General features: G+C 34.5%; 40 protein-coding genes and 3 pseudogenes (1 of these 43 running past the window's edge). 23 read left to right on the plus strand and 20 right to left on the minus strand.

Features of this window, described 5'->3' with window-relative positions; translation table 11 throughout:
* Positions 1 to 5: 5 nt before the first annotated feature.
* Both OLM51_RS00005 and gldJ read right to left on the minus strand, forming a co-directional pair.
* Positions 6 to 1,045: pseudogene (locus OLM51_RS00005) on the minus strand (UDP-N-acetylmuramoyl-tripeptide--D-alanyl-D-alanine ligase); the annotation flags it as partial.
* A gap of 115 nt (positions 1,046 to 1,160) precedes the next feature.
* Positions 1,161 to 2,836: pseudogene (gldJ, locus tag OLM51_RS00010) on the minus strand (gliding motility lipoprotein GldJ).
* A 212-nt stretch (positions 2,837 to 3,048) separates the two neighbouring features.
* Between gldJ and OLM51_RS20410 the strand changes: the two are divergent.
* The 8 genes from OLM51_RS20410 (at position 3,049) to OLM51_RS00040 (ending at position 13,459) form a co-directional block, all read left to right on the plus strand.
* The gene (locus tag OLM51_RS20410; RefSeq protein WP_319799963.1) at positions 3,049 to 3,597 is read left to right on the plus strand and encodes a hypothetical protein; all 549 of its coding nucleotides are present in this window, start codon (positions 3,049 to 3,051) and stop codon (positions 3,595 to 3,597) included.
* A gap of 87 nt (positions 3,598 to 3,684) precedes the next feature.
* Positions 3,685 to 4,338, plus strand: coding sequence for a hypothetical protein (locus tag OLM51_RS20415; RefSeq protein ID WP_319799964.1), 654 nt, complete (start codon positions 3,685 to 3,687; stop codon positions 4,336 to 4,338).
* A gap of 115 nt (positions 4,339 to 4,453) precedes the next feature.
* A complete protein-coding gene (porU, locus tag OLM51_RS20420) occupies positions 4,454 to 6,880 on the plus strand; it encodes a type IX secretion system sortase PorU (RefSeq protein WP_319799985.1) in 2,427 nt (808 codons plus the stop codon).
* A gap of 41 nt (positions 6,881 to 6,921) precedes the next feature.
* Positions 6,922 to 8,130, plus strand: coding sequence for a type IX secretion system outer membrane channel protein PorV (gene porV, locus OLM51_RS00020; RefSeq protein ID WP_264552388.1), 1,209 nt, complete (start codon positions 6,922 to 6,924; stop codon positions 8,128 to 8,130).
* Between the two features lie 78 nt (positions 8,131 to 8,208).
* The gene (cdd, locus tag OLM51_RS00025; protein WP_264552389.1) at positions 8,209 to 8,691 is read left to right on the plus strand and encodes a cytidine deaminase; all 483 of its coding nucleotides are present in this window, start codon (positions 8,209 to 8,211) and stop codon (positions 8,689 to 8,691) included.
* A 158-nt stretch (positions 8,692 to 8,849) separates the two neighbouring features.
* The gene (gene pdhA, locus OLM51_RS00030) at positions 8,850 to 9,848 is read left to right on the plus strand and encodes a pyruvate dehydrogenase (acetyl-transferring) E1 component subunit alpha (protein ID WP_053472631.1); all 999 of its coding nucleotides are present in this window, start codon (positions 8,850 to 8,852) and stop codon (positions 9,846 to 9,848) included.
* A gap of 4 nt (positions 9,849 to 9,852) precedes the next feature.
* Positions 9,853 to 11,493, plus strand: a complete 1,641-nt coding sequence (locus OLM51_RS00035; protein ID WP_264552398.1) for a pyruvate dehydrogenase complex dihydrolipoamide acetyltransferase — start codon at positions 9,853 to 9,855, stop codon at positions 11,491 to 11,493.
* Between the two features lie 118 nt (positions 11,494 to 11,611).
* The gene (locus tag OLM51_RS00040; RefSeq protein WP_264552399.1) at positions 11,612 to 13,459 is read left to right on the plus strand and encodes a hydrolase/aminopeptidase; all 1,848 of its coding nucleotides are present in this window, start codon (positions 11,612 to 11,614) and stop codon (positions 13,457 to 13,459) included.
* A gap of 75 nt (positions 13,460 to 13,534) precedes the next feature.
* Here the strand turns inward: OLM51_RS00040 and OLM51_RS00045 are convergent, their stop codons facing one another.
* A complete protein-coding gene (locus OLM51_RS00045; RefSeq protein WP_264552400.1) occupies positions 13,535 to 14,779 on the minus strand; it encodes a glycosyltransferase in 1,245 nt (414 codons plus the stop codon).
* Between the two features lie 112 nt (positions 14,780 to 14,891).
* Here OLM51_RS00045 and OLM51_RS00050 point away from each other — a divergent pair, with 112 nt between their 5' ends.
* Together OLM51_RS00050 and OLM51_RS00055 are read left to right on the plus strand one after the other, a co-directional pair.
* Positions 14,892 to 15,473: a tRNA-(ms[2]io[6]A)-hydroxylase gene (locus tag OLM51_RS00050; RefSeq protein WP_065448101.1), complete on the plus strand. Its 582-nt coding sequence runs from the start codon at positions 14,892 to 14,894 to the stop codon at positions 15,471 to 15,473.
* A gap of 93 nt (positions 15,474 to 15,566) precedes the next feature.
* Positions 15,567 to 18,299: an AsmA-like C-terminal region-containing protein gene (locus OLM51_RS00055; protein ID WP_264552401.1), complete on the plus strand. Its 2,733-nt coding sequence runs from the start codon at positions 15,567 to 15,569 to the stop codon at positions 18,297 to 18,299.
* A 109-nt stretch (positions 18,300 to 18,408) separates the two neighbouring features.
* On the opposite strand, the gene OLM51_RS00060 is transcribed toward OLM51_RS00055, so the two are convergent.
* The 3 genes from OLM51_RS00060 to rplU form a co-directional block, all read right to left on the minus strand.
* Positions 18,409 to 19,707 (minus strand): hypothetical protein, encoded by a 1,299-nt coding sequence (locus tag OLM51_RS00060; RefSeq protein WP_264552402.1) that lies wholly within the window; start codon positions 19,705 to 19,707, stop codon positions 18,409 to 18,411.
* A gap of 130 nt (positions 19,708 to 19,837) precedes the next feature.
* Positions 19,838 to 20,098, minus strand: a complete 261-nt coding sequence (rpmA, locus tag OLM51_RS00065) for a 50S ribosomal protein L27 (protein WP_068844918.1) — start codon at positions 20,096 to 20,098, stop codon at positions 19,838 to 19,840.
* A 24-nt stretch (positions 20,099 to 20,122) separates the two neighbouring features.
* On the minus strand, positions 20,123 to 20,560 hold the full coding sequence (gene rplU / locus OLM51_RS00070; RefSeq protein WP_068844917.1) for a 50S ribosomal protein L21: 438 nt from the start codon (positions 20,558 to 20,560) through the stop codon (positions 20,123 to 20,125).
* A gap of 273 nt (positions 20,561 to 20,833) precedes the next feature.
* Between rplU and OLM51_RS00075 the strand changes: the two genes are divergently transcribed.
* Both OLM51_RS00075 and OLM51_RS00080 read left to right on the plus strand, forming a co-directional pair.
* On the plus strand, positions 20,834 to 22,156 hold the full coding sequence (locus tag OLM51_RS00075; protein ID WP_264552403.1) for a M16 family metallopeptidase: 1,323 nt from the start codon (positions 20,834 to 20,836) through the stop codon (positions 22,154 to 22,156).
* A gap of 12 nt (positions 22,157 to 22,168) precedes the next feature.
* Positions 22,169 to 24,217 (plus strand): insulinase family protein, encoded by a 2,049-nt coding sequence (locus tag OLM51_RS00080; protein WP_264552404.1) that lies wholly within the window; start codon positions 22,169 to 22,171, stop codon positions 24,215 to 24,217.
* 217 nt (positions 24,218 to 24,434) lie between these two features.
* Here OLM51_RS00080 and OLM51_RS00085 read toward each other — a convergent pair whose 3' ends face one another.
* Positions 24,435 to 25,301 (minus strand): DMT family transporter, encoded by an 867-nt coding sequence (locus OLM51_RS00085; RefSeq protein ID WP_264552405.1) that lies wholly within the window; start codon positions 25,299 to 25,301, stop codon positions 24,435 to 24,437.
* Positions 25,302 to 25,401: 100 nt separating this feature from the next.
* On the opposite strand from OLM51_RS00085, the gene OLM51_RS00090 reads away from it, so the two are divergent.
* Complete coding sequence (locus OLM51_RS00090) at positions 25,402 to 25,779, plus strand: heavy-metal-associated domain-containing protein (RefSeq protein ID WP_264552406.1); 378 nt, start codon at positions 25,402 to 25,404, stop codon at positions 25,777 to 25,779.
* A 54-nt stretch (positions 25,780 to 25,833) separates the two neighbouring features.
* Here OLM51_RS00090 and gldD read toward each other — a convergent pair whose 3' ends face one another.
* Genes gldD through mutY form a run of 4 tightly spaced genes read right to left on the minus strand, consistent with a single transcriptional unit; the run spans position 25,834 to position 29,239 of the window.
* Positions 25,834 to 26,394, minus strand: a complete 561-nt coding sequence (gene gldD, locus OLM51_RS00095; RefSeq protein WP_264552407.1) for a gliding motility lipoprotein GldD — start codon at positions 26,392 to 26,394, stop codon at positions 25,834 to 25,836.
* 1 nt (position 26,395) lies between these two features.
* Positions 26,396 to 27,691 (minus strand): gliding motility-associated protein GldE, encoded by a 1,296-nt coding sequence (locus OLM51_RS00100; RefSeq protein ID WP_264552408.1) that lies wholly within the window; start codon positions 27,689 to 27,691, stop codon positions 26,396 to 26,398.
* A gap of 23 nt (positions 27,692 to 27,714) precedes the next feature.
* A complete protein-coding gene (locus OLM51_RS00105) occupies positions 27,715 to 28,155 on the minus strand; it encodes a single-stranded DNA-binding protein (protein WP_264552409.1) in 441 nt (146 codons plus the stop codon).
* A gap of 37 nt (positions 28,156 to 28,192) precedes the next feature.
* Positions 28,193 to 29,239 (minus strand): A/G-specific adenine glycosylase, encoded by a 1,047-nt coding sequence (mutY, locus tag OLM51_RS00110; RefSeq protein WP_264552410.1) that lies wholly within the window; start codon positions 29,237 to 29,239, stop codon positions 28,193 to 28,195.
* Between the two features lie 140 nt (positions 29,240 to 29,379).
* On the opposite strand from mutY, the gene OLM51_RS00115 reads away from it, so the two are divergent.
* On the plus strand, positions 29,380 to 29,670 hold the full coding sequence (locus tag OLM51_RS00115; RefSeq protein ID WP_007805026.1) for an HU family DNA-binding protein: 291 nt from the start codon (positions 29,380 to 29,382) through the stop codon (positions 29,668 to 29,670).
* Positions 29,671 to 30,087: 417 nt separating this feature from the next.
* Positions 30,088 to 31,632: a ribonuclease E/G gene (locus OLM51_RS00120; RefSeq protein ID WP_213254879.1), complete on the plus strand. Its 1,545-nt coding sequence runs from the start codon at positions 30,088 to 30,090 to the stop codon at positions 31,630 to 31,632.
* Between the two features lie 249 nt (positions 31,633 to 31,881).
* Here the strand turns inward: OLM51_RS00120 and pbpC are convergent.
* From pbpC to OLM51_RS00140, 4 genes and pseudogenes are all read right to left on the minus strand, one after another.
* Positions 31,882 to 34,256, minus strand: a pseudogene (gene pbpC, locus OLM51_RS00125) (penicillin-binding protein 1C).
* A 250-nt stretch (positions 34,257 to 34,506) separates the two neighbouring features.
* Entirely contained in the window at positions 34,507 to 40,188 is a 5,682-nt protein-coding gene (locus OLM51_RS00130; RefSeq protein WP_264552411.1) for an alpha-2-macroglobulin family protein, read from the minus strand.
* A gap of 174 nt (positions 40,189 to 40,362) precedes the next feature.
* Positions 40,363 to 40,995, minus strand: a complete 633-nt coding sequence (locus OLM51_RS00135) for a hypothetical protein (protein ID WP_264552412.1) — start codon at positions 40,993 to 40,995, stop codon at positions 40,363 to 40,365.
* A gap of 21 nt (positions 40,996 to 41,016) precedes the next feature.
* Entirely contained in the window at positions 41,017 to 41,460 is a 444-nt protein-coding gene (locus OLM51_RS00140; RefSeq protein WP_264552413.1) for a nucleoside deaminase, read from the minus strand.
* 62 nt (positions 41,461 to 41,522) lie between these two features.
* On the opposite strand from OLM51_RS00140, the gene OLM51_RS00145 reads away from it, so the two are divergent.
* The 5 genes from OLM51_RS00145 to OLM51_RS00165 all read left to right on the plus strand — a co-directional run bounded on the left by OLM51_RS00145 (position 41,523) and on the right by OLM51_RS00165 (position 47,123).
* Complete coding sequence (locus OLM51_RS00145; RefSeq protein ID WP_264552414.1) at positions 41,523 to 42,494, plus strand: energy transducer TonB; 972 nt, start codon at positions 41,523 to 41,525, stop codon at positions 42,492 to 42,494.
* A gap of 77 nt (positions 42,495 to 42,571) precedes the next feature.
* Entirely contained in the window at positions 42,572 to 43,324 is a 753-nt protein-coding gene (locus OLM51_RS00150; protein WP_264552415.1) for a hypothetical protein, read from the plus strand.
* Positions 43,325 to 43,332: 8 nt separating this feature from the next.
* On the plus strand, positions 43,333 to 44,247 hold the full coding sequence (locus tag OLM51_RS00155; protein ID WP_264552416.1) for a hypothetical protein: 915 nt from the start codon (positions 43,333 to 43,335) through the stop codon (positions 44,245 to 44,247).
* Between the two features lie 52 nt (positions 44,248 to 44,299).
* Positions 44,300 to 46,087, plus strand: coding sequence for a 1-deoxy-D-xylulose-5-phosphate synthase (locus tag OLM51_RS00160; protein WP_264552417.1), 1,788 nt, complete (start codon positions 44,300 to 44,302; stop codon positions 46,085 to 46,087).
* A 34-nt stretch (positions 46,088 to 46,121) separates the two neighbouring features.
* The gene (locus OLM51_RS00165; RefSeq protein ID WP_264552418.1) at positions 46,122 to 47,123 is read left to right on the plus strand and encodes a DUF3078 domain-containing protein; all 1,002 of its coding nucleotides are present in this window, start codon (positions 46,122 to 46,124) and stop codon (positions 47,121 to 47,123) included.
* Between the two features lie 13 nt (positions 47,124 to 47,136).
* Here the strand turns inward: OLM51_RS00165 and OLM51_RS00170 are convergent, their stop codons facing one another.
* Positions 47,137 to 48,483, minus strand: coding sequence for a deoxyguanosinetriphosphate triphosphohydrolase (locus OLM51_RS00170; protein ID WP_264552419.1), 1,347 nt, complete (start codon positions 48,481 to 48,483; stop codon positions 47,137 to 47,139).
* Positions 48,484 to 48,626: 143 nt separating this feature from the next.
* Positions 48,627 to 49,088 carry an Lrp/AsnC family transcriptional regulator gene (locus OLM51_RS00175; RefSeq protein WP_056190279.1) on the minus strand — a complete coding sequence of 154 codons (462 nt, stop codon included), beginning with the start codon at positions 49,086 to 49,088 and terminating at the stop codon, positions 48,627 to 48,629.
* Between the two features lie 157 nt (positions 49,089 to 49,245).
* On the opposite strand from OLM51_RS00175, the gene metE reads away from it, so the two are divergent.
* On the plus strand, positions 49,246 to 51,567 hold the full coding sequence (metE, locus tag OLM51_RS00180) for a 5-methyltetrahydropteroyltriglutamate--homocysteine S-methyltransferase (protein WP_264552420.1): 2,322 nt from the start codon (positions 49,246 to 49,248) through the stop codon (positions 51,565 to 51,567).
* Between the two features lie 292 nt (positions 51,568 to 51,859).
* Here the strand turns inward: metE and OLM51_RS00185 are convergent, their stop codons facing one another.
* Together OLM51_RS00185 and OLM51_RS00190 are read right to left on the minus strand one after the other, a co-directional pair.
* Positions 51,860 to 52,441, minus strand: a complete 582-nt coding sequence (locus tag OLM51_RS00185) for a porin family protein (protein WP_264552421.1) — start codon at positions 52,439 to 52,441, stop codon at positions 51,860 to 51,862.
* 194 nt (positions 52,442 to 52,635) lie between these two features.
* Positions 52,636 to 53,214, minus strand: coding sequence for a porin family protein (locus OLM51_RS00190; protein ID WP_264552422.1), 579 nt, complete (start codon positions 53,212 to 53,214; stop codon positions 52,636 to 52,638).
* 132 nt (positions 53,215 to 53,346) lie between these two features.
* Here OLM51_RS00190 and gldA point away from each other — a divergent pair, with 132 nt between their 5' ends.
* Positions 53,347 to 54,243: a gliding motility-associated ABC transporter ATP-binding subunit GldA gene (gene gldA, locus OLM51_RS00195; RefSeq protein ID WP_264552423.1), complete on the plus strand. Its 897-nt coding sequence runs from the start codon at positions 53,347 to 53,349 to the stop codon at positions 54,241 to 54,243.
* A gap of 411 nt (positions 54,244 to 54,654) precedes the next feature.
* Positions 54,655 to 56,778 (plus strand): TonB-dependent receptor domain-containing protein, encoded by a 2,124-nt coding sequence (locus tag OLM51_RS00200; RefSeq protein WP_264552424.1) that lies wholly within the window; start codon positions 54,655 to 54,657, stop codon positions 56,776 to 56,778.
* 285 nt (positions 56,779 to 57,063) lie between these two features.
* Here the strand turns inward: OLM51_RS00200 and OLM51_RS00205 are convergent, their stop codons facing one another.
* Positions 57,064 to 57,671: the 3' portion of a PepSY-associated TM helix domain-containing protein gene (locus tag OLM51_RS00205; protein WP_264552425.1), read on the minus strand. It continues 559 nt past the right edge of the window; only the last 608 of its 1,167 coding nucleotides appear in the window; its start codon lies beyond the right edge, outside the window; the stop codon is at positions 57,064 to 57,066.

Genomic DNA, 57,671 nt, shown 5'->3' on the forward strand with positions numbered 1-57,671 from the left:
TTTTCTCCCAATTCAAACATATCACCTAAAATCATTACTTTATTCTCACTGTCTAATTGAAGAAAATTAGTAATTGCTACAGCCATACTGCTTGGATTAGAATTATAAGCATCTAGTATAATTTGATTTGATCCTTATTTAATAACTGAGATCTGTTATTAGCAGGAATATAGTTTTCTATGGCCTCTTTTATGGCTTCGTCATTAACTTTAAAATAGGTACCTATAGAAACTGCAGCATTTATATTATTTGCATTATAAAGTCCTATTAAATGAGATTTAATAACAAAATCACTATAGTCAATAACAACAAAAGGATTGGCGTTAATGCTTTTAATGCTAAGATCTGCCGTAGCATTATTTACTCCAAAAGTAAACTTTTCAATTCCATTTGATTTATCTATCTGAATAGGATCTTCTAAATTAACAAAGACAACTTTGTCATTTTTTGCAAGATACTGGTACATTTCACTTTTCCCTTCAATCACGCCCTGAACACCTCCAAAACCTTCAAGATGCGCTTTTCCAAGTTGGTGATATAACCAAAATCCGGCTGGGCAATTTCACATAAAAATTCAATTTCTTTTTTATGATTTGCTCCCATTTCTACAATTCCAATTTCAGTTTCTTTTGTAAAAGAAAGCAACGTAAGCGGAACTCCGATATGATTGTTTAAATTACCAACTGTGGCTTTGGTTTTGTACTTTTTAGACAAAACAACATTATAAGTTCTTTGGTTGTAGTTTTTCCATTGCTGCCCGTTAAAGCGATTATCGTAACTTTAAATAGCTTCGGTGAAATTTTGCAAGCTCCTGCAATGTTTCTAAGCTGTTTTTTACCAAAATTGTTCTTTCGTCTATCAAATACGATTCGTTGTCAATAACAACAAACAAAGCACCTAATTTCAAGGCTTCTTCAGCAAAAGTATTAGCGTCAAAATTCTCCCCTTTAATAGCAAAAAACATTGATCCTTTTTCAATCTTTCTGGTATCAATTGAAAGCGAATTACATTGCAAAAATAAACTATGAATGTCCTGAATACTCATTTATATAATTTTTTATAGGTGATAAAAGTAGAAAAAAAAGAATAAAAAAATTCCAAATTCCATACTGAATATTCAGCTTTTGGAATTTGGAATTTTTTATTAAAATTTCTAAATCTTAGTTCCTTGGTGATTTTCTTTTTTCAGCTTTAGAACCTACTCTAGACATTGCACATCTGAAACCAATGTAATCAGTTGCCATATCCTGAGGGAAATATCTTCTTTGAGCCGGATCTAACCAATATGCTCTGTCTCTCCAAGAACCTCCTTTGTAAACTCTTACTTTATCATCGATTAAAGTTGTACGTTTACTAGAGTTATCATATTTTCTGATCATTTTTCCTAAACTGTCAGTTGTAACATTATGTTTAGGAGAATTGTACATTGCCTGATCTGCTTTTGGACCTGACTCTGAATCTCCGAAGTCAAAATATCTAGAAGATTGTTTATCACCATCTCTGTAGTTGATATTATCACTTTGACTAAAGTTTTGTCTTAAATATGTTTCTTGTTCATCAACAGGTATCTGAGCAATTTCACCTGGAAGGTTTCTTGCAATCACTTTACCGTTGCTTAAAGTATCGTATTTAATGTTAGCTGTAAAACGATTTCAATTTTACCGTCTTTACCAATTTTATTTTAGCATATTGATTTCCTCTATAGTAGTTAAAATCATTTGCTTCGTTATCAATAATAGGTCTGTAAACATCGGCACCCATTCTGCAACGTTACCAGCCATATCGTATAATCCGAAATCGTTTGGTGCGTAGCTTTTTACAGAGTTTGTGATATCTGCTCCATCATCAGACCACCCGCAATTCCACCGTAATCACCGTTTCCTTGTTTAAAGTTAGCCAATTGATCTCCTTTGTTTTTACGTTTTGACGAACGAGTATAATCTCCGGACCAAGGATATTTCTTTTGTCCTTTGTAGATGTTATATTCTCTTTGTCCAACATCAGCAGCGGCAGCATACTCCCACTCAGCTTCAGTTGGAAGTCTGTATTCCGGTAAGATAACTCCTGAAGAACGTTGTGCATACACATTTTTCTCTTCTGGAACTACACCGTCTTTTCCTGCTTTAGGTCTTCTTCCGTTAGGGTTTTTCTTTAATACTAACTCTTCATTTCCTCCATAAGTTAGATGGAGACGCAACGTAAGCTTCAGTATTAAATAAACTTTCAGCACTTACATCATTTTTTTAGCACCTTTTTAAGATAACCGTTTTTTTCTAAAACTGCCTCGTTCACACGGTCAGTTCTCCATTTACTAAATTCAACAGCCTGAATCCAGTTTACACCAACTACAGGATAGTTTGCATAAGAAGGATGTCTCAAATAGTTGTTAGTCATCGTTTCATTATATCCTAAACGATTTCTCCAAACTAATGTATCTGGTGATGCTCCTTCGTAAATGTTTTTGTAATTTTCTTCTGTTGGAGGAAAACTTTTTTCAACCACTCCAGGTATTCTAAGTACATACCATTGGTAACTTCGGTTTCATCCATATAGAATGACTGAACGTGTTGTTGGTTGGTGTGTTATTCCAATCGTGCATAACATCATCCTGTACTTTACCCATTGTAAATGTACCTCCTTCAACAAAAACTAAACCAGGACCAGCCTGTTGTTTTTTTCCTGCATTTCTAGCAGCCGTTCCATTTTGACTATCTACATCCCAGCCAGTCGCTCGAGAAGCGTGAGTGGAACTCGATTTTTTGCTACAACTAGCCGTGCCCAACATCAATACCATTGACATCATTAATTGCAAGGCTACAATTTTGTTTACTTTCATACTCATTCTTAGGTGATAAATTTAGGTGCTGCAATATAATAATTAACATTTAATTAGCAACATCTGTTCTAATAATTTTATTTAGCTGTTTTTTACCAGAAAATAACCTATAGTTACGAACGCAAAAAATACTTTTTATTATTTACTATAACATGAAATACTATATTTTTACTTACTAAAATATTTCTTAAATAATTTCATTTTCATTACCAATGAAACAAGCCTTAATATTAAGTTTTTTTTTAATTCCATTTCTTTCGTTTTCTCAGTTAAACGGCAGCTTCACGGTAGATTGGCAGAGCAAAAAAGAAATGACTTATGGTGATTTAAAAACAACCATTCCTTACTTTTCGGGCAATAGTTTTCGATATGATACTACTAAAAAAAGCATAACATTACTCTTAAACGTTAGCGAATCGGGCAACTCAACCAACTCTTCGGTTCAGATTTCCAACGTAAATTATGAAGCAATTTCTATTAATGATCTTGGCGATTTAACAACCGAAAATATTCCCGAAAAACCAAATGAAACGTTAAAAATCGCCTCGTCAAGAGATAAAAAACAAATTTTTCTATCGCTTTCACCTATTATTAAAGACGAAATGGTTTCAAAAGAATTCGTTCTTTTCTTATTCCTCAAGCAATACTACATCAAAAAACAGCAACACTTTTTCCACACAAAAATCAAATGCCATAGTCAACTCTGTATTAGCCTCAGGAGATTGGTATCGCTTCTACGTAGAAAAATCAGGTGTATATAAAATCTCCAGATCTTTTCTGCAAAGTTTAGGGTTTGATCCCGGAAAAACAGACCCAAAAAGGATAAAATATACGGAAACGGCGGAAGAATGCTTCCTTTAGCAAATAGCACATACTACCCGGAAGACCTGACAGAAAATGCAATCCAGGTTATTGGAGAAAATGACGGCGTTTTCAACAATGAAGATTACATTCTTTTCTATGCCGAAGGAGTTGAAAACTGGAACACAGAAAGCCAGACCAATCTTAACCTATTTGACACAAAATCCTACTACTATATTACTGATGCCGGCAACGAAGGAAAAAGAATCTCTACTATAATTCAACCATCCGGCAATAGCACTCTCGAGCTAAACACGTTTGATGACTATCAATACCACGAAATCGACCAAACCAACATTGCACATTTGGGACGTCAGTGGTTTGGAGAATCATTTGACATAAATCAGGATCAGGATTTTGCCTTTACATTTCCAAATCTGGATACTTCTGTACCTGTAAAAATAGCCGTTACTGCGGCTTCAGCTGCATTTACCCCTACTTCATTTGCAGTAAGCGCAAACGGACAAAATATTGGAACTATTTCTTTCAATGCTTTAGTTTCAAGTTCCGACGTTAAGTTTTACACCGGAAAACTACCAGCAAATGCCACATTTACCGGCTCCGAAAGTGTAAAAATAAAACTAACCTATAATAACAATGGTGTTCCGGATCAAAAGGATACCTGGACTATATCAATTTAATTGCGAAAAGAAAACTACTTGGTATTGGGAAACAATTTAAATTCCAGTATGATTTAGCGGATCAACTGCTGGAATTGTAAATTACACAATTGGCAATGCAACAGCAATTTCTCAGATCTGGGATATTACGGATATATATAATGTATCAAAAATCGAAAACAACAATCAGGCTACTTTCAGCTTTAAGGCAGCATTAGGAGAAGTTAGAAAATATATTGCTCTCGATGGTTCAGATTATTTTACTCCTTTAAAAGAAAGTCTGCCAAAAGTTACTAATCAAAACTTAAAAGGAACACTTTTCAAAAACGCTCAAAATACTTTTCAGGATATCGATTATGTAATTATTACACCCAAATCTTTAATCTCACAAGCCGAAAAATTAGCTGCTTTTCATCGCAGCCATTCCAATTTAAATGTAAAAGTAATCACATCAGAAAGCATCTATCAGGAATTTTCTTCAGGAAAACAAGACATTTCAGCCATTAGAAACTGTATTAAATACATCTATCAAAATGCTTCCTCGACCGATAAACGAATTAAGTATGTAAATTTATTTGGAGATGCCTCGTTTGATTACAAAGACAGAATCTCAAACAACACCAATATTGTACCTATATATCATTCCCTAATTAGTAATACAATTGGCGAATCTTCATTTGCTTCTGATGATTTTTACGGGCTTATGGATCCAGATGAAGGAAATATAATTTCTTTTTTTGGAGGAATTGACATTGCCGTTGGAAGAATGCTGGTTTCCAGCAGTGCACAAGCTGCAGAAATGGTAAATAAAGTTCTGGAATATCACGACATTAAATCTTACGGAAACTGGAGAAACAACTTTGTCCTGGTTAGTGATGATTCTGATCAAAGTTCTGATGCCTCTTTGCAATCAAGACAAAATGCACTTGCAGATGTTATTGCGACACAAAAACCTTTTTTCAATATTGACAAAATAATTTTAGATTCCTATACACAAGAAGCATCAGCCGGTGGCTCGAGATACCCAAAAGCCAGAAGCGACTTTTTTGATGCTTTTGAAAAAGGAGCTCTTGTCTTTAACTATCTGGGACACGGAGGAGAAGATGGTTTAGCAAGCGAACGAATTTGGGAAAAATCGGATGGACAAAATTTAAACAATCAATTTAAATACCCATTATTCATTACAATTACCTGTGAGTTTTCCCGTTTTGATGACCCAACAAGACCAACTGCCGGCGAATATACTTTTTGGAATCCAAAAGGAGGTGCTATATCAATGCTCACAACAATTCGTGCCATTGGTCAGTTTAATGCCGAAAACTTCAACGATAATCTAAGCAAAAACCTTCTTTCTTACGGATCAAATCAATACACAACTATTGCTGAAGCTCTTCGAATTTCAAAAAACGAAAACCCAAGCTCATCCAGTAATGTTATTTTTTACATTGGAGATCCTGCATTAATGCTTGCCATTCCAAAACCGAGAATTAATTTAACAAAAGTAAATGATGTTGTTATATCACAACCAATCCCGGATTTAAAATCCCTTTCAAAGATTAAAATCTCAGGTGAAATTACCGATGAAAACAACACGCTTTTAAGCAATTACAACGGTGAATTGGCAACTGCAATCTTTGATAAATTAATCACAGCTACTACATTAAATAATGATGGATATAGCCCTGCAATGTCATTTAAAACTTTAGGCGAAACGATCTTTAGAGGAAATGCCTCTGTAACCAACGGTCTTTTTGAATTTAGCTTTGTTGTACCCAGAGATATTCGTATTCCCGTTGATTACGGACGAATTAGTTTTTATTCGAAGAAAAATCAGGCTTTAGAAAATCAATCCGGCTTTAATACCACTATAAAAATAGGAGGTATAAATGAAAATGCACCACAGGACAATATAAGTCCAAAAGTTAAGTTATATATGAACGATGAAACATTTGTTTCGGGTGGTATTACAAATGATTCTCCTTTCCTTTTAGCCTTTCTTGAGGACGAAAACGGAATTAATACAGCAAGCGGAATTGGGCATGATATCGTTGCTACATTAGACGGAGACGTAAGTAATCAGTACGTTTTAAACGATTATTATCAGACAAAATTAGACGATTATACAAATGGTAATTTGCGTTTTCCGCTTAGAAATTTAAAAGCAGGATTACATACCATTAGCTTTACAGCATGGGATGTTTATAACAATCCTGTAACAAGTGAAATACAATTTATTGTTGTTGGAGACGAATCATTATCTTTAACCCACGTTCTTAACTATCCAAATCCGTTTTCAACTTACACACAATTTTGGTTTTCGCACAACAGACCTTATGAACCCTTAGAAGTTCAGGTACAGGTTATGACTATTACCGGAAAAGTAGTCTGGACCAAAAATCAGATTATCACCACCGAAGGGTTTCTTTCCAGAGAAATAACATGGGACGGAAGAGATGATTTTGGGGACCGGATAGGCAAAGGAGTTTACATTTATAAACTCACCGTTAAATCAAATTTAACAAATAAAAAAGCAGAAAAATACGAAAAGCTTGTCATCTTATAATAATATATATATTTGCAACATAAATACCATTAGTCCCAAAAATGAAAAAATTATCACTTTTATTAATTTGTTTACTAGTTATTTCTTTCGCAAAAGCCCAAGACATTGAGCGCCCAATCACAACCGGAGTTCCATTTTTATTAGTAGCAGCTGATGCGAGAGCTGCAGGTTTAGCAGATCAGGGTGTCGCAACTTCTGCAGACGTTTTCTCCCAGCAATGGAATCCTGCCAAATATGCATTCTCAATAGACAAGCAAGGTCTTTCAATCAGCTATACTCCGTATTTAACAGATTTGGCAAATGATATTTCTCTTGGTCAATTAACGTATTATAACAAAATAAACGAACGAAGTGCTTTCGCAGGAAGTTTTCGTTATTTTGGTTTTGGAGACATTGAGTTAAGAAGAACCGGAGATCCAAATGAAGTTCCTAATATTGTATCTCCAAACGAGTTTGCTCTGGACGGATCTTATTCATTAAAATTAAGCGAAACATTTTCTATGGCGGTTGCAGCGAGATATATTCGTTCTAACTTAAAAGTAGCCTCAGAAGATGTAGACGCTACCGCTGCTAAATCATTTGCAGTTGACGTTGCCGGTTTTTATCAATCTGAAGAAATCGCTTACAATGACTTCAACGGAAGATGGAGAGGTGGTTTTAATATTCAGAATTTAGGACCAAAAATCAGCTACGACAATGACGATTTAAGCTCCAATTTTTTACCTGCTAATTTACGAGTAGGTGGAGGCTTTGACTTTATCTTAGACGACTACAATAAAATTGGTGTTAGCCTTGAATTCACAAAATTATTAGTTCCAACACCTCCGGGAATAGGAACACCTGTTGACACAAACGGAGACGGAGATTTTACAGATCCGGAAGATATTACACAAGAAGAAGCCACTACAATTAGCTACAACAAATACAATGATATCGGCTGGGTAGAAGGAGTTTTTAAATCTTTTACAGATGCACCAGGCGGATTTAGCGAAGAATTAAAAGAAGTAACCTATAGTTTAGCCGGAGAATACACCTATCAGGATGCATTCTCAGTAAGAGCAGGATATTTCCACGAGAGCCCTCAAAAAGGAGCCAGACAATTCTTTTCTTTAGGGGCTGGTTTCAAGTACAATATCGTAAAAGTTGACGTTTCCTATTTATTCTCAACTTCAAAAGTTAAAAATCCGTTAGAAAACACCCTTCGTTTTTCTTTAACGTTTAACTTTGGCGACAAATACGAAGAATATTAAAAAGACCAAATAAAAAAACATATAACAATCCAAATTTCTAATTTTTTAGGAATTTGGATTTTTTTTCCCTTAAAAACAATGAAAGAAATCAGCATTACATCATCCTTTAATGTATATAACAGCATAGAAGAACTCTCAGAAGAAATTCAAAATTTAATGCAGCAGGCTATTGAAATTCGTAAAAAAGCATATGCACCTTATTCTCAATTTAGAGTTGGAGCCGCTTTATTACTGGATAATGGCAAAATAATTTTAGGTTCAAATCAGGAAAATGCAGCATATCCATCGGGATTATGTGCAGAACGCGTAGCAATTTTTCATGCCGGAAGTATTTATCCGGAAGCCAAAATACTAAAAATAGCGATTACTGCAGCTTCAGACACGAATCAGACTACAGCGCCAATTCCACCTTGTGGCTCTTGCCGTCAGTCAATTGCAGAATACGAAATTAAACAAGACACCCCTATCGAAATTTATTTTATGGGAGAAATTGGTGAAGTTTATAAATCGGCATCCCTAAAAAATTTGCTTCCTTTTATGTTTGACAAAAAGTTCTTGTAAAAAAAAGCCAAAAAGTATCGTTTAAATTTTAGTTCTTAAATGTAATGTCTTATTTTTGCATCCCGACCTTTCGGGCGCAAATTTGTGGGAGGAAACTATTTTGCGTTATAGGCAACAATTGATAACACAAACAAACTTTAGCAAAAGAAAGAATTCAGATGAAAGAAGTTACAAAAGAAGTATATTTAAAGTGGTACGAAGACATGCTACTTTGGAGAAAGTTTGAAGACAAACTTGCAGCATTATACATTCAACAAAAAGTTAGAGGTTTTTTACACCTATATAATGGTCAGGAAGCTGTATTAGCGGGCGCTTTGCACGCTATGGATCTGACTAAAGATAAAATGATTACTGCTTACAGAAATCACGTTCAGCCAATTGGTATGGGAGTTGACCCTAGAAATGTAATGGCAGAACTTTTAGGAAAAGTTACAGGAACTTCTAAAGGTATGGGAGGTTCTATGCACATTTTCTCTAAAGAACACCGTTTTTACGGAGGTCACGGTATTGTTGGTGGACAAATTCCAGTTGGAGCTGGTTTAGCTTTTGCTGATAAATATTTCAACACTGGCGGTGTTACTATGACTTACTTTGGTGATGGTGCTGCTAGACAAGGTTCTCTTCACGAAGCTTTCAATATGGCCATGTTATGGAAACTTCCAGTTGTATTTATCGTTGAAAACAACGGTTATGCAATGGGAACTTCTGTAGAAAGAACCGCAAACCACACTGACATCTGGAAATTAGGTTTAGGTTATGAAATGCCTTGCGGACCTGTTGACGGAATGAACCCTGTAAAAGTTGCTGAAGCAATGCACGAAGCGATCGAAAGAGCGCGTCGTGGAGACGGACCAACTTTCCTTGAAATGAAAACGTACCGATACAGAGGACATTCTATGTCTGATGCACAATTATACCGTTCAAAAGAAGAGGTTGAAGAGTACAAAAAAATCGACCCTATTACTCAGGTTCTTGATGTAATCCTGGATCAAAAATATGCTACAGAAGAAGAAATTGAAGTAATTGACCAAAGAGTTAAAGACTTGGTTGAAGAATGTCAAAAATTCGCTGAAGAATCTCCATATCCAGACTTACAGCAATTATACGATGTAGTATACGCACAAGAAGACTATCCATTTACACCTCATAAACTATAACATCATGGCGATTAAAGTAACAATGCCTCGTTTGAGCGATACTATGACGGAAGGAACGGTAGCGACTTGGTTAAAAAAAGTAGGCGACAAAATCAGCGAAGGAGATATCCTTGCTGAAATTGAAACAGACAAAGCAACGATGGAGTTCGAATCTTTTAACGAAGGAACTCTTTTACATATCGGAATTCAGGCTGGAGAAACTGCTCCTGTTGATTCATTATTGGCCATCATTGGTAAAGAAGGAGAAGATATTTCTGCTCTTTTAGCTGGTGGTGACGCTCCTGCCGAAGCACCAAAAGCGGATGCTCCTGCTGCAGAAGCAAAAACAGAAACTGCTGCTCCAAAAGCTGCAGCTGAATTACCAAAAGGTGTTATTGTTGTAACCATGCCTCGTTTGAGTGATACAATGACAGAAGGTACAGTAGCAAGCTGGCTAAAAAAAGTTGGCGATACTGTAGCTGAGGGTGATATTTTAGCCGAAATTGAAACAGACAAAGCTACTATGGAGTTTGAGTCTTTCAATGCCGGAACATTATTATACATCGGAATTCAGGAAGGAAGCACTGCTCCTGTTGATAGCTTATTAGCTATTATTGGACCTGCAGGAACTGACATTTCAGGAATTGCCGATAACTTTACTGCCGGAGGTGCTGCAACTGCAAGCGCCCCTGCACAAGAAACCAAAGCTGCTCCTGCTGCTGAAAAAGCAACAGAAACTGTAGCTGATAATTCAAACGGAAGAGTTTTAGCTTCTCCATTAGCTAAGAAAATTGCATCTGACAAAGGAATCCAATTATCACAAGTTAAAGGATCTGGAGAAAACGGACGTATCGTAAAAAGCGATATCGAAAACTTTACTCCATCTGCACAAGCACAACAACCAGCTGCAACTACAACTGCTGCTGCGCCAAAAACTGAAACTGCCGCTCCTGCTGCACCAAAAGTTTTTGTTCCTGCCGGAGAAGTGTTTACAGAAGAGATCAAAAACTCTCAAATGCGTAAAATCATTGCTAAGCGTCTTGCAGAGTCTTTATTTACAGCTCCTCATTACAACTTAGTAATCGAAGTAAGCATGGATGAAGCAATGCAGGCAAGAGCTGCCATCAATAGCGTTCCGGATACAAAAGTATCTTTCAACGATATGGTAATCAAAGCTTGTGCTTTAGCATTGAAAAAACATCCAAAAATTAACTCTACCTGGAAAGAAGACGCTATCATCATCAACCACCACGTAAATATTGGTGTTGCTGTAGCTGTTGAAGACGGATTAGTAGTTCCTGTATTGAAATTTACAGATGCTATGAGTTTATCTCAAATTGGCGGAAGCGTAAGAGACCTTGCCGGAAGAGCTAAAAACAAAAAATTAGGACCACAAGAAATGGAAGGAAGCACATTTACAGTTTCTAACCTTGGAATGTTTGGTATCACTGAATTTAATTCAATTATCAACCAGCCAAACTCTGCAATCCTTTCTGTAGGTGCAATTGTTGAGAAACCAGTAGTTAAAAACGGTCAAATTGTAGTTGGAAACACAATGATGTTATCATTAGCTTGTGACCACAGAACAATTGATGGTGCAACTGGCGCTCAATTCTTACAAACTTTAAAACAATACATCGAAAGCCCAGTTACAATGTTGGCATAATTTCAAATTGTCAGCCTGAGCGAAGTCGAAGGTTATTATTCATAATTAAATCCCGTTTTGTTTATTCAAAACGGGATTTTTTGTTTAATTTTCATCCTCAAATTCAAAACCACACAAAATGAAGAAATTAATTCTTGTTACTTTATTTCTGACTGCTATTGCCTGCCAGAAAAAAGAGCAAACAGAAAAACCAACCAGCATTGTAGATGAACACAGCTATTCTAAACCAGAACTTGCTGTAGTTAAACACCTTGATCTTGATATTAAAGTTGATTTTGATACACAGACAATTTCAGGAAAAGCATCGTGGACAATTGACAATGTTAGCAAAGGAAATGAAATTATTTTCGACGAAAACACACTAAACATTACAAAAGTAACTTTAGGCGACGACGAAAAAGAAACAAAATTTGAACTTGGAAAAGATGTTGAATTTCATGGAAAACCACTTCACGTTACCATTGAACCAACTACAACTAAAGTAAACATTTACTACAGTACAACAAAAGATGCTATTGCATTACAATGGCTCACACCAGCTCAAACTGCAGATAAAAAGAAACCTTTTGTTTTTTCTCAGGGAGAAAGTATCTGGTCACGTACCTGGATTCCTTGTCAGGATTCACCGGGAATTCGTTTTACTTATAACGCAAAAGTTACCGTTCCTAAAGATTTATTGGCAGTAATGAGCGCAGTAAATCCACAGAAAAAAAATGATACCGGAGTTTATACTTTTAAACAAGACAAAGCAATTCCGTCTTATTTAATGGCAATTGCAGTTGGAGATATTGAATTTCAATCTATCGATAACAGAACCGGAGTTTATGCAGAACCTTCAATGCTAAAAAAATCGGCTTGGGAATTTGCAGAACTTGGAAAAATGGTTGTGGCAGCCGAAAAATTATACGGCCCATACCGTTGGGGACGTTACGATGTATTAGTTCTTCCACCGAGTTTCCCTTATGGCGGAATGGAAAATCCAAACCTAACTTTTTTAACTCCTGGTGTAATTGCAGGAGATCGCTCTTTAACAAGTTTACTGGCACATGAATTAGGACATAGCTGGAGCGGAAACTTAGTTACCAATGCAACCTGGGATGATATTTGGTTAAACGAAGGCTTTACAACTTACGTTGAACACAGAATTGGCGAAGAAATCTTCGGCGAAAAAGAATTCGAAATGCAAAATGTTATCACTCGTAAAGAATTACTTGATAACGTAGCCGAATATGGAGATACAAATCCGGACACCAGACTAAAAGTAAGTCTTACCGGAAGAAATCCTGACGACGGAATCAGTATGATACCTTATGTAAAAGGATATGCCTTTTTAAGAGTTATCGAAAATGCCGTAGGACGCGAGAAATTTGATTCGTTTATCAAAAACTATTTCGATTCGCACGCCTTCAAATCAATTACAACAGAAGACTTTGTTAAATACATCAATGAAAACCTTATTAAAGACGACAAAGTTTTAGCTGATAAAATCAAATTAGAAGACTGGATTTACAAACCGGGAATCCCATCAAATATAACTCCGGTAAGTTCCGCAGATTTTGATGCCATTGATAAAATCCAAAAAAGCTGGAGAGAAACTGGCGTACAAGGATTAAGCAAAAAAATCACAACAACTACAGAAAAACAACATTTTATAGATCATCTTCCAGCAGATATTACAGTAAAAGAAATGGAAGCTCTTGATAAAGAATTTAACTTTACAAATGGCGGTAATTTTATCATCAAACGTCAATGGTTTGTACAGGCAATTCGCCATCAATACAAAGCAGCAAATCCTGCAATTGAACAATTTTTAATAGGAAGCAGCAGGACCGGATCTGTAATGATGCTATATAAAGAAATGGTAAAAACACCAGAAGGAAAAGTTTGGGCAAACCAAATTTTTGATAAAGCAAAATCTGGTTACCACGCTACAACTATTCAAGATATCAAAGGCACTTTAAAATAGTTTTTAATTTCACATTAAAACTTAAAATCTCCAATTACAATTGTAATTGGAGATTTTTTTTCTTAAGACTAATGTTTAGTTTTTATTCTTAGCTTCAATCCATTTCGACATATACATGGTGCTCCTAAAAGCATGATGCTGCAATAAATTACCCATAAAATTATGCAGGCGATGCTCATCAGAATTCATCAATAAAGATTTTACTTTTATGATTAAATCATCAGCATAATTATTCTTCTGATAACATTCATTAATGATTACAACACCATTTTTCTGAGCTTGTTTCCAAAGATTTTCATCCTCATACAAGAGAACAGCCTGTTTTGCAAACTCTTGTATATCATCTGTAATAAAACCATTCCAGGGTAGATTTGCATGCATTGCTTCTGAACCAATAGATGTAGTAATACTTGGCGTTCCGCATTGCATAGCTTCTAATAATTTTCCTTTTAAACCAGCTCCAAAACGAATTGGCGCCAAAACAATTCGGGCATTTTTAACCACTTCTATTGCATTTGCCGCCCTTCCCATAATATAAAATCCATTCTTGGGCTGATGCAATTGCAAAACCTTTTGAGAAGGGTAAGCACCATAAACTTCTAAAACAGCTTCCGGCAATTGCTTTTTTATCAAAGGCCAAATTGTTTCTTTTAAATACTGAACTGTATTCCAATTAGGCTCATGAAGAAAATTACCTATAAAAACAAAATGCTTTCGTTCACTAAACAAAGGCAATTCCAAAAGATTTTTCTCTGACATTTCATCTACTAAAAATGGCAAATAATGCAATACAGCTGAATCAATTTTAAAGACATTTTTTAAAACTTCCATTTCAAATTCAGAAATCATAAAAGACAAATCACATCTTAAAACACTGGCAATTTCACGTTTAGCAACTTCTTCCGAAAGTAAATCTGTCAATTTAAAAACCCTGTTTTCTTTAAAAGCTTTTTGCCTCGCAGTTCGCAAACTATGTAAATCTTCTGTATCTAAAAGACGAATGGCTTTTGGGCATTTCTCAGTAACACGCCAGCCAAATTGTTCTTCGATCATAAAGCGATCAAATAAAACAACATCAGGATTTAATTCGACTATAAAATCATCAAAAGTTGAACTATTTAAAGCTATGTTCTTTTTTTCGACTCCAAACGCGTTTAAATCAACCATGAAATCACTATCCAGAGCCGGACTTGCAAATGTAATTTCAAATCCGTCTTTTTTAAAAATAGAGATCAATTGCATCATTCTGCTTCCTGCAGCCGATGAATTTGGTTCCGGCCATACAAAACCGATAATTAAAAGTTTTTTTATTTGATTCATAATCTTTGTTTCATATTACAAAATAATACTTTTTCCGCGGATTTGCACCCAATTTTCAGAGATTCGGTCGTAAAAAATCACTAATTTTGCAAAATCTAAATTCTGTGAAATTATGTTAGGACTAAAATTAGCTACGGACCCACGCTGGGTAAATATTGTTGAATCGAATATCGAAGAAATATTAACGGATCATGCCTGGTGTGAACAAAAAGCGGCTTCAAATGCAATTAGTTTAGTCACATACAACTCCGAATTAGAGGAATTAGTTACCGAAATGCTTGTTATTGCAAGAGAAGAATTAGAGCATTTACAAATGGTTCACGACATTATCAAGAAAAGAGGCCTGACGCTTGGGCGTGAAAGAAAAGATCATTATGTGAATGAACTTTTTAAATTCATGAAGAAAGACGGAAGCCGAAAAGACGCCCTTTGTGATCGTTTGTTATTCTCGGCCATGATTGAAGCCCGAAGCTGTGAGCGTTTCAAAGTCCTTTCAGAAAATATAAAAGACGAAGAATTAGCCAAATTCTACAGAGATTTAATGATTTCAGAAGCCGGACACTATACTACTTTTTTAGGCTTTGCAAGAAAATATACAGACAATATAGATATAGACAAACGTTGGAAAGAATGGATCGAATATGAAGGTTCAATCATTACCAATTATGGAAAAAAAGAAACTGTACACGGATAGTCTACAGTTTCTTTTTCTTTAAAACATGTTCTCCTTTTAAATATCACAACGTATAGCACTTTTTTTATGTCAAAAAACAAAACAAAATCCGTCTTGTTAAAAATAGCAAAATACACAGGAATTACTCTTGCTGTACTTATTGCCTTATTATTTTTAACACCTGTTATTTTTGCTGATAAAATTAAAGAACAAATTAAGAAAACAGCAAATGAAAAACTTAGTGCAGAACTAAATTATTCTGATGTTTCTGTCTCATTTTTTCACCACTTCCCTTCCCTGACTTTAACACTGGACAACTTAAGTCTTAACGGATCTGCGCCTTATACAAACGAAAAATTCATTACAGCCAAAGAAGTTTCTTTTGGAATTAATATTGCCAGTTTAATCTTTAGCAAAGCCGTAAAAATTGATCAGATTTACTTGTCTGACTCTTTTATTAATGTAAAAGTAAATGCCAAAGGAGAAGCAAACTACAATATCTACAAATCTACTGCTAATGCAAAACCAGCGGACAGCACCGAAACCGCTTTAAAACTGGAGCGAATTGAGATTTTAAACAGTAAAATAATATATGATGATCTTTCTACCAAAGTACATTTTGATGCTTTTGGATTTGATTATTTAGGAAAAGGTGATTTAAACAAATCGATTTTTGACCTTTACTCTAAAGCCAAAATAGAAAAACTGAATCTGATTTACGAAGATGAACCCTATTTGATGAACAAAAAGGTAAATGCCGACTTAATCACAAAAGTAAATGTAAACTCATTATCCTTTTTCTTCCAGCAAAATGACCTGAAAATCAATCAGCTTTTAGTTGATTTTAAAGGGAAATTTGATTTCCTGAAAGATGGCTATAACATGGATTTTGTTATAAAATCCAACAACAGTAAGCTGTATGACGTTTTTACTGCTCTTCCTCCTAAATATATTACCTGGCTTTCTAAAACTGAATTAAAAGGAAACACAAACCTTCTTTTAACCTTAAAAGGAGATTATATTGCATCTCAGAATATTGCCCCTGAACTTGATCTTGATGTAAAAATCGACAGCGGATTTGTCAATTATAACAAAAGTGCTTTTCCGGTTTCGAACTTAAGTTTAGATGTTAAAACCAGGCTTCCGTCATTAAATCCGGATCTTGCCATTATTGATGCAAAAAACGTATCGCTTAATATAAATAAGGATTATTTAAAATCGAAATTCTACGTAAAAGGCATAAATACCCCGGAAATTAATGCTGATTTTAAAGCTAAAATTGATCTTGAAAAACTGACTAAAGCGTTAGGAATTCCTGAAATAGAATTAAAAGGAAATTTAGCAGGGGATATTAAAGCAAACGGAAAACTTGATCCAAAAAACAAGCTTCTTCCCGTTACAAATGGCTACATTAATTTAGAAAACGGATATTTAAAAACAAAATACTACCCAAATCCAATTACAAACATTATTGTAAAAGCTGATATTAATAATCCAAAGGGAACTTATGATGATTTGAAGATAAAACTAAAACCTGCTCAATTTACTTTTGAAGGAAAACCTGTTTTTGTAGATGCCGACCTGAGCAACTTTAATGATTTATCTTATGACATTAAGGCAAAAGGAGAATTGGATGTCAATAAAATTTATAGAGTTTTCTCTCAAAAAGGCCTTGATTTGGATGGTTTTGTAAAAGCAGATGTGGTTCTAAAAGGAAAACAAAGCGATGCCGAAAAAGGCAACTATAGCAAACTTCATAACAAAGGAACACTTGAATTGCGCAACATTGGCATTACATCAGAATATCTTCCTAAAAGATTCATTATTAAGGAAGGTGTTTTCAAAATCAATCAGGATAAAATGTATTTCAATAACTTTTTGGCTGCCTATGGTCAATCCGATTTTAAAATGAATGGTTATTTACAGAATGTTCTTAATTATGCTACAACCAACACTGGTGTTCTAAAAGGTTCGTTTAAGTCGTCATCAAGATATATAAATGTTGACGAATTCATGTCAAGCACTGATCCGAATACTTCTGTAACACAAAGTTCTGCTCCAAAAACAGAAGCAAAACAAACTGAAACAAAACAGACCGGAGTTATTATTATTCCGTCTAATCTGAATTTACAGTTTACAGCAAATGCACAAAAAGTTTCATTTGACAAGCTCAAACTGCAAAATGCAACCGGAAATTTGAGCATGAAAAATGGAAAACTAAACATGCAAAACACTGGCTTCAATTTAATTGGCTGTAATGTTACCATGAATGCCAATTATCAGGCAGTAACACCTAAAAAAGCCAATTTTGACTATGCAATAAAAGCAACAGATTTCGACATTAAAAGAGCTTACAACGAAATTGAAGTTTTCAGAAAAATGGCAAGCGCAGCAGAGAAAGCACAGGGAATTGTTTCTTTGGATTATCAACTAAAAGGCCGTTTAAATGCAAACATGGAACCTGTCTATCCATCTCTTACCGGAGGCGGTATTCTTTCTATAAAAGATGTAAAAGTGCGCGGATTGAAAATGTTTAATGCAGTGAGCAAGGAAACAAATTCGGAGTCGATGAAAAACCCCGATCTTTCTAAAGTTGATATTAAAACTACAATCAAAAACAATATTATGACTGTAGAACGTTTTAAATTTAAGTTTGCAGGCTTTAGACCGCGAATTGAAGGCACAACAACTTTGGACGGAAAACTGAACTTAAAAATGCGTTTAGGACTACCTCCATTAGGTATATTTGGAATCCCGTTAACAGTAACCGGAACTCAGGATAATCCAAAAATAAAAGTGGGAAGAAAATCCCAGGATTTAGAAGAAACAAAAGATACTGAGGAATAAATGTTTTAAATTCCAATTAACAAAATTCCAAAATCCAATTTTTCAAAAATACTTATCAGCCTTTGTCAAAGTTTTCAAACTCTGATAAAGGCTTTTCTTTTTATAGTGCTCAAGTCGCAATAAACAGCATTTCAGAGACATATAATATTCCTTTACCCATAAGCCATAATAATCCGGCTAATCCCATCAATTTCCAGGCCCAGCCCCTTCCTCGTTTCCAGTCAGAAAAAAACGAAAAGACTTCGAGATATTTTATTATAATAAACATACTTGCTGCTATTAATGAAAACCAGATAATTTCATTTAAACGAACAAAATAACTATAAAATAAAACGACAAGAAGAAAAACAACAGTAACAAACTGCAAATAGCAATAATTCCTAAAACTGTACTTATGATTTATTTTACAAGATAAAATCAAAAATGATAGTATTAACAAACTAACTAATGCCGCATTTATATTATTAAAGACAGGATTCAACTGAAAAGCAAGCACAACAACTACAACAACAGCTATAACAGTACAAGCTCCAAGCGAATTAATACTTCTATCCCTATTATAATCTGCAGTGAACGGAAATAAAACCGGATAGATATATTTTTCTAAAGAACGCCAAAAAGGCAGCGCATAGATCGCAGCAATACCAGAAATAACTATTTCATAATTATAGAAAATATCTTCCGGAACATTAAACAATACATACAAAAGTGCAAGAGTTACAATAACAGCAGGAAAACTAATTGTTTTTATTGTTTCCCACGGATCTGATCCCCAAAAATTATTTTCTATTTCATAAACATATTTTTTTACCCAGTATTCTTTGGTAAAAATAGCTGTCGACTGACTCCACAACAAAAACAAACCCAAATGAATAATTACGGTTCGCAGCACAAACTCTTCAATTATGCATCCATAAAATATACAGGCTGCACCAATTAAAAGCAATTCGTAAGTTAACAAAACCGGTGAAAATAAAAATTTAAACAGAGGCGCCAGGCGATTAATCAAAAACTGAATCAGAAGACTCCAATATCTTTTAAACAAAGCTATCAGAGCGCAAATAGCAATAAAGGCCGACAAATAAAACATCCAATTGGTTAGCAATTGTGTCTGCATCCAAAATTGAATTGCTGAATCTTTGGGCGGAGAATAAACTACCTGAGAGTTTACAAAAACCTGTCGGGCTAATTCGTCCCTCACTTTATCATCAAACTTCGGAAACTCATCTTTATGTTTCAGCCAGAATTGATTGGTATTAAAACCATTCTTTTTAAGAACTGCTAATTCATACAAAACATTTTTCTGCTCCTCATTTAACAAACTTAGATGACTATTAATACTGTCTGAAACAGTTTTCCCGTACATACTGAAACAACACAGAAATATAAGTAATACTATTTTTTTCAACTTTTAAAATTTAAGAGATAACACACAACCCAAACTAACAAATGTAAGTTTTAAAGTTTATGTAAAAATATAAAAAACAAAAAACCCGTTCATTTCTGAACGGGTTTTCTATAATAATTTATCTTAATGATTATGCTTCGAATGGAAGGATAGATACATAAGATTTGTTATCTTTTTTCTTTTGGAACTTAACAACTCCAGCTACTCTTGCGTGTAGAGTGTGATCTTTACTAATGTAAACGTTTTCACCTGGATTATGTTTTGAACCTCTTTGTCTAACGATGATGTTACCAGCAATAGCAGCCTGACCACCAAAAATCTTAATACCTAAGCGTTTTGATTCTGATTCTCTACCATTCTTCGAACTACCGACACCTTTCTTGTGAGCCATGACGTATGAGTTTAAATATTGTTATTATTCTTTAGTAGCTTCTTTTTTTGCTTTTGGAGCTGCTTTTTTAGCTTTAGGAGCTTCTACTTCTTCAGTAGCTGCATCTTCTGCCACAACTGCTTTTTTAGCTGCTGCTTTTTTAGTTCCTCCTGCTGCAGTAATACCTTCAATTACAATTTGAGTAAGATATTGTCTGTGACCATTTCTTTTTTTGTATCCTTTTCTTCTTTTCTTTTTGAAAACGATAACTTTATCACCTTTTAAGTGTTGTAACACTTTAGCTTCTACTGAAGCACCTTCTATAGCTGGGGCGCCTAAAGTTACATTTCCATTATCGTCTAATAAAAGAACTTTGTCAAAAGAAACTTTTGAACCTTCTTCGTTAGCCAAACGGTGAACATAAACCTTTAAGTCTTTGCTTACTTTAAATTGTTGCCCTGCTATCTCTACGATTGCATACATACCAAATTGATTTATTGATTTTTAAGGTTGCAAATATACAACTAATATTTTACTGTGCAATCCCTAATTCTAAAAATATTTAATTCGCTTTAATTGCTGTTTTTCAAGGTGTTTTGCACTTCTAAAAAACGTATTTGAAAGTAATTAACTGTTAAATTTTATCAAAATAAGCAAAGACTTTTAAATCATAACTAAAAAAAGGTATTTTTGATGTAACTATAATTAAGTCTTGACTACCTATTTATTTCAGGTAAATAAAAATTATTAATCTCTATGAAAAATTCAATAATGATGTTAAGTGCTGCACTAATGCTTGGCGGAGTTGCTCATGCTCAAAAAGTAGCTTTTGAAGAATACAATTTAGACAATGGCATGCATGTAATTTTGCACAACGATCCTTCTGCTCCGGTTGTTATTACATCGGTAATGTACCATGTTGGTTCAAAAGACGAACGTCCGGATCGTACCGGTTTTGCACATTTCTTCGAACATTTATTATTTGAAGGAACTCAAAATATTAAACGCGGAGAATGGATGAAAATCGTTACCGCAAATGGCGGCGTAAACAATGCCAACACTTCAGACGACAGAACTTATTATTATGAAGTTTTCCCATCAAACAGTCTGGAATTGGGGTTATGGATGGAATCTGAGCGTTTAATGCATCCTATAATCAACAAAATTGGAGTTGAAACGCAAAATGAAGTTGTAAAAGAAGAAAAGAGAATGCGTTACGACAATCAGCCTTATGGAAATATCTTGCCTGAGGTTAAAAAATACATGTTCAAAAATCATCCGTATCGCTGGACAACTATCGGCTCAATGAAAGATCTTGATGCTGCAACTTTAGAAGAATTTCAGGCTTTCAACAAAAAATTCTACACCCCAAACAATGCTGTATTGGTAGTTGCCGGAGATTTTGATAAAGTTAAAACCAAAGAGTGGATTCAGAAATATTTTGCACCAATTCCAAGAGGTGAAGAGGTTAAAAAGCAAACTTTTATCGAAGAGCCAATCACACAGACTATAAAAGCAACTTACGAAGATCCCAACATTCAGATCCCGATGGTTGTAGCTTCGTACAGAACGCCATCTATGAAAACAAGAGACGCAAGAGTTTTAGATTTAATATCTTCTTATTTAAGTGATGGAAAAAGCTCTAAGCTATACAAAAAAATAGTAGACGATAAAAAAATGGCGCTACAAATTGGCGCAGTTGGCTTTAGTCAGGAAGATTACGGAACGTATATTTTATACGGATTACCAATGGCTCCAAACACAACCGCCGATATCTTAAAAGAAATGGATGAAGAGATTGTAAAAATCCAAACCGATTTGATTTCTGAGAAAGACTATGAAAAATTACAAAATAAATTCGATAATAATTTTGTGAATGCAAATGCAACTGTTGAAGGAATCGCAGAGAATCTGGCTTCATACTATTTACTTTACGGAGATGTTAATTTAATTAATACCGAAATTGACCTTTACCACTCTATAACAAGAGAAGAAATTAGAGAAGTTGCTAAGAAGTATTTAAACCCAAATCAGCGTTTAATTTTAGATTACATCCCTACAACTAAAGTTCAAAATTAAGAGTCTCGAATCATGAAAAAAATACATACAGTTTTAATCCTTTTATTCCTTACCGGAATTATGCAAGCACAAGACAGACCACAACCAAAACCAGGAAATCCGCCTGTAGTCAACATCAAAAAACCACAAACTTTTGTTTTGGCAAACGGAATGAAAGTTTTGATTGTTGAAAACCATAAACTACCAAGAGTAAGCTTTAATCTTACTCTGGATAATGCACCTTTTACAGAAGGAAACAAAAAAGGTGTTGACGACTTAACAAGCAGTTTAATTGGTAACGGAACTAAAAAAACAACCAAAGAGGCTTTTAATGAAGAAATTGACTTTTACGGAGCCAGTATTAACTTCTCATCTCAGGGCGCTTATGCAAGTTCACTTTCAAAATATTCAGGACGTGTATTAGAGCTTTTAGCAGAAGGAGCTTTACAGCCAAATTTCACCCAAACTGAATTTGACAAAGAAAAAGCAAAAATAATCGAAGGTCTTAAAGCCGATGAAAAAAGCGTTCCGGCAATTGCAAACCGCGTAGTGGACGTATTAGCTTTTGGAAAAAACCATCCTGCCGGTGAGTATTTATCTGAAGAAACAGTAAAAAATGTAACCCTTGCAGATGTTCAGACAAATTATGCTACTTATTTTGTTCCCGAAAACGCTTATTTAGTTATTATTGGTGATATCAAATTTAAAGAAACCAAATCGGCAGTTGAAAAGCTTTTTAGCGGATGGAAAAAACAAGCAGCACCAAAAAATACATATCCTAACCCGGAAAATGTTTCTAAGCTTCAAATTGATTTTGTAGATGTTCCAAATGCGGTTCAATCTGAGATTTCGTTAGTAAATACAGTTAATTTAAGAATGAGTGATCCTGATTTTTTCCCTGCTGTAATTGCAAATCAAATTTTAGGAGGTGACTTCAATAGTTATTTAAACATGAATCTGCGCGAGCAGCATGCCTGGACTTATGGTGCAAACTCAAGTATTGGAAGCGGAAAATATGTAACTAAATTCAAAGCTTCGTCTGCTGTAAGAAACACAGTTACAGACAGTGCCGTAGTTCAGTTTATAAAAGAAATCAAAAGAATTCGCACCGAAAGAGTAGATCCGGAAGTTTTAAGAAATGTAAAAGCAGGATATATTGGTCGTTTTGTAATGCAGGTCGAAAAACCTCAGGCGGTTGCGCGTTACGCATTGAATATTGAAACCGAAAAACTTCCGGCAGATTTCTACGAAAAATACATTCAGACTATTAACAATGTTACCGCTGATGATATTTATCGCGTAGCCAACAAATATTTCCTTTTAGACAATATGCGAATTGTAATTGCAGGAAAAGGTTCTGATGTAATTACTGGTTTAGAAAAACTTCAAATTCCGATTTTCTATTTTGATAAATACGGAAACCCAATCGAAAAACCGGTAACTAAAAAAGAAGCACCAACCGGAGTTACAGCAAAAACCGTTTTTGAAAACTACATAAAAGCAATTGGTGGCGAAAAAGCAGTTTTGGCAGTAAAAACATTAGCGATGAACGGAACTACCACAGTACCACAGGCACCAGCTCCTCTGACTTTTACTTCTAAATTGGATTCTAAAGGAAAAATGATGGTTTCGCTTGCAATGGGAACCATGAATTTGATGAAGCAGGTAGTTAATGATAAAGGAGCTTACATAGAACAACAAGGACAACGCAAAAACCTTGAAGGTGATGATCTTAAAGAAATGAAAGCAAATGCGGCTCCGTTTGAAGAACTTCAATTAGTAAAAAGAACTGATTTAAAGGTAGACAGCATTGAACCTATTAACGGAAGCGATGCTTACGCAATAAAAGACGGTAAAACGACTTACTTTTATGATGTAAAATCAGGATTGAAAGTAGCAGAATCTAAAGTTCGCGAACAAGGAGGAAAATCAGCCACACAAATAACAAACTTCAACGACTATAAAGAAGTAAAAGGCGTAAAAGTTCCTTTTAATTTAATTCAGAATGTAGGTTTTGAATTAGACATCAAAATGTCGGATATTAAAATCAACGAAGGAGTTTCTGATTCAGATTTTCTTTAAAAAGATCCAAAGGTTCAAAGGTCCAGAGGCTCAAAGCGACAAAGGTTCTGAGTTACTGAGATACTAAGATTTTAAAAGCCTTGTCAAAGTTGAAAACTTTGACAAGGCTTTTTTATTTTTTAGCAGTTTTTTTGTCAGGCTGAGCGAAGTCGAAGCCCTATTCCTATTAGCACGTTCTTTAACTTCGCTCAGAGTGACATTCGTTGGAAACAATCAATTATTTCTTAGCCGACAAATAAACTCCAATCAAAATAATAAACGCTCCAAAAAACTGAATTGGGGTAAGCATTTCATTATCTAATAACCCCCAAAAGAAAGCTACAATCGGAATTAAATAAGTTACAGATGTTGCAAAAACAGGTGATGACATTTGTATCAGTTTAAAGAATAAAATATTAGCAATTCCGGTTCCTAAAACACCTAAGATCATTACAAAAAAGACAGAATGCTGTGTTATATCAATATTTATTCTATTAGAAATATCTGTTGTACTTAAAATAATTAAAGCCGGCAATAACAAAACTGTAAAATTTCCTGTTGTGATACTTACCGAATTTAAATCAGATAAATATTTCTTTATTAGGTTCACGTTTATTGCATAACAAAGTGTCGCAATTACAACCAAAAGAACATAATAGTAATTTTGTCCCGGATGTGCTGATGCTCCGCTTAAAACCAAAAGTAAACACCCTATTAAACCGACAAAAACACCAACAACTTGTCGCTTCTGAAACTGAATTCCAAAAATAATAATCCCCAGAACCAAAGTATTAAGAGGCGTCAAAGAATTTAAAATTGCCACAATCGAGCTATCAACCTGAGTTTCGGCAATGGCAAAAAGATAGGCGGGAGTAAAAGTTCCGAAAAAAGAAGTTATAGCAACAAATTTCCACTGACGACGTGAAATTTTCTTTAAACTTTTAAAACCAACAAGTAATAAAAACAAGGCTGCAAAAATAATTCTAAATGAACCTACCTGAATCGCCGTTAAACCAACAAGCCCTCTTTTGATTAAAATAAAAGAACTTCCCCAAATAAGCGAAAGAACCAGCAAATAAGCCCACTTTAATTGTTTTGCATCCATATACAGTCTTTTACTGCAAAATTGTACTATTTTTATGAACTGACCTCTTGAATTTTATTAATTTTGCAACAAACATATTGACAACTTAAAATCATATATAATGAAATTTACAAAAATCATAGCAGCAGTAGCAATAGCAAGTTTAACATTAGTTAGCTGTAAAAAAGAAGAAGACAAAAATCTGGCAAACATAAAACCTTTAGAAACAACTTCTAAAGAGCACAAAGCAATTGCCGCTGAAAATGTACAAAAAGCAAGTTTCGAAATCGAAGGTATGACTTGTGCAATGGGATGCGCCAAAACAATTGAAAAAGAACTATCAGGTCTTGACGGAGTTGAAAAAGCAACTGTTGATTTTGATAAAAAAACAGCAACCATTACTTTCGACAAAACGGTTCAAAATCAGGAATCTTTAACTAAAGTCATTCAGGCAACAGGAGACGGTAAAACATATAAAGTTTCGAATTTCAAATCTTAAGACTTAAAAACTCAACTATTAAAAAAAGGAATCCAATTGGATTCCTTTTTTTATTTATTTCCACTTCAATGTTTCCATAATACGTTGCATATCATTTTTGATATAACTTGCGGCTGGCATAACCGAATCGAAATTTGGTTTAGCATAAAAGTAAACCGATCCTGTTATAAAATGCTTTGTACTGTCTGTAACGTAAAATTGTGAGTTTGTAGCAGCGTTTCCGTCTACCTGATAAAACATTCCGTAAACCTTTTTTTCGGGGTTTAAATACGGTTGTTCCAGAATATCATCGGCTTTTATTACGTGTTCGTATGTCAGCTTTTGAGCATCTTTTAAAAGCTTTTCAATATCGCCATTCACAGGTTTATAAGTCAGATAGATTGTCGCTTTCATTTTTGGATATGTAATCGCAAATCCACAGTTTTTCTCGCCTTTTATAGTCGCATCTTCATTCATATCAAAAGCAAAAGGACAATTGTTTTCAAAATGCACATATTTTGCTTCGGGATAATCTAAACGTAAAAAACTTGCCGGTTTTGGCAACACATCATCTTTACAACTTACAACAGTTAATGTCAGTAAAATTACCGCTGCTGAAATTATCTTTTTTAACATCTTAATCTATTGTTACTTTTATTTGTTTTATACGCTTTTTATCGACTGTTTCTATGGTAAAAATACAGTTCTGAAAAGCTATTTTTTGATCTTTTTTAGGGAAATTACCCAAAATTTCCAGAATAAATCCGGCCAGAGTTTCTGCTTCGCCTTTATGAGCTTCAAAGATATCTTCATCAACATCAATAATTCTGTAGAAATCTTTGAGGTTAATTTTTCCTTCAAACAGAAAATTCTTTTCATCTATTTGTGAGAAATTCAGATTTTCATCATCAAACTCATCGCTTATATCCCCTACTATTTCCTCAATAACATCTTCTAAAGACACCAAACCTGAGGTTCCGCCATATTCATCCACCACAATTGCCAAATGGCTTTTCAGGCCCTGAAAATCCTTTAATAAGTTGTCCAGTTTTTTATTCTCCGGAACAAAAAAGGCTTTTCGCATCAGAGATGGCCATTCAAATTCTTCTTTGTCAATATGAGGCAATAAATCTTTAACAAACAAAACGCCTTCAATCTGGTCAATATTGTCTCTGTAAACCGGAATTCTCGAAAATCCTTTCTCAATAATTTTAGGACAAATAGCCGAAAATGGTTCAGAAATTTCCAAGGCAAAAATATCAATCCTCGGACTCATAACCTGCTTGGTATCTGTATTACCAAAAGAAACAATTCCTTCCAGAATTTTCTGTTCTTCGGTTGATGTTCCTTCAGAATCTGTAAGTTCCAACGCCTGAGAAAGCTGATTTATCGAAAAACTATTTTTCTGTTTCCCTAATTTATTGTGCAAATATAAGGTAACGCTGCGCATGGGCAAACTTATTGGTGAGAGTAATTTATCCAGAAAAGCAATTGGATAAGCTACTCTTTTTGCAAATTTTATATTGTTTCGGCTTGCGTAAACTTTTGGCAAAACTTCAGCAAACAGCAAAATCAGAAAAGTTACAAGAATAACTTCGAGAATAAATTTTAAAACCGGAGAATCTACATCAGAAAATATATTTCGTCCTATAAAAGAAAACAAAATAACAACTCCAATGTTTAAGAAATTATTTGCCACTAAAAGCGTAGCCAATAGTTTTTTAGGTTTATCCAAAAGATTGGAAATAATTTTTCCTTTAGAGAGATTTTCGTTCAATGTCTCATCAATATCTTTTTGAGACAAGGAGAAAAAAGCGACTTCGGCACCTGAAACAATCGCCGATAAGAGTAACAAGATAAATATTCCGACAAAACCAATAATTAAATTGATGTCAAAAGTGGTATTAAGAAATAAACTGGGCTCTGGGTCCAAATTAAAAAAGATTAATTAAACAATCAAAAAGGCAGGTCGTTTATAGGCAAGCCTTCATTCGTTGCGTCAAAGGTAGTATTTTTTGCGGATTCCTGTTCTTGATTAGGTTTATGATTTCCGGTTTCTTTTTTGGTAGTCAGGAAGGTAAACTCGGTAACCTGAATTTCGGTAGTATATTTTGTTGTACCGTCTTCTGCTTGCCACTGACGTGATTTTATGCGTCCTTCAACATAAATTTTATCTCCTTTAGATAAATATTTTTCACAAATTTCTGCCGCTTTATTGCGAACAACTAAATTATGCCACTCCGTTGAAGTTATTTTTTCATTGGTTGTCTTATTAATATAAACTTCATTTGTAGCCAGCTGAAAACGCCCTATGCAATTCCCGCCATCAAAATAATGCATTTTTACATCATCTCCTAAATGGCCAATTAGCATCACCTTATTTAATGTTCCGTTCATAGTTTTTAAGTCGTATTTCTACCAAAGATACATTTTTTTAGCAATTTATTTCCTGCTTTTCAATAAAATTATAAATCACAATTGGAAACGGAAATTTTTTTAACTCACTGACAACCAAACCGTTTTCTAATTTTTCAGCAATTTTAATCTTCCAGAACTGAATATGAAGATGTTGATGCGAAAGTTTATGAACCACGGTCGCTTCATCACACCCTTCTATACCTATTATATTATATGTAGAAAACAAATCGTTCTGAACAGCATTTGAAACTGTCGTAAAATCGGCAATATCAGTGGTTTCAAAAAGCGGGAATTCGTATAAATTATGCCAAATTCCTTTCGCCTCTCTTTTCTGTATTAAAGTATTTCCTAAAACATCTTCTAAAATCAAATAATTAAAGAAACGATTGGTCACTTTTAGCTTTTTAGATTTTACAGGCAATGCAGGCACTTTCTTTTTTTGGAGAGCCGCACAACTTTCATTAAAATCACATACTTTGCAATCCGGACTTTTAGGTACACATTGCAAAGCTCCAAATTCCATTATCGCCTGATTAAAAATTGCAGGAGTATCTTTTGGCATTAATTCGAATGCCAGTTCCGTAAACTCTTTTTTAGTAGCCGATAAAGCAATATCCGACTCTATATCAAAATAACGGGAAAGCACTCTGAAAACATTTCCGTCTACAACAGGAACAGCTTCATTATAAGAGAAAGAAGCGATTGCAGCGGCCGTATATTCACCTACTCCTTTTAATTTTAATAACTCTTTGTAGTTTTCAGGAAAAACTCCATCTAACTCATTTGCGACATATTGAGCCGTTTTATGCAAATTTCTGGCACGAGAATAATACCCTAAACCCTGCCAAAGTTTCAAAACCTGCTCTTCTGAGGCATTTGCCAGGCGAAAAACTGTAGGAAATTCTTTTATAAACGAAAAAAAATAAGGCATTCCTTGCGCAACTCTCGTTTGTTGAAGCATAATTTCTGAGAGCCAAATTAGGTAAGGATCGGTCGTATTTCGCCATGGCAAATCACGTTTGTTTTGTAAATACCAATTTATCAATATGTTATGAAAATTCATCGTAAAATACTTAGAATACAAAAGTAAATGTTTATGTAATTAAAATTTAACGAATTAGCTTGATTAATTATTTTTTTAATTCCTATATTTGCAAACTCAAAAAAATAGTACATCATTTATAAAATAAAATAGGAAAGAAAATGACGAAAGCAGATATCGTAGCGAAAATTTCAGAAAAACTAGGTCTTGAAAAAGGAGATGTTCAAGCAACAGTAGAAACTTTTATGGAAGAAGTTAAGACTTCATTAGAAACTGGTGATAATGTTTACCTAAGAGGTTTCGGAAGCTTTATCGTTAAAACCAGAGCTGAAAAGACTGGTAGAAACATTTCTAAAAACACTACAATTAAAATTCCAGCTCACAACATTCCAGCATTTAAACCTGCAAAAGTTTTTGTAGAAGGAGTAAAAACGAACAACGAAGCAAAATAATACTATTAATTAACATAAAATCTGACACGATATGCCAAGTGGTAAAAAAAGAAAGAGACATAAGGTAGCTACTCACAAACGTAAAAAAAGAGCGAGAGCTAACCGTCACAAAAAGAAAAAGTAGTTTTAAACTACTTTTTTCTTTTTAAAAGTTCATTGAAATTTGGGAAATTTAAAAAATTCCAAAAAATAAAATCCAAAATCCAAAGATTAAGAAATCAAAACTGATTTAAATTTGGATTTGGAATTTTAAAATTGAGATTTAACTTTTCCCTCCGGGTTAATACCTGTTAAAAAATATTGTTTAATCCATCTGTAGATAAGATTTTAGATCTTAGATTTTAGATTTTAGATTTTCAAATCTATACTCTTCTCTCTATATTCTATTTTCTGAAAAAACAGATAAAAATTTACAGTGTGAATAAAGAATTAATCATTAGATCTAGTTCTGAAGCCGTAGATTTTGCCTTATTAAAAGATGGAAAACTAATTGAATTGCACAAAGAAGAAGAGAAAAGCAACTTTCAGGTTGGTGATATTTTTATTGCCAAAATCAGAAAACCAGTTGCCGGACTTAATGCTGCTTTTGTAAATGTAGGCTTCGAAAAAGATGCCTTTTTACATTATCACGATTTAGGTCCAAACTTAGCTTCCCAACTGAAATTCATAAAACTTGTAAGCGCAGGTAAATTAAAAGATTTCTCCCTAAAAACCTTTCAGTTTGAAAAAGAGATTGACAAAGATGGCATCATTACTGATATTTTAAGTGCCAATCAATCTGTTTTAGTTCAAGTAGTTAAAGAACCTATATCAACCAAAGGCCCAAGAATAAGTGCTGAGCTTTCATTGGCTGGAAGATTTATCGTTCTAGTTCCTTTTTCTGATCGTGTTTCTATTTCTCAAAAAATAGAAGACAAAAAAGAAAAGGATCGTCTAAAAAAACTTGTTCTATCGATCAAACCTAAAGGATTTGGTGTTATTGTTCGTACAGTAGCCGAAGGCAAAAACGTAGCCGAATTAGAAAAAGATTTGCAGAACCTGCTTGGCAGATGGACTGCAATGTGTAAAAAATTACCAACTGCTCATCATCCATCAAAAGTATTAGGAGAGCTTAACAGAGCTTCTTCAATATTAAGAGATGTTTTCAATGATACCTTTAGTGGTATTCAAATAGATGACGAAGAGTTGTACCATCAAACGAAGGAATATTTGCAAGAAATTGCCCCTTCAAAACAATCGATTGTTAAGTTTTATCAATCAAATGATACTCCCATTTTCGAGAAATACAATATAGAGAGACAAATCAAAACTTCTTTTGGCAGAACAGTTTCCATGAGTAAAGGTGCTTATCTTATCATTGAACATACTGAAGCACTTCACGTTATAGACGTAAACAGCGGAAACCGTTCAAACAAAGCAACCAACCAGGAAGACACCGCCATGGAAGTGAATATGATTGCCGCAGCAGAAATCGCAAGACAACTTCGTTTGCGAGATATGGGCGGAATAATCGTAGTTGATTTTATCGATATGTCTAATCCTGAAAACAGGAAAGTCTTGTTCGACTTCTTGCGAGAAGAAATGAGCGACGATAAAGCAAAGCATAAAATATTACCGCCAAGTAAATTTGGTTTAGTCCAGATTACCAGACAGCGAGTAAGACCAGAAGTTAATATTAAGACCAGAGAAGAAGATCCTAACAAAGAAAATGGCGAAATCGAAGCGCCAATTTTAATTATTGATAAGATCACCTCTGATTTAGAGAGACTTTTAAAAACCCACAATAAAGTTGTGCTTAACACACATCCGTTTGTGGCTGCATACCTCAGCAAAGGTTTTCCATCATTACGTTCAAAATGGTTTTTTGAACATAAGAAATGGGTGAAAATCATACCTCGTGACGCTTACACGTACTTAGAATACCATTTCTATGATAAAAAAGGAAATGTTATTTCAGAATAAAAAACAAAAACCGCCTCTCGAAAGATTGGCGGTTTTTTTGTGCTTTTTTTTTAGCCACGAATTCACGAATTAATTTTTATAATGATTCTTCAAACTGATGTCACCCTGAGCGATCCCGAGGCTTCGGGAGAAGGGCGCTCCAATTTACAAGTGGGCTTCGACTTCGCTCAGCCCGACACACCATAGCCTGCATAAAGAAGCAAAGTTTGGAATTTGGAATTTCAAAAAATTGGAATTTTCTTTTAAATTTTATTCCCTTACAATCTCAATTCTCCTTCTAATTTCATTTCCGGAAGCATCTACAACTGTAATATAATGTATTCCTGTTGTTGGTGTAATGGGCAATTCATGAAAGGTTTTAGTTGTTGCTTTGTACACATTATCAACATACCAAAACAACTCTTTATCTCTTTCAGAATACGCTACTTTTAAAATTACCGGCTGTACATTGCTGTTAAAATCCTTCGTTAAATAAATTTTACTGTTTGCTTTTGGATAAATAAAATCCATTGTTGTCGTTTGCGTTCCCTCACAACCCTCCTTAAAAGGCGGCAAAGGCAAATATTCGATATGCTGACTTTTGTAATACCAAGCCATTACGGGAGGTAAAACAAACCAGTTTTTAGTCACGATGTTCTCCACATTTTCGCAACTGCTGTTAACTTGAAATTGTTCCGTTTTATCTAAATGAACCGTTTTATGATACGGACAAACCACTGTAGATTTTCCTTTTTTGAAACCCATTGTTTGATTTTCGGACAATTATCTTTAGCCAGATAACCACTTAAACGACAAACCTCAACTTCTTCTAAATCTTTATATGGCGTATCAAACCATCTTTGTCTTGGTAATAAATTAAAAACGTCGAATAAAATTGGCGCAGCACTGGTAACCCCGGTTAATGTTGGACGCCCCTCTCCTGTTGCATTCCCAACCCAGATTCCCACAACATATCTGGAATTGGTTCCAATTGCCCACGCATCTCTGTTTCCAAAACTGGTTCCTGTTTTCCAGGCAATTTTAAGTGAACTGTCATAAAATTTCCATGCCTCATCTCCTTCTGGCCTGTTCACTTCTTCCATTGCGTTGTACGTTAACCAAATTGATCCTGCACCCAAAATATTCTTCTGATCTGTCTCTGAACCAAAATCAGGTATAAAATCATTTTTATAATTTAGTTCCGTAAATTCATTCGTTCGGTATTTACTATTGTTTTTGGTGTAATAATTTACCGTAGAGGAAAGATTGGCATACGTTCGGCATAAATCCCACAAATTACTTTCGGCACCGCCCAAAATAAGCGACAGGCCGTAATGATCCGGTGTTTTATTAATATTCTTTAGTTTGAATTTCTGCAGTTCTTCATAAAATTTATTCACTCCAAATTCCTGTAGCATTAAAACTGCCGGAATATTTAATGATCTTGACAAAGCACGATGTGCCGGAACGGCTCCATCAAAAGTAAGATTAAAATTTTGCGGAGTATAACCTGAAATTTGCGTTGGTATATCAGCAACGAGAGTATTTGGCAATAACTCGCCATCATCAAGCATAGCACCATATAAAAGTGGTTTTAGAATACTTCCTGTACTTCGTGGAGCATCAATAATATCCACATCTTTTTGATGATCTGCATCGGCAGGAGAATTCCCAACATAACTTATTACGTTTCTATTTTGCACATCGATTACCAAAATGGCCAGATTATGCACTTCATTTTGCTTGTATTGATTGTAATAATATCGCGCAATTTGATTTACACGATTTTGCAATGCATAATCAATCGTAGTTTTTACTCTTGTTCCTTCTTCATTTTTGGCTACTCTTTGAAGTAAATGAGGTGCAATTTGCGGCAGATCATACGGTTTTTGAGGCAATGGTTCTTCTATTGAAAGTTCGTATGTCTGTTTGTCTATTATCCCTTCCTCATGCAATTTCAGCAAAAGACGGTTTCTTTTATTTAAAAGTTTTATTTGATTTTTTCCCGGATAAATTAAGCTTGGCGCATTAGGTAAAACTGCCAAAACAGCATTCTCAGCCCATGATAATTGATTAGACTGAACACCAAAATAACGCCATGAAGCCATTTCTAATCCCACAACATTTCCTCCAAACGGAGCGTGTGCTGCATACATTTCGAGAATTTCATTTTTAGAATATCCTAATTCTAATCGCGTGGCGAGAATAATCTCAATAAGTTTCTCAAAATAAGTTCTGTTTTTACCTTTTCGCGATAAACGAATAACTTGCTGTGTAAGTGTACTTCCTCCTCTGACTACTTTCCCCGCTTTTCTGTTTTGTTTAAAAGCATTTACCATCGCTCCCGGATTAAATCCCGGATGTTTATAGAAGTATTCATCTTCAAAGTAAACAATGCATTTTTTGAACTTATCGGGCACACTGTCCTGCGCGGGAAAACGCCATTGACCGTCACGAGCAATTTTAGCTCCGAGTAATTCTCCTTCTTTACTTTCTATAACAGTCGAATACGGCTCTTTGAATAAAGTTCGGGGTATCGAAAAATAGTAAATCAGCAAGAGCAGAAATGCAATTGCTGATTTTACTTTGTTTCTTTTTATCCAGTTTATGATGCGTTGGAAAAACGCTTTTAATTTATTTTTCAATACTGATTATTTTACCGCAAAGGCGCTAAGTTATTCGCAATCCCGATAGCTATCGGGACGCAAAGATTTTTCTTCTCGCAGATTCCGCAGATTTAGCAGATTTTACTTTATCTGCTTGATTTGCAAAATCTGCGAGAAACTTTATTTTTTTGCCCACGGATTTTACGAATGAAACGAGTTTACACGGATATTTTTAATATAATCTGTGCGAATCTGTTTCATCCGTAAAACCCGTGGGCTATTTTATTTTCTACTTCACAACCTCAACCCAGAATCCTTTTGTTCTGGCTAAGAATGTATTATCATACATGGCTTCGCATTGTAATCCAGGTAAATAATAATTTCCTAAATACGATGCGTTTAACAGAATTCGGAAAACTTTGGTTTCTCTGGCTTTCATTCCGAAGTAGAAATTAGTCCTGTCATCTCGAATATCTATATAATCAGCAATGTTGTTTACTGCATCTCCGTAATCGGTGAAACGAGTGTTTACAATTTCGAATCCTGAAGGCAGAATTTGAGATAACGCTACATTCTGAACACTTTCTCCTCTTTGGTTTTTAATGGTAACTTCAGCAACAAACTCCGTTCCCTGGCTGATTTTTGAAACATTTATTACACTTCCTTTTCTGTTTTTGAAAACAATAGAAGCCGTAACATCGCTTTGTACAGCATTTTCTTGTCCGATTGGTAATATTCCAGTGTTTAAAACACGAACATAAACAGTGTTGTTTTTATTGTTTTTCAGTGTAATACTATTTGTTCCGGAAGCAACTGCTATACTGCGATCTGCAACTGATTTATTTGTATTGATCGTCTCGCCCTTTCCATTTTTACTAAACTGGATATTAATTCCTTTTGGACCATTACTAATCGCAAATTTAGACATTGCATACAGGCAATAAGCGGTGGTCTGCGTGCTCATCCATTGGTTGGCAGACATTTCTTTGGCTAATTTTGCTGCTGTTGCGAATGATTTTTGCTTTTGATCTAAAAGAATCATTGTTTCCAGAGCCATTGCACGATTTCTCTCATCTGAGCCATAATAGTAATAACTATAACCATCTGAACTGCCATCGATACTGGTACGTAAAAACAAACTTTGTCCCGCTGATTTTTGTCCTGCCAACACATAAGCAGCAGCCAAACGAAGCATGCTTTCATTCGAAATACCTTTTGTTTCCCGCAATCTGTTCATTGACGATAAATCGGCACTTCCGGCTAAAGCCAAAGTATATAAACGATAAGCCTGAGCTAAGTCATTTCCGTATTTTGGTTCAAAACGCCATTGTTTTGCTTCTTTTTGCTGATACCCCAACCATTTTGATTTAAAATTGATTGGCAATACATATCCCTTTTTCTCTGCCTCAATCAGGAAATGTCCTGCGTAAGAAGTTCCCCAATCATCTGCAATTGCATTTCCTTGCCAATAAGGCATCCCTCCATTTGACAATTGAAAGTTCCCCAATCTTGCGATTCCAGCCGTTACATTCTTTTGAATTAATCCTTTACGAACAGCATCAATATCAGCAACATCTCCCAGATACAATTGTGGGAAAACAGATGAAGTAGTCTGTTCTACACAACCATGTGGGTACTGAATCAGGAATTGTAATCTTCCATTCAAATTCATTGATGGCATTGACGAAACTTCAAGTCTTGCTTTATTACTTCCGGCAATACCAAATGTTTTCCATGAAATTGTTTTTGAGCTATTTGGTGTTAAAATAACATCTGTAAAAGTACTTGTAACCGGATTCGGATTCGTCATATCAATTTCTACATCATAAACCGATTTTTCGCTTCCGGACGTTGCTATAACCTGAACTTTTGCAATTCCGGTAGCAGCACCTACAACTAAATTAAAATAAGCCATTTTTTCATCTGGCTCAGTAAAACTTAGTTTCTGAACTGTACTTCCCATTATCTTCAAACCATTGCTGGTTTTTACCTGAATGGAAACATTTTTGATTTTATTTTCAGTTGCAAAAACGGTCACCGGTAGCGTTACTTTTTCTGATGGTGAAATTTTTCTTGGCAACGAAGCCAAAACCATCAACGGACTTTTAACCGGAGTTGCTTTTTCAACACTTCCGTAAGCGCTTGTCGCCGCATCTCCCGCCACAACCATTGTTCGGACTGAACCAATATATTTCGGGAGTTTTAACTGATGAGATTTCGTTTCTCCTTTTCCTAATTTAAATGGACCGTAATACAATACAACCGGTTTAAAACGGTTTGCTTTTTTGGCTTTTCCGCCACCTAAATCCTGATCTCCTCCAATACTGAAAATCTGATTTATTTTTCCTCCATATGCTCCAATTACATCATCATAAACGTCCCAGGTTTTTACCCCCAAAGCTTCACGAACATAGAAACTATCCCAGGCATTTGGAGTTTTAAAACGTGTTAAATCCAAGAGTCCTTCATCTACAACCGCAATGGTATACGTCATTTCTTTTCCTGATTTTTCGCCCACTTTTACTGTAAAAGCCTGTTCCGGTTTTAGAACGTCTGGCATTGAAAGCGTTGGAGTAAGAATGGTATTTTTGTCCACCACTTCAATCGGAACGATTCCGTACATACGAATAGGCGAATCGTTTTTAGTTGAGGCATGTGGCTGTAGTAACGTAATATTAAAATATACATTTGGCGCCATTGCACCGGTAATTGGAACTTCTACTTTTGTTTCTCCATTTTTAGTTTCGGCCCAAATAGTCTGAACCACTCGTGATCCGTTTTCGATAGAAATCAGAGCACGTCCGCCTTCGCTTGAAGGGAAAGATATCTGCGCTTTTTCTCCAACAGCATAGTTTTTCTTATCGGTAGAAAATACCAGCATATTTGCTGTAGAAGCGTCTCTGTTACGTGTTTTACCAGACCAGATTGGCCAGTCGATATTTACCGTTAATGCTGTTGCATGTCCATCTTCCTGATCTGCAACCCGAATGAGATATCGTCCCCATTCTTCATCTGTCAAAGAGAACTGAATACTTCCTTTTCCGCTTGAATCTGTATTGATTACATAGGTTTTATAAGATGTTGTTGCATTTGACGAATTATAATTAGACAAATTATCGCTCGAAGAGTCCCACCACCAGCGCCAATCTACTTTAAATACTTTTACTTCCAGATTTCGCACCGCTTTTGGTCTTCCGTTTTCATCTACAGTAACAATATCAAAACGGTTTGCTTTTCTGGTTTCAAGCATATTATATTTATTCAGCTCCGGAGATTTAATTCCAACGTAGGTTTTATACGGAGAATAAGTTGTAGACATAACGTCGGTACTAAAGTCTCCTCCTTCTTCATACACTTTGGTAATAAACGAAGCGCGAAGCATTCCCGGCGCCTGACCTTGTAATCTTGGCTGAATGTTTACAGCAGCTTTTCCGTTTTCATTTAATTTTCCGGAGAAAACATTGATTTCTTCTGTACTAAACTGACGAACTAAATCATCAAAAGTATATTTCTCATACCCTTTAAAAGTTGTGGTTTGCTGCGAAAACTTTGCCTGCATTTCAACATTTAAATTCTTGGCAATTGCACCGTGCAACCAGGTCACTTCCAGATTATCTGTATTTGGATAAGAGGAAGAAAGTGTTTTTCTGCTAAATGTATTTTTGATTTTTAAACGATTTGGTTTTATCGTTTCGATCTTGATGCTTTTATAGAATTTTGCCCCTCCAACGCTTACCATTGCTTCCCAGTTTCCTGTTGGAGCATCCTGATTTGTTGGAACTATAAAGACGTAATGATTCAAATCGTTTGTTTTCTGAACCGTCTGATAAACTGTTTTCCCATTCGGATCGTTTAATCTGAATTTAATTGGATGCGATTTTGGCAATTTGTTTGCTGCATCATTCAAAATAAATGACAAATACAAATTATCTCCCGGGCGCCAAACACCTCGTTCGCCATAAATAAATCCTTTTAATCCTTTTTGTAAAGTTTCGCCGGCAACATCAAAATTACTGACAGATAAAGAAAGCCCATCATCCAGTTTCACATAAGTAGACTGATCTCCTAAAGTTACAATAGCAAAATAAGCGAATTTATCTAATTGAAAAGAGGCAATTCCCTCACTGCTTGTTGCCTGAGTACTTATTTTTTGTTGCTGAAAGTTATACAGATCCACTCTTGCGTTTGAAACCGGCTCTGTTGTAACGATATTATTTACTGCAAATAAATAGGATTTGTTTTCTCCTCTTTTGGCAATAACTCCCAAATCTGACGCTAAAATATTGGTTGCGATTTTAGCATTGTAATAATACGATCCGGAGCAAGGGTCCTGACTTTCTCTCCACTCATAATCATCATAATAATAATCGTCGTAAGAGTTTCCGCTGTAGTTTACATCATTCTCATCCACTTCTTCTTCCTCGGCTTCATCATCGTTTCCTTCTGATGTTTCGCATTTATAGAGCGAATATTTCTTTTTATATTCAAATTCTACTCTGTAAATCGCTCCCGGCTCGGGTTTGATAATTTTAGATAAATCTAACGCATACGTATTCCATTTCGTCAGGTTTACAAGCGTACTTTCTTTTAAATTCAGTGTCGTTTTGGCAATTGGCTGCGCAACTTTCTTGAGGTTTTGTCCTCCGTTTAATTCGTTGTATTGCAAAAACTGCAAAATATTATTTTTGTATATTTTATAGACTTTTACATCGACAGCACTCAAATTTACTGCTTCAAAATTCAATTTTAAATTGTTTGAACTTGGTAGAATGGTTCCATTTTTAATAAAACGAACGTTTGGTTTGATTTGATCAAAAGAAATTTTCTCTGTATAATTTGCTTCTAATTTTTTGCCATATTGACTTTCAATTCCCTGAAAAACTTCTAGTAACAATTCACCTGTTACAACTTGTTCCGGTTCTTCATCAGGGACAACTTCAACAATATCTTCTGCCACGGCAGCGGCAGAATCTACTACAACAGCAGATGAGTCTACGGCAACAGCTGCAGAATCTACAGTAACAACCGCAGGTTCTTCGACAACCTGAACCGGCTCTTCTTGTTTAGGTGTATTCTGGTTTGTAAAATATACTTTTAGTAAATTTCCCTGAGTAGAAAATTTCAGATTATTAGTATTTTGAATGGATACTAATCCTTTAAAATCCTGCCCTTTCTCTAAAGGCTCAGAAAAATTAATTAAAACCGATTGATTATTTCCATCCGGAACTTCAACTTTTATGATTTTAAACTCGTTGATGCTTGTAATCGGAAAATCGATTTGTCCTTTTTGTTCAATATCAAAATCGCTTCCATCATAAATAATCTCCAAATTTGAAACTTCTGACTGACGTTGAATACTGTCAATTATAAAGCGAAATTCTTTCCCTGTACCTGAATTTTGCTCAAATTTAATTTTAAGGTCATTCCCGTTATGTTTGGCTTCAACTAATTTTCTGGCGGTTTCAATATCTATATTGTCTGCCGTTTTTAAAACACAGTTCAGATATTGGTATTCTTTGCTGTATGATTGAATATCGCCCGTATTTATGGTAAAATCCTGCTTAACTGTTTTAACTGTAAAGTTGAATTTGGACAATTCTTTTTCCTTCTCTTTTGGAATGGCAGTAAGTTTGTCTAAGTTTAAAGTAACCTGATATTCTGTGCCGGGTTTTAATTTTTTCTCCGGAATAAAAGCAATTGTATTGGTAGAAAGTGCTACTACTTTTCCGCTTACACTTGGCGAGATATCAAACAAATCATCGTCTAATTCCTGATTAGGTTTCCAATCGTTTTTATTAAAAGCCAAAACCACACGAATATCAGAATCTGAAGAAACGATTCCGCCTGTAAAACTGGTAATGTAATCTTTAAATAATGAAAAATCGGAGTTAAAATCTGCGGCTGATTTTCTGCCACAAGATTGAAAAATAAAAAACACAAAAAATACGAGAATCAATCCTTTTGCTTTCACTTTTACGTAGAGTTAAATGGTTAACAACTAAAATTTCTACCGTCAGCTATTCAAAACCAGAATAGTGACAACATAATCTTAATTTAACATAAAAGTATAATATTTTCTAATTGCTTTAAGAAGAAAATTCTCTAATAATGATTATTTAACTTTTGTTGAAGTTTAAACTGAATTTTAAAGCTCTGAGCCTAACTTGGATAAGATTTTGTTCATCTCAAGAAAATGGTTTTCTGTATTTGAAGCATAAAAAATCTGATTATTATTCATGACCATAATTACATCATCATCATAATTACCATAAAATTTAATTCCGTCAGTCCATTGTTTAAAAGATACATTTTTATCTTTAAAATTTTCAACAATTAATTCTATCTCTTCCTGTTCTAATTCATAAAAACATTCGCTCTGGAATTTAAGTGCAAATCCCGATTGAAGAAAAGCCATTGCAGTAAAAAATTCTGATAAAGTTTCGGCTTCCAGTTCCCATTTCTCTTTATCATAACTCATATATACAGGCGGGTCTGAACTTAGCAAATCGTCTTTGCGAATTCCCCAAACGCAGGCATGCTGGTTTTCTGTATAAAAAATTAAATAGTCACTGTTTTGATAGTACTGAAATCTTTCGGGTACAACCAATGAATCCTGCGTGTGATTTAAATCCTGATTCTTTCCTAATTCGCTGTAATAATCAATAAAAACCTGCGGAAGTTCTCCGGAAATATCTTTTATAATCTGAATTTCTTCATTGGTAAAACCTGCAGGTTCTGTGATATGAAATAGTTTTTTTATTATTGAAAAATCGGTCATAGTTTCCAAAGATTTATTCCCTTACTTACGTCTTTCCAAAAAGAAACGTTTCATTAAATCTGCCGCTTCATTGGCCATTACACCAGAAACTACAGTCGTTTTTGGGTGTAGTTTTGTTCCCATTGCCAAAAAACCTCTTTGTTCGTCGCGTGCTCCAAAAACAATTTTAGAAATCTGACTCCAATACAAAGCTCCCGCACACATCTGGCAAGGTTCGAGCGTGACATAAAGTGTACAATCTTTCAAATACTTTCCGCCCAGAAAATTAGCCGCTGCAGTAATAGATTGCATTTCGGCATGAGCAGTAACATCATTTAGTAATTCTGTCAGATTATGACTTCTGGCAATTACTTTATCGGCAACGACGATTATAGCTCCAACAGGAATTTCGCCTTTTTCATAGGCCATTTCTGCCTCCTGCAAAGCTTTTTTCATGAAATACTCGTCGGTAAAAGGATTTATCATAATTGCAAAAATACTATTTTACTATTTATTTTTTATTACATTTATTTTTTGATATTCTTACAATGTATAAAAAGTACAAATTATCGATTCCGGAACCCTGTACAGAAAACTGGGAAAAAATGATCCCAAATCAAAAGGGTCGGTTTTGTTTGAGTTGCTCAAAAACTGTCATCGATTTTACTGAAATGTTGCCGGAAGAAATTCAACATTTTTTCATTCAGAATTATGGTAAAAATATCTGCGGAAGAATACGAAAGTCACAATTAGACTCTATAACTATTCAAATTCCGGGTAGTGTTCTTTATTCGCAAACTCATTATCATAAAATGTTTTTACTGGCTTTGTTTATAGCTATGGGAACGACATTGTTTAGTTGTCAGGATAAAGACGGAAACAAACAAAAAATTGACAAGATCGAAGTCATTGAAGACTCATACCCTAAGACAAGCATCTCTAATCCAGACAACAAAACAAGTAAAGATGAATCCCAAAAATTTGAAAGCTCAAAATTTGCAAAACATAAAACTCACACAACTTACAAGAAAGTAAAATTTGTTCCGCCTGTAAAAACAAAATGCGGAGAAATAACAGAAAATGTTTACGAAGAAGACACTATGGTTTATGGAGGTATGGGAATTGATGTTTTGCCTGATTACCCAGGTGGAATAGATATATTTTATGAAAAGTTTAAATCAGAATTTGAAATACCTAGAAAGTTAAAGAGGTCTATTGGCGTAATAAAAATGTCTTTTGTTATTGAAAAAGACGGACAACTGAATGAAATAAAAATTATTGAAGATCTCGGTTTTGGAACTGGAGAGCAAGCTACTAGAGTTTTAGAAAAATCTATAAAATGGACACCGGGAGAAACCAAAGGAAGGAAGGTTAGAACTTTTTACGACCTGCCTATTATATTTGAACTCGATACTCTGAATCCAAAAAAAAGAAAAAGAAAATTTTCAAAAATTACCTCCATGAAAATTTTTAAAACCGGAGAAAGCAATGAACAAACTGAACTAAGTTTAAAACCATAAATTACAATTAGCGATTTTTTTTTCAAATTAATTTCTGGTATTTATTTTTTATTAAATTTATTCTCTGATATCTAGAAATGGAAACAAAACATAAAATAACGATTCCCAAACCATGCCATGAAAACTGGGACAAAATGATGCCAAAAGAAAATGGCCGTTTTTGTATGAGCTGTTCCAAAACTGTTGTCGACTTTACTTCTATGCTTCCGGAAGAAATTCAGCATTTCTTTATTCAAAATCAAAACAATAGAGTTTGCGGAAGATTTAAAAATGAGCAATTAAATGAGATAAATATTCAGATTCCATCTCAAATATTATACAGTCAAATCCATTATCCAAAAATGTTTTTATTGGCACTTTTTATAGTTATGGGTACTACATTATTTAGCTGTCAGGACAAGGACGGAAATAAACAAAAAATAGATAAAGTTGAAGTTGTAGAAGATACTAAACCAAAAACACAAATTCTTACAGGAGCTCCAGTAGTTAGTACAGGAATAGAAAACATCGAACATTCTAGACCTGGAAGTTATGGAGTTATTTATAATTCAAATGATTTAGACGTTGCAGCTGGTCCAAAAAATGGAATAAAAAAATTTAATTCTAATTTTTCAAAAAACCTTATCGCCGCGAAACAAGGAGAAATATCGGTTTTATTTGTAATTGAAGGTGATGGAAGTCTGAGCAATTTTAATGTGCTCAAAAATACAACTTCAGCAAGTGAAAAAGATATCATAAGCATTTTAGAAAAAACTCCAAAGTGGATTCCAGGTAAACGAAAAAATAAAGTTGTTCGATCCACTTACACTTTGCAAATTCCATTAAAGTAATTTAAAGAATGAAAACTAAAATAACCATTCCTGAACCATGCCATGAAAACTGGGACAAAATGACACCTACTGAAAATGGTCGTTTTTGTTTAAGCTGTTCTAAAACGGTTGTAGATTTTACGCCAATGCTTCAGGAAGAAATCCAACATTTTTTTATTCAAAATAAAAGCAACAAAATTTGCGGAAGATTTAGAAAATCGCAATTAGATTCTATTATAATTCAAATTCCTAGCCGAGTCTTATATTCACAAACAGGTTATCATAAAATGTTTTTGTTAGCATTATTTGTGGCAATGGGAACAACATTATTTAGTTGTCAAAATAAGGACGGGAGAAAGCAAAAAATTGATAAAGTTGAAATCACCAAGGATAAATCTAAATCAGACAGCACCATTGGAAAAGCTTTAATTAGCAAAAATGATTCTACCTGCACTGTTCCGCCGCCGCCGCTACCACCGTCCAGAAAAAATGAGAATGACATACATTCCGAAAAATATAAAAAAATGGTAAGTGGTGAAGTGATTTTAGAAGACCATAAAGAATCTGAGAACAAGTTGAAAAATCAAAAAAAAGATAAAACACTTTCAACAAACAACGTCAAAAAAGCTGAATCTGATTTTCTGACGGGTACTGTAATGCAGACAAATGCAGAATTTCCAGGCGGTATTGACCAATTTCATAGCTTTTTTATGAAAGAATATAAAAACCCTGAAAACGTAAATTATTGGAAACTCAATTTTACACTTGCTTTTGCAGTCGAAAAAAATGGCACTGTATCTTTTCTTGAATGCTCCCCAACAGTTGAAGAACCTTTAGAAAAAGAAATTATCCGGGTTTTAAGTTTATGTCCTAAATGGATGCCTGGTGAATCAAATGGAAAAAAAGTCAGGATGCTCTATTCTGTTCCTATTTTATTGAAATAAGACTCCGCAAGAAAATTAAATTTAAAACCGTAAATTTGCTTTTTACCTTACAATGAAAAGCGATTTACTTTCAAACATATACAACCCTGCTGATTTACGTTTACTAAACGAAACTCAATTACCTCAACTCGCAAAGGAATTACGAGATTTTATCATTGATATTGTTTCTGTAAAAGAAGGTCATTTGGGCGCCAGTCTGGGCGTTGTAGAATTGACGATTGCTTTGCATTATGTTTTTAATACTCCGGAAGATTTATTGGTTTGGGATGTTGGCCATCAGGCTTACGGACATAAAATCCTGACTGAAAGAAGAGAAAATTTCGACACCAACAGACAAATAAATGGCATCTCCGGTTTTCCTAAAAGAAGCGAAAGTGTTTATGATACTTTTGGCGTAGGTCATTCCTCTACTTCTATTTCTGCTGCGTTGGGAATGGCGATTGCTTCTCATATAAAAGGCGATTTCAACAAACAACATATTGCAGTTATTGGCGATGCTTCTATTGCATCCGGAATGGCATTTGAAGGTCTAAATCATGCGGGAGTAACCGATGCCAATTTGCTGGTTATTTTAAACGATAATGCTATTGGAATTGATCCCAGCGTAGGTGCATTAAAACAATATCTTACTGCTGTAAAAGAAGGAAAAAATCCTAAGAAAAATAATATGATCAAGTCTCTGAATTTTGATTATTCAGGTCCAATTGACGGTCATGATCTTCCTGCTCTAATTAAAGAACTCAATCGCTTAAAAAAGATTAAAGGACCAAAATTCCTTCATATTGTTACCACTAAAGGAAAAGGATTGCAACAAGCTGAAGAAAATCAGGTAAAATATCATGCGCCTGGTAAATTTGATGCCTTAACGGGTGAACTTCAACTAAAATCTGAAGAAAATCTTCCTCCAAAATATCAGGATGTTTTTGGTTTAACCATTTTAGATTTAGCCAAAAAGAACGAAAAAATTATCGGAATCACGCCGGCAATGCCATCCGGGAGTTCGTTAAAATTTATGATGGACGAATTGCCCGATCGTGCTTTTGATGTGGGGATTGCAGAACAACATGCTGTAACGCTTTCTGCCGGAATGGCGACTCAGGGCATGATTGTATATTGCAATATTTATTCGACGTTTTTACAGCGCGCCTATGATCAGGTTATACACGATGTTGCTTTACAGAATTTACCTGTAATATTTTGTCTGGACAGAGCCGGTTTGGTTGGTGAAGACGGAGCAACTCATCATGGTGTTTTTGATATTGCTTATTTAAGAGCAATTCCGAATATGATTATCTATGCGCCAATCAACGAAATTGCACTTCAAAACATTTTATATACCGCTCAATTGGGCTTAAATCATCCAATCGCAATTCGATATCCGCGTGGTCGGGGCGTGTTGCCCAATTGGGAAGTAGAAAATTTCGGACATTACGATAAAATTAAAATTGGTCAAGCAAACTGCCTGAAAAAAGGAAATCGGATTGCAGTTTTATCAACCGGAACGATCGGAAATAATGTTATAGAAGCGCTCAACGAATGTTCCAATTCAGACGCTATTGCGCATTATGACTTTCCATTTATTAAGCCACTAGATAACAATACCTTAAATGACGTTTTTACACATTTTGAGACTATAATTACCATTGAAGACGGAACTGTAAACGGAGGTTTCGGAAGCGCAGTTTTAGATTTTGCAGCAGCCCATAATTTTAAAAACAACATCAAAATTTTAGGTATTCCGGATGAATTTATTGAGCATGGAACCGTGTCCCAGTTACAACAATTGTGTAAAATTGACGTTAAAAGTTTAATAAATCTTTTTTCTAATGATGTAAAATAATTATTTTGCAGCTCCAAAAACTAAAATAAGCCTAATGAAATTATTGCGTTCTGCCCTTTTGCTTTTATTGCTATTGTGTACTTCGAATAACTTTGCACAAATCATACAAACTACATTAGACCCAAATCAATTACCGGCACTACCATCGAACTGGGCCAAAAAAAATCAGTTAGGTTTTGACATTTCAGAGATTGCTTTCGTCAACTGGAGCGCGGGGGGAACAAGTTCTGTTTCTGGATTATTTAAGGGCGAATTCAATAGAACTTATCAAAAACAAAACCATAAATGGGTAAACGAACTTATCGTAAAATATGGTTTAAATAAGCAAGACGGAATTGAATTGAGAAAAACAGATGATGCTTTTCAATTTAACTCAACTTATGGTTTTAGAAAAGATACCATATCAAACTGGTACTATTCTGCTAAATTAAATTTCAACACACAATTTTCTGATGGTTATAATTATCCCAACAGAGACGTTGCTATTTCTAAACCGTTTGCCCCTGCTTATATTTTCCTTGGAGCGGGAGCTGAGAACTCAAATAAACAAAAAAACAGAACCTTTTATTTCTCTCCAATTACGCTAAAAACAACTTTGGTTTTAGATCAGACTTTAGCCAATCAGGGTGCTTTTGGGGTTAGAAAAGCCGTTTATGAGACTGATCCTTTAGATCCTGCAAATAAAATTTTAGTTGAAGAAGGACAAAAAGTAAAAGCCGAATTTGGTATTCTTTTTACAGCATACACGAAAAGCGAAATTTATAAAAATGTTTTCTACGAAAACCGACTAAGTTTATATACCGATTATTTAAACAAGTTTGGAAATGTCGACATTGATTATGACACCCGATTAGACCTTGTTGTTAATGCTTATGTAAAAGCAAATATTGGTGTACATTTAGTGTATGACGACGATATTAAAACCAAAAAAGACGTAGTTGATCCTGTGTCAGGAGCAACGAGTCAGGTTAATGACGGACCAAGAATGCAGTTAAGACAAGTTTTGGGTGTAGGTCTTGTTTATGCTTTTCAATAATAAATTTCCAGAATTAATTGGTTTTTCTGCCATTAATGGTTTCAAATAATTCTAAGGCGTTTCCGTCTGTTAACAGCGAAACATAATGACAAATATGAAGCAAACGCTCATATAAATTCGTTTTTTCTAAATGATGTTTTTCCGGCAGCATTTTTAAAAGTAATTTATCATAGTTTGAGGCTGTCCCTTCATATTTGTTATTGAAAGCTGTTATAAATTTATCCAGTAAAGTCTGGATGATTTGATAACCAACGATTTCTTTCTCGATTACTTCACGACTTTGATAGATTTTCTCAATACTTAAGTTGATAATATCATTCATCTGCGCTTTGTATTTGCTCTTGTCTGTTAAAGCAAAAGGAAATTTGCCCGCCATAATTGCTTCTTCGTTTTCGATAAAAACATCTACAGCATCATTGATTAAAGAACCAATCGCAAGTGCACGCAAGTAGCTAATTCGGTCTTCTTTTGTTTCAAGTGTTTTATATTTTGCGACACCGATATTGTCTTTTACCAGTTTGATTAAATACTCTAAAGCATAATCTTCAGAAACTAATCCTAAATTGATTCCGTCTTCAAAATCGATAATGGTATAGCAAATATCATCTGCAGCTTCGACCAAATAAGCCAAAGGATGTCTTTCAAAACCAATATCTTCACCAGATTTATTGGCTATCATTCCCATATCCTGAGCAACTTCTTCAAAAAAAGCTTTATCAGTCTGGAAGAAACCGTATTTTTTATCTGCAATATTATTTGTTGGCTTTTTAGGAAGGCTTTCTTTTGGATATTTCATGAAGGCTCCCAAAGTAGCATACGAAATTCTAAGTCCGCCTTCGATTCCCGGACGACTTGCCGTTAGTACCGAAAATCCATTGGCATTTCCCTCAAAATCAATCAAATCTTGCCATTCTTTGGCCGTTAGCTTATCTTTAAATTTGGCTCCGTTCCCGATAGAAAAATATTCTCCAATCGCTTTTTCGCCAGAATGTCCAAAAGGTGGATTCCCAATATCGTGTGCCAATGAAGCCGCAGCCACAATAGCCCCAAAATCATTCATATGATAACCATGAACTTCTTTTAGATAAGGATATTTTTCAATAATCTTTTTTCCAACCAAACGTCCAAGCGAACGTCCTACAACCGAAACTTCCAGACTATGTGTTAAACGTGTATGCACAAAATCTGTTTTAGACAGTGGAATAACCTGGGTTTTATCTTGTAAACTTCTAAAAGCAGCAGAAAATATAATTCGGTCATAATCGACTTCAAAACCTAAACGGGTGTCATCTTGTTCTACACGTAATCTTTTGCTTGTATCTCCCTGACGTTTTAATGATAAAAGTTGTTCCCAGTTCATTTTTATATTTTAGATTTCTGATTTTAGATTCTAGATTTTCATCTAAACGTCAAAAATACGTTTTATTTTAGGATAATATTGAATAAAAATAGGCCGCAGATGACATTAAATATTTTTGTTCGTTACAAATTATAATCTGTTTATTAAAACTCCAAAGCAGTACTGTGCTTGATTTCTCCCATTACAAAAATACTATTTGTATTACCAATGTTTTCTATGGTTGACAGCTTATTCATAACAAAATCCTGATAACTAGCCATATCCTTTACTAAAATCTTCAGCATAAAATCATAATCGCCCGCAATGTTGTAGCATTCTATAATTTCAGGAAGTGCTACAATGTCTTTTACAAAATTACTTCCTACATTTTTTGCATGTTCTTTTAGACGTACATTACAGAAAACTGTCATACCACGATTCATTTTATTCTTATCCAGAAGAGCCACATATTTTGTAATGTAACCATCTCTTTCCAGCCTTTTAATTCGTTCATAAACGGGAGTAACTGTCAGAAATAATTTACTGGCAAGGTCTTTTGTGTTGATATTTGAGTTTTCCTGAAGGTGTTTCAGGATCAATAAATCTGTTTTATCTAGGTTTTCCATAGTTTTTTTTACGGCTAAAGTTCCACTAAAAAGGTTTTCACAGTAATAAAATCTTTTAAAAATACATTTAAAAACACATTTTACTGAAATAAAACTCAAATATAAGTTATAAAAACCAAGAACGTAAATTTGTTCAGTAAAAAATACTGAATCAAAAATGAAAACAAACAACTTAGGCTATCCAAGAATAGGCAGCAACAGAGAACTCAAAAAAGCAAGTGAGCTTTACTGGGCAGGACAAATTTCGGCAGACGAACTTATCGCAACCGGAAAAGACATTCGCAGCAAAAACTGGCATTTACAATCGGCGGCCGGAATAGATTTAATTCCGTCTAATGATTTTTCTTTTTACGATCAGGTTCTCGATTTGACTCTGGCTGTTGGAGCAATTCCGGCACGCTATCACGAACTGGCAAAAAGCAACTCTTCTCTGGACTTGTATTTTGCTATGGCGAGAGGTTCTCAAAAAGAAGGTCAGGATGTTGTTGCCATGGAAATGACAAAGTGGTTTGATACGAACTATCATTATATTGTGCCTGAATTTACCAAGAATCAAAAATTTGAATTGTTTTCAGAAAAAATAATCCACGAATTTAAAGAGGCAAACGCTTTAGGAATAAAAACAAAACCGGTTCTAATTGGGCCTGTTTCTTATTTATTATTGGGAAAAGAAAAAGAAGAAGGTTTTCACCGAATTGACCTTATTGATGCTATACTTCCTGTATATTTTGAAATTTTCGAAAAACTTCAGGCCGAAAATGCTGAATACATTCAATTAGACGAGCCATTTTTAGCGCTAAATTTAACTGATAAAGAAAGAAAAACGTATACTGAGGTATACAACGAAATCAACATTCGTTTTCCGAAACTTAAAATTGTTTTAGCGAACTATTTTGATTGTTTTGGAGAAAATTTAGAAACTGCTTTGGCGCTTCCGGTTGATACATTTCATTTAGATTTAGTTCGTTGTCCTTTACAATTAGATGATATTTTAGACTCTGGAAAATTAGCTTCAAACGTAAATCTTTCTCTAGGAGTTGTTGACGGCAGAAATATCTGGAAAAACGATTTCAAACCATCTTTAGAATTAATCAAAAAAGCTGTCGATGCTTTAGGTGCAGACAGAATTTTAATAGCTCCGTCTTGTTCTTTAATTCACAGTCCGTGTGATTTAGACTTAGAAACAAACGATCAGACTCTTACTCCGGAGATTAAACAATGGCTTGCTTTTGCTAAACAAAAAATCAATGAAGTCGTACTTTTAAAACAATTTGCCTCAAACGAAATTGACGTAAAAAACTCTGTTGATTACGAAAGAAATAGCATTGCAAATAACAATCGTAAAACTTCAAAATTAATTCATAATAACGAAGTAAAAGCGCGGGTTTCGGGAATTACAACTTCTGATGATAAACGCAAAAGTGCATTTGCAACAAGAAGAAAAAGTCAGATTGAAGCTTTAAATCTGCCCCTTTTTCCAACTACAACCATTGGATCTTTCCCCCAAACTGCTGAAGTAAGAAGCTGGAGAGCAAAATTCAAAAAAGGCGAATTAACAACTGAGGAATACCATAATTTAATCGAAAAAGAAACTGAAGCTACCATTCGTTTTCAGGAAGAAACCGGAATTGACGTTCTGGTTCACGGAGAATTTGAACGTAACGATATGGTGGAATATTTCGGTGAGCAATTGGCCGGATTTACGTTTACCAAAAACGGCTGGGTACAGAGTTACGGAAGCCGCTGTGTGAAACCTCCGGTTATTTACGGAGACGTTTCCCGTCCTAAACCTATGACAGTAAAATGGTCTGAATATGCGCAGTCTTTAACTCCAAAATGGGTAAAAGGAATGCTTACGGGACCTGTAACTATTTTGCAATGGTCATTTGTTCGTAACGATCAGCCTCGTTCCGAAACTTGTACGCAAATCGCTTTAGCTATTCGTGATGAAGTTGTAGATCTTGAAAAAGCCGGAATCAAAATTATCCAAATTGATGAACCTGCAATTCGTGAAGGTCTGCCTTTGAGAAAAGAAGAATGGGCAAACTATTTAGACTGGGCTGTAAAAGCATTCCGTATTTCAGCAAGTGGTGTTAATGACGATACACAAATTCATACGCATATGTGTTACAGCGAATTTAACGATATCATTCAAAACATTGCCGACATGGATGCTGATGTTATTACAATTGAATGCTCCCGTTCGCAAATGGAACTTCTGGATGCATTTGCCAATTTCAAATATCCAAACGAGATTGGCCCCGGAGTTTACGATATTCACTCACCACGTGTACCATCAAGCACAGAAATGGTTCGTTTGTTAGAAAAAGCAGCTGCGGTTATTCCCGTAGATCAACTTTGGGTAAATCCGGATTGCGGTTTAAAAACACGTCATTGGGATGAAACCAAAAAAGCATTGATCGAGATGGTGGCAGCCGCTCAGGAAATGAGAGCAGCAGTTGAAAATCCTGTGACTTAATACCTTTAAATAGTTTTTGTTTTTTATGCCAGCAAGTGAGGCCGAATTTAGTTATGATTCGTTTCGGCTTCATTTTGTTGGTATTTATTTATTTTTTTAGAAGCAGGACATCTTCGCATTCAAAACAACGTTCGGTCCCGCTATTCACTATATCTTTTGTGTTGAACCCCAACACAAAAGGATGCCGTTCCTATCAGGGCTAAGCTGTAAATTTTAGTTTTCAGAAGAACTTTTACAAACAAAAAAAAAACGCTCTAAATAGAGCGTTTTTCTATTTCCATAAAACCTAAAACTAGAAGTTTTTAGAAATTCCTATGTTTACTGTTTTTCCAAAATTGACGAAAAATTTACTATAATCAGCATCATCCTTATCGTAACTTAACGTTTCATATCCTAAACCACCTATACTGAAGTTTAACCCAAAACCTTTCTTCATATTAATAAAAAGAGCTGGAGTTAAACCTGTATAAAAGCCGTTGGCTTTATTATCTGAAATAAGTGAGCCATTTTCGTAATTTTTGATTTTTTGATTTTGATACCCGGCTCCTAAATCAGCAAAAACAGAAAAAGTTTCGCTCAACGGCATTGTATAGCGCACAAAAGCTCCTGCTTTAAAAGTATTGCTTTTACCTTCACCCTCTCCAAGATTAGTTTTTGAAGATTCTACCGAGAATTCGGCTCCAGCTGTCCAGTTATCATGAAATTGATATCCAACCTTTGGAGAAAACTCAAAAGTATTGTTTTTTGCAGAGGCAATTTCCCTGTCAATTTTTTCAGAAGTATAACCAATATTTCCTCCAACTAAAATTGTTCCCTTTTGGGCATTTGCAAAGCTAACCATAGCCAATGCAAGAATAAGTAGCATTTTTTTCATATGTGATAATTTATTAAGATTTCACATACAACAAACAATTAAAATACCAATATAGAATCGTAGTTATTTTCTTAACGATTAATTAAAAACAACTCAATTTAAATAGGTTAAAAATTAAAATAAGAATAAGAAATAGTTATAAAAAAAAGCGCCCCATTTGGAGCGCTTTCTGAAATTGAATATTTAACTTAAGATTAGAAGTTTTTAGAAACTCCAATGTTAAATGCTTTACCAAAATTAAAATCAAAGTTTTTGTATTCTGGTCCATTATTTTCGTAGCTGATAGTGTTGTATCCTAAACCACCAATGTTAAAGTTTAAACCAAAACCTTTTTTCATATCAATGAAAAGAGCTGGAGTTACACCAATATACATACCATCACCTTTTGCAGTTGTAGTAATTGGTCCTGCATAAGTTTTGTTTTTCTCACTTTGAAAACCAGTTCCTAACTCAGCAAAGAAAGCAAAAGTTTGGTTTAATGGCATTGTGTAACGTAAAAATGCACCTAATTTAGTAGTATTAAATCTCTCTTCGTTTGTTCCTTGTTTTACTTTTTCTGAACCAAAAGAAGCTTCACCTCCTACAGTCCAGTTTTCGTGAAATTGGTAACCTACTTTTGGAGAAAAGCTAAAATCGTTGTTTTTAACTTCATTGTTTCCAAGAGTTCTAGTGTTTGAAGTGTAACCAATACTTCCACCAACTAAAATTGTACCTTTTTGCGCGTTTGCAAAGCTTACTACAGCTAATGCAACCATAACTAACATTTTTTTCATTTGTATTATTTAAAATTTAATATCCCTTTAACAATAACGATGCCGATTTTAACATTAAAAATTAAATTGTTTCCGAAACAAAATTTAGCAATCGAGACTATTTCTGTTTATTTTTGTGGCAAATAAAAAGTCATGTCGATAGAAGTAAACAACATATCAAAAAGTTACGGAACTCAAAAAGCGCTAAACGAAATTTCATTTTCGATTCAGAAGGGAGAAATTGTTGGATTTCTGGGCCCAAATGGAGCAGGAAAATCTACTTTAATGAAAATTTTGACGACTTATTTATTAGCCGATGGCGGCTCAGCCCTTGTAAATGGTCACGATGTCATGACAGACACTAAAGCGGTACAACGCTCAATAGGATATTTACCAGAGCATAATCCGCTATATCTGGATTTGTATGTTCGTGAGTATTTGGCTTTTAATGCCGATGTTTATAAGGTTGAAAAATCAAGAATTGAAGAAGTAATTCAACTGACAGGACTGACACCGGAAAGCCATAAAAAGATTGGGCAGCTCTCTAAAGGATACCGCCAGCGTGTTGGACTTGCCAATGCTTTATTGCATAATCCGGATGTTTTAATTCTGGATGAGCCAACTACAGGTCTGGATCCGAATCAGTTAATGGAAATTAGAAATGTAATTAAAAATGTTGGAAAAAATAAAACTGTTTTTCTGTCAACACATATTATGCAGGAAGTCGAAGCAATTTGCGATCGTGTCATCATTATTGACAAAGGACAAATTGTAGCGGACAACAAATTAGACCATTTAGTTGCTGCAAATAAAGAACAAGTTATTGAGGTACAATTTGATTATCAGGTAGAAGAACAGCTTCTGTCCAAAATTGAAAATATTTCTACATACATCAACACGCATGACATGACCTGGGAACTTACTTTTATTACCGAAAAAGACATGCGTCCGGCCATTTTTGATTTTGCCAATGAAAACGGATTGAAAACTTTGCAATTAAATCAGAAGAATAAAAACCTTGAAGCTGTATTTAGAGAAATTACGAAATAGGCTTTCGCTTTTCGGTTTTCAGCCTCAGTTTTAATTCTATCCAAATTATATTAAATCCTGTTTATTCTTTACCAGAATAAACAGGATTTCTTTTTTAGTCTCTTTAGCTTATTACTTCTCTAAACAAAAGATCGTTTTTTGGCTAGTTTTAGCAACTCGTTATCAAACTATTGACATTTCATTGCAAAAAATTATTTATTTTTATTTAGACTTGATATAAATAGTATTATATTTGCTTCCTGAAACCCAATATTTACTCGAAAATGGAGTCATCAATTTTTTCTAAAATCAATTTTATCAATTCAGTTTTAAGCTCCATTGAAAATATTCAAAAGAAAATTTCAGATAAAATGGAGCAAATCATCCTGCAGTAATAAAAAGCCAGTTATTATAATAAAAGCCAAATACCACATGAAAAATATAATTACCTCAATGATGCTTGCATTTTCTGTTTATTCTTATTCCCAAACCGAAAAAGAAAGTGACAGCATTGTTGAAACCTCTATAAATGTCTTGGATGAGATTGTTATTACAAAAAAGAAAGTTTTATACACCCAAAAATCAGACAGACTGGTTTTTAACGTCGAGAACAGTATTGTATCGGAAGGCGGAACTGCTCTGGATGTTTTATCACGAGCACCCGGGGTTATTGTCTCTCAGGATGGCTATTTATCTATTCGCGGACAACAGGGCGTTGCGGTCATGATAAACGGCAAATTAACGCAGCTTTCGCAGAAAGAACTGGCTAATTATTTAAAATCGACAACCTCATCAAATATAAAGCAAATAGAAGTTATCACGAATCCTTCTTCTAAATATGATGCAACAGGAAAAGCCGGAATCATAAATATTATCCTAAAAAAACCAGGTACAGGAGGCTTGAAAGGAACTGCATTTGCCAGTTATGGAAGAGGCCGAAAAAACAGAACTAATTCTGGTGTTAATTTAAGTTATAATAAAGACAAATTTGGCATTTACGGTAATTACAGTTACACTTTTAGAGGTGAAGAAGAACGCAAAGAGTTTGGTCAGATTCAGTATACAGATGTCACACGTAAGCAAATTTCAACAAAAAATCATCAATCTTCGGTTACAGACGAGCCTTTGACTTCAAACAATTTTAAAATTGGAACTACTTACGAGATTTCGACTAAAACCAATTTTGAAGTATCTGTTGATGCCAAATTGGGGCGTTATGAAAATATTGCCAATGGTCAAAATACATTGCTAAATGCGCTAGATCAGGTACAGTTTGATGCATCGACTTACAACGACAGCAAAGAAAAATGGAATGACTATACATATGCTTTCTCCGGAGTTCATAAATTTAATACGGAAGGAAAAAATATGTCTTTTGATTTTGAATACGAAACTTCAAAATTTAGATCAAACCAATTTCAGAGTGCACAAAATATTGCCCCTTCAAATACAGCTGAAATCAATGACAGAAGAGGGTATATTCCGTCGCAGTTGAGCGTTTTTACAGGGAAAGTAGATTTTACTAATCCATTAAAAGAAAAACAATCTATCGAATGGGGATTTAAAGCAAGTTTAAAAAACAACGACAATCCTTCTGTTTATGAATATTACGAAAATAATCAATGGCTTATTGATCCCACCTCAACCAATCATTTTGAATACAAGGAACAGATTTATGCGGCCTACGCTAATTATAAGTATCAGATAGGAGATTTTAATATTCAGGGTGGTTTAAGATCTGAATATACAGCAATTAATATTCTGCAAAAAACCTTACATGAAGAACATAAAGATGATTATTTAAAATGGTTTCCCAGTATTTCTATGAAATATGAATTGACTGCCGATCATTCGCTGCATACCTCTTACAGCAAAAGAATCAACCGACCGAGTCAGTTTGATTTGAACCCATTTCGCTTTTACGACGATTCATTTAACTATTCTCAGGGAAATCCAAATTTGGTTCCTGAAATCACACATGCAATAGAAGCGGGATATGCCTGGAAAAGTGTGTTTATGGCATCAGTATATTTTAATACTACAAAAGATGTTTTTACAGAAGTCTATGATTATAATCCTGATACTAATACTACTGTAACATCACAAATAAACATTTCTAAATCGTACAATTATGGCGTAAACATAACGCATTCGGCTGAACTTTATAAATTCTGGTCTGTAAATACATTATTCAATGTTTTTGAAAATCGTTTTATGGGGAATGTTTTAAACGCTGCGACTATTGATCCCATCGTGACTTTAAATCTAAATGTACAGAACTCTTTTACTTTATCTGAAAGTTTAAAAGCAGAGATGAATGCCCAATACCAATCAAAATCTAATTTAGGCATTTACGAACGAGATTCTTTCTTTGATTTTAGTATCGGAATTTCAAAACAAATCCTTTCGAACAAAGGCAACATCAAGTTGAATATTACCGACATTTTCAATACTAATAATTTCCACATTAATTCAGTCATAGCGCAAACGAGTATCAATAAAAGATATGATCTTGATAACCGTATTGCAACATTATCATTTACCTATAGAATCTAATATTTTGAATCTTTAGTTTCCTTGTTTTTGTTTTTTTTTTGATGGAACTGAGCCTGCTTGTTTAAGCAGGCTCTTTCTATTTTTAGTCGAATGGCACACGGGTGACACGGGTTTAAGCTGATTTACGCTGATTTTTATTTTATTTCAATATTTACCTTGACAACTCCTTTTGAATTGAAGCTTTCCTTTCGTTCTTAAACAAGAAAAAAGTCTCTTGAAGAATGTTACTTCTCACAAAAGACTTTTAAACACTAACTAACAAAAAAACCAAACAAAAATTTATAGCTACACTCGAGATTTTTGTTTTTTCTTTCTTCCCCACCAAATGTAAAAACCGGTTAAGGGCAGACTGGCACATATTAAACTGGCGGTAAAATAAATAATCTTAGTAGATAATCCTCCAATAGCACCAATATGAAGACTATAATTGGATCGCATTAACCAATCTGAAAATCGTTCGTTACTAATGTAGTTTTCTGATTTTGGCAATAACTGTAATGTTTTGGCATCAAAATATAAATCTCTCCAAATTCCTTTATGCATATCTGTGCAGGCATAAAAATCATCCTTTGGATCATCCGGAAAATGTATAATAACTGCTTCTTTATTTTCTTTGGCAATCTCAGTTCGGACCTTTTTCCAGATAAAATCGGCTGCCTCCAGCTTATCTAATTGTTGTTCGGATAAATCATCATTTTTAAGAGTAATTGTTTTTTCTGTTTTATCTTTTTCAGTAACCCATCCGCCACTTATCCAATAAGTACTTTCCCGAAGCCAATGAAAACTCATTAATAATCCGGTAAAAGAGATCAGTATTGCTAAAATGAGCACATAAAACCCCATTACATTATGCAAATCATAATTGAGACGTTTGAATTTGGCATCCCATTTTA

The sequence above is a fragment of the Flavobacterium sp. N2038 genome, assembly GCF_025947185.1.
In the GTDB taxonomy this organism is placed as follows: Bacteria; Bacteroidota; Bacteroidia; order Flavobacteriales; family Flavobacteriaceae; genus Flavobacterium.

Bases quoted from the DNA above. Each gene is read 5' to 3' on its own strand.
- OLM51_RS20410 (WP_319799963.1), top strand. From the start codon at position 3,049: ATGAAACAAGCCTTAATATTAAGTTTTTTTTTAATTCCATTTCTTTCG.
- OLM51_RS20415 (WP_319799964.1), top strand. From the start codon at position 3,685: ATGCTTCCTTTAGCAAATAGCACATACTACCCGGAAGACCTGACAGAA.
- porV (WP_264552388.1), top strand. From the start codon at position 6,922: ATGAAAAAATTATCACTTTTATTAATTTGTTTACTAGTTATTTCTTTC.
- cdd (WP_264552389.1), top strand. From the start codon at position 8,209: ATGAAAGAAATCAGCATTACATCATCCTTTAATGTATATAACAGCATA.
- pdhA (WP_053472631.1), top strand. From the start codon at position 8,850: ATGAAAGAAGTTACAAAAGAAGTATATTTAAAGTGGTACGAAGACATG.
- OLM51_RS00035 (WP_264552398.1), top strand. From the start codon at position 9,853: ATGGCGATTAAAGTAACAATGCCTCGTTTGAGCGATACTATGACGGAA.
- OLM51_RS00040 (WP_264552399.1), top strand. From the start codon at position 11,612: ATGAAGAAATTAATTCTTGTTACTTTATTTCTGACTGCTATTGCCTGC.
- OLM51_RS00045 (WP_264552400.1), bottom strand. From the start codon at position 14,779: ATGAATCAAATAAAAAAACTTTTAATTATCGGTTTTGTATGGCCGGAA.
- OLM51_RS00050 (WP_065448101.1), top strand. From the start codon at position 14,892: ATGTTAGGACTAAAATTAGCTACGGACCCACGCTGGGTAAATATTGTT.
- rpmA (WP_068844918.1), bottom strand. From the start codon at position 20,098: ATGGCTCACAAGAAAGGTGTCGGTAGTTCGAAGAATGGTAGAGAATCA.
- rplU (WP_068844917.1), bottom strand. From the start codon at position 20,560: ATGTATGCAATCGTAGAGATAGCAGGGCAACAATTTAAAGTAAGCAAA.
- OLM51_RS00075 (WP_264552403.1), top strand. From the start codon at position 20,834: ATGAAAAATTCAATAATGATGTTAAGTGCTGCACTAATGCTTGGCGGA.
- OLM51_RS00080 (WP_264552404.1), top strand. From the start codon at position 22,169: ATGAAAAAAATACATACAGTTTTAATCCTTTTATTCCTTACCGGAATT.
- OLM51_RS00085 (WP_264552405.1), bottom strand. From the start codon at position 25,301: ATGGATGCAAAACAATTAAAGTGGGCTTATTTGCTGGTTCTTTCGCTT.
- OLM51_RS00090 (WP_264552406.1), top strand. From the start codon at position 25,402: ATGAAATTTACAAAAATCATAGCAGCAGTAGCAATAGCAAGTTTAACA.
- gldD (WP_264552407.1), bottom strand. From the start codon at position 26,394: ATGTTAAAAAAGATAATTTCAGCAGCGGTAATTTTACTGACATTAACT.
- OLM51_RS00105 (WP_264552409.1), bottom strand. From the start codon at position 28,155: ATGAACGGAACATTAAATAAGGTGATGCTAATTGGCCATTTAGGAGAT.
- mutY (WP_264552410.1), bottom strand. From the start codon at position 29,239: ATGAATTTTCATAACATATTGATAAATTGGTATTTACAAAACAAACGT.
- OLM51_RS00115 (WP_007805026.1), top strand. From the start codon at position 29,380: ATGACGAAAGCAGATATCGTAGCGAAAATTTCAGAAAAACTAGGTCTT.
- OLM51_RS00135 (WP_264552412.1), bottom strand. From the start codon at position 40,995: ATGACCGATTTTTCAATAATAAAAAAACTATTTCATATCACAGAACCT.
- OLM51_RS00140 (WP_264552413.1), bottom strand. From the start codon at position 41,460: ATGATAAATCCTTTTACCGACGAGTATTTCATGAAAAAAGCTTTGCAG.
- OLM51_RS00145 (WP_264552414.1), top strand. From the start codon at position 41,523: ATGTATAAAAAGTACAAATTATCGATTCCGGAACCCTGTACAGAAAAC.
- OLM51_RS00150 (WP_264552415.1), top strand. From the start codon at position 42,572: ATGGAAACAAAACATAAAATAACGATTCCCAAACCATGCCATGAAAAC.
- OLM51_RS00155 (WP_264552416.1), top strand. From the start codon at position 43,333: ATGAAAACTAAAATAACCATTCCTGAACCATGCCATGAAAACTGGGAC.
- OLM51_RS00160 (WP_264552417.1), top strand. From the start codon at position 44,300: ATGAAAAGCGATTTACTTTCAAACATATACAACCCTGCTGATTTACGT.
- OLM51_RS00165 (WP_264552418.1), top strand. From the start codon at position 46,122: ATGAAATTATTGCGTTCTGCCCTTTTGCTTTTATTGCTATTGTGTACT.
- OLM51_RS00170 (WP_264552419.1), bottom strand. From the start codon at position 48,483: ATGAACTGGGAACAACTTTTATCATTAAAACGTCAGGGAGATACAAGC.
- OLM51_RS00175 (WP_056190279.1), bottom strand. From the start codon at position 49,088: ATGGAAAACCTAGATAAAACAGATTTATTGATCCTGAAACACCTTCAG.
- metE (WP_264552420.1), top strand. From the start codon at position 49,246: ATGAAAACAAACAACTTAGGCTATCCAAGAATAGGCAGCAACAGAGAA.
- OLM51_RS00185 (WP_264552421.1), bottom strand. From the start codon at position 52,441: ATGAAAAAAATGCTACTTATTCTTGCATTGGCTATGGTTAGCTTTGCA.
- OLM51_RS00190 (WP_264552422.1), bottom strand. From the start codon at position 53,214: ATGAAAAAAATGTTAGTTATGGTTGCATTAGCTGTAGTAAGCTTTGCA.
- gldA (WP_264552423.1), top strand. From the start codon at position 53,347: ATGTCGATAGAAGTAAACAACATATCAAAAAGTTACGGAACTCAAAAA.
- OLM51_RS00200 (WP_264552424.1), top strand. From the start codon at position 54,655: ATGAAAAATATAATTACCTCAATGATGCTTGCATTTTCTGTTTATTCT.